Annotated in this window: 59 protein-coding genes and 1 tRNA gene (1 of these 60 running past the window's edge); 36 read left to right on the plus strand and 24 right to left on the minus strand. The window is 71.6% G+C overall.

The features are described 5' to 3' along the window. Positions 1-218: 218 nt before the first annotated feature. The 4 genes from IE311_RS32555 to IE311_RS32570 all read left to right on the plus strand — a co-directional run bounded on the left by IE311_RS32555 (position 219) and on the right by IE311_RS32570 (position 3,899). Complete coding sequence (locus tag IE311_RS32555) at positions 219-626, plus strand: hypothetical protein (RefSeq protein WP_189835477.1); 408 nt, start codon at positions 219-221, stop codon at positions 624-626. A 56-nt stretch (positions 627-682) separates the two neighbouring features. Further along, a complete protein-coding gene (locus IE311_RS32560) occupies positions 683-1,357 on the plus strand; it encodes an ABC transporter ATP-binding protein (protein ID WP_189835541.1) in 675 nt (224 codons plus the stop codon). Then, on the plus strand, positions 1,354-3,606 hold the full coding sequence (locus tag IE311_RS32565; protein ID WP_189835478.1) for an FtsX-like permease family protein: 2,253 nt from the start codon (positions 1,354-1,356) through the stop codon (positions 3,604-3,606). The genes IE311_RS32560 and IE311_RS32565 overlap by 4 nt, the downstream gene beginning before the upstream one ends. Positions 3,607-3,689: 83 nt before the next feature. Beyond that, positions 3,690-3,899, plus strand: a complete 210-nt coding sequence (locus IE311_RS32570) for a DUF4287 domain-containing protein (RefSeq protein WP_189835479.1) — start codon at positions 3,690-3,692, stop codon at positions 3,897-3,899. A gap of 16 nt (positions 3,900-3,915) precedes the next feature. On the opposite strand, the gene IE311_RS32575 is transcribed toward IE311_RS32570, so the two are convergent. After that, on the minus strand, positions 3,916-5,133 hold the full coding sequence (locus IE311_RS32575; RefSeq protein ID WP_229902308.1) for an MFS transporter: 1,218 nt from the start codon (positions 5,131-5,133) through the stop codon (positions 3,916-3,918). Positions 5,134-5,240: 107 nt separating this feature from the next. Here IE311_RS32575 and IE311_RS32580 point away from each other — a divergent pair, with 107 nt between their 5' ends. From IE311_RS32580 to IE311_RS32590, 3 genes are all read left to right on the plus strand, one after another. Next, complete coding sequence (locus IE311_RS32580) at positions 5,241-6,218, plus strand: ArsR/SmtB family transcription factor (RefSeq protein ID WP_189835480.1); 978 nt, start codon at positions 5,241-5,243, stop codon at positions 6,216-6,218. A gap of 14 nt (positions 6,219-6,232) precedes the next feature. Further along, a complete protein-coding gene (locus tag IE311_RS32585; RefSeq protein WP_189835481.1) occupies positions 6,233-7,066 on the plus strand; it encodes an alpha/beta fold hydrolase in 834 nt (277 codons plus the stop codon). 191 nt (positions 7,067-7,257) lie between these two features. Then, positions 7,258-8,340 (plus strand): aldo/keto reductase, encoded by a 1,083-nt coding sequence (locus tag IE311_RS32590; RefSeq protein WP_189835482.1) that lies wholly within the window; start codon positions 7,258-7,260, stop codon positions 8,338-8,340. 57 nt (positions 8,341-8,397) lie between these two features. Here the strand turns inward: IE311_RS32590 and IE311_RS32595 are convergent, their stop codons facing one another. Further along, the gene (locus IE311_RS32595) at positions 8,398-9,258 is read right to left on the minus strand and encodes a helix-turn-helix transcriptional regulator (protein ID WP_189835483.1); all 861 of its coding nucleotides are present in this window, start codon (positions 9,256-9,258) and stop codon (positions 8,398-8,400) included. Positions 9,259-9,407: 149 nt separating this feature from the next. Between IE311_RS32595 and IE311_RS32600 the strand changes: the two genes are divergently transcribed. After that, a complete protein-coding gene (locus IE311_RS32600; RefSeq protein ID WP_189835484.1) occupies positions 9,408-10,238 on the plus strand; it encodes an alpha/beta fold hydrolase in 831 nt (276 codons plus the stop codon). Positions 10,239-10,375: 137 nt separating this feature from the next. Further along, complete coding sequence (locus tag IE311_RS32605; RefSeq protein ID WP_229902309.1) at positions 10,376-11,605, plus strand: winged helix DNA-binding domain-containing protein; 1,230 nt, start codon at positions 10,376-10,378, stop codon at positions 11,603-11,605. A gap of 20 nt (positions 11,606-11,625) precedes the next feature. Here IE311_RS32605 and IE311_RS32610 read toward each other — a convergent pair whose 3' ends face one another. After that, on the minus strand, positions 11,626-12,255 hold the full coding sequence (locus IE311_RS32610; protein ID WP_189835486.1) for a MarC family protein: 630 nt from the start codon (positions 12,253-12,255) through the stop codon (positions 11,626-11,628). Positions 12,256-12,418: 163 nt separating this feature from the next. Here IE311_RS32610 and IE311_RS32615 point away from each other — a divergent pair, with 163 nt between their 5' ends. Further along, the gene (locus IE311_RS32615; protein WP_189835487.1) at positions 12,419-12,835 is read left to right on the plus strand and encodes a YciI family protein; all 417 of its coding nucleotides are present in this window, start codon (positions 12,419-12,421) and stop codon (positions 12,833-12,835) included. A 110-nt stretch (positions 12,836-12,945) separates the two neighbouring features. Next, positions 12,946-13,488, plus strand: coding sequence for a GNAT family N-acetyltransferase (locus tag IE311_RS32620; protein ID WP_189835488.1), 543 nt, complete (start codon positions 12,946-12,948; stop codon positions 13,486-13,488). A gap of 42 nt (positions 13,489-13,530) precedes the next feature. On the opposite strand, the gene IE311_RS32625 is transcribed toward IE311_RS32620, so the two are convergent. Further along, positions 13,531-14,976, minus strand: coding sequence for a DHA2 family efflux MFS transporter permease subunit (locus IE311_RS32625; protein ID WP_189835489.1), 1,446 nt, complete (start codon positions 14,974-14,976; stop codon positions 13,531-13,533). Between the two features lie 64 nt (positions 14,977-15,040). Between IE311_RS32625 and IE311_RS32630 the strand changes: the two genes are divergently transcribed. Continuing rightward, complete coding sequence (locus IE311_RS32630; RefSeq protein WP_189835490.1) at positions 15,041-15,850, plus strand: TetR/AcrR family transcriptional regulator; 810 nt, start codon at positions 15,041-15,043, stop codon at positions 15,848-15,850. Here the strand turns inward: IE311_RS32630 and IE311_RS32635 are convergent. After that, positions 15,784-16,425, minus strand: coding sequence for a rhodanese-like domain-containing protein (locus tag IE311_RS32635; protein WP_229902310.1), 642 nt, complete (start codon positions 16,423-16,425; stop codon positions 15,784-15,786). The two genes, IE311_RS32630 and IE311_RS32635, sit on opposite strands and share 67 nt — an antisense overlap. Positions 16,426-16,506: 81 nt before the next feature. Here IE311_RS32635 and IE311_RS32640 point away from each other — a divergent pair, with 81 nt between their 5' ends. Then, positions 16,507-16,794 (plus strand): metal-sensitive transcriptional regulator, encoded by a 288-nt coding sequence (locus IE311_RS32640; protein WP_189835492.1) that lies wholly within the window; start codon positions 16,507-16,509, stop codon positions 16,792-16,794. A gap of 172 nt (positions 16,795-16,966) precedes the next feature. Here the strand turns inward: IE311_RS32640 and IE311_RS32645 are convergent, their stop codons facing one another. Both IE311_RS32645 and wrbA read right to left on the minus strand, forming a co-directional pair. Continuing rightward, entirely contained in the window at positions 16,967-17,701 is a 735-nt protein-coding gene (locus tag IE311_RS32645) for a sulfite exporter TauE/SafE family protein (RefSeq protein ID WP_189835493.1), read from the minus strand. A 197-nt stretch (positions 17,702-17,898) separates the two neighbouring features. Then, complete coding sequence (gene wrbA, locus IE311_RS32650; protein WP_189835494.1) at positions 17,899-18,507, minus strand: NAD(P)H:quinone oxidoreductase; 609 nt, start codon at positions 18,505-18,507, stop codon at positions 17,899-17,901. A gap of 176 nt (positions 18,508-18,683) precedes the next feature. On the opposite strand from wrbA, the gene IE311_RS32655 reads away from it, so the two are divergent. Continuing rightward, entirely contained in the window at positions 18,684-19,322 is a 639-nt protein-coding gene (locus IE311_RS32655) for a TetR/AcrR family transcriptional regulator (RefSeq protein ID WP_189835495.1), read from the plus strand. A gap of 100 nt (positions 19,323-19,422) precedes the next feature. On the opposite strand, the gene IE311_RS32660 is transcribed toward IE311_RS32655, so the two are convergent. Then, positions 19,423-20,205, minus strand: a complete 783-nt coding sequence (locus IE311_RS32660) for a TetR/AcrR family transcriptional regulator (RefSeq protein ID WP_189835496.1) — start codon at positions 20,203-20,205, stop codon at positions 19,423-19,425. A gap of 102 nt (positions 20,206-20,307) precedes the next feature. Here IE311_RS32660 and IE311_RS32665 point away from each other — a divergent pair, with 102 nt between their 5' ends. From IE311_RS32665 to IE311_RS32685, 5 genes are all read left to right on the plus strand, one after another. Next, positions 20,308-22,578 (plus strand): ATP-binding cassette domain-containing protein, encoded by a 2,271-nt coding sequence (locus IE311_RS32665; RefSeq protein ID WP_189835497.1) that lies wholly within the window; start codon positions 20,308-20,310, stop codon positions 22,576-22,578. Positions 22,579-22,771: 193 nt separating this feature from the next. Next, a complete protein-coding gene (locus IE311_RS32670) occupies positions 22,772-23,332 on the plus strand; it encodes an RBBP9/YdeN family alpha/beta hydrolase (RefSeq protein ID WP_189835498.1) in 561 nt (186 codons plus the stop codon). Positions 23,333-23,373: 41 nt separating this feature from the next. Beyond that, positions 23,374-24,336: a prolyl aminopeptidase gene (gene pip, locus IE311_RS32675; protein WP_189835499.1), complete on the plus strand. Its 963-nt coding sequence runs from the start codon at positions 23,374-23,376 to the stop codon at positions 24,334-24,336. Positions 24,337-24,437: 101 nt separating this feature from the next. Next, entirely contained in the window at positions 24,438-25,100 is a 663-nt protein-coding gene (locus IE311_RS32680; protein WP_189835500.1) for an HhH-GPD-type base excision DNA repair protein, read from the plus strand. Between the two features lie 115 nt (positions 25,101-25,215). Continuing rightward, on the plus strand, positions 25,216-26,769 hold the full coding sequence (locus tag IE311_RS32685) for a M28 family metallopeptidase (RefSeq protein ID WP_189835501.1): 1,554 nt from the start codon (positions 25,216-25,218) through the stop codon (positions 26,767-26,769). A gap of 78 nt (positions 26,770-26,847) precedes the next feature. Here IE311_RS32685 and IE311_RS32690 read toward each other — a convergent pair whose 3' ends face one another. Continuing rightward, the gene (locus tag IE311_RS32690; protein WP_189835502.1) at positions 26,848-28,521 is read right to left on the minus strand and encodes a helicase HerA-like domain-containing protein; all 1,674 of its coding nucleotides are present in this window, start codon (positions 28,519-28,521) and stop codon (positions 26,848-26,850) included. Between the two features lie 97 nt (positions 28,522-28,618). On the opposite strand from IE311_RS32690, the gene IE311_RS32695 reads away from it, so the two are divergent. Both IE311_RS32695 and IE311_RS32700 read left to right on the plus strand, forming a co-directional pair. Continuing rightward, on the plus strand, positions 28,619-28,915 hold the full coding sequence (locus IE311_RS32695) for a type II toxin-antitoxin system VapB family antitoxin (protein WP_015034993.1): 297 nt from the start codon (positions 28,619-28,621) through the stop codon (positions 28,913-28,915). A 118-nt stretch (positions 28,916-29,033) separates the two neighbouring features. Continuing rightward, positions 29,034-29,663, plus strand: coding sequence for a LytR C-terminal domain-containing protein (locus IE311_RS32700; protein ID WP_189835503.1), 630 nt, complete (start codon positions 29,034-29,036; stop codon positions 29,661-29,663). Positions 29,664-29,809: 146 nt separating this feature from the next. Here the strand turns inward: IE311_RS32700 and upp are convergent, their stop codons facing one another. Beyond that, positions 29,810-30,445, minus strand: a complete 636-nt coding sequence (gene upp, locus IE311_RS32705) for a uracil phosphoribosyltransferase (protein WP_015034991.1) — start codon at positions 30,443-30,445, stop codon at positions 29,810-29,812. 92 nt (positions 30,446-30,537) lie between these two features. On the opposite strand from upp, the gene IE311_RS32710 reads away from it, so the two are divergent. From IE311_RS32710 to IE311_RS32750, 9 genes are all read left to right on the plus strand, one after another. Then, a complete protein-coding gene (locus IE311_RS32710; RefSeq protein WP_229902311.1) occupies positions 30,538-30,747 on the plus strand; it encodes a hypothetical protein in 210 nt (69 codons plus the stop codon). A 525-nt stretch (positions 30,748-31,272) separates the two neighbouring features. After that, positions 31,273-31,806: a tRNA adenosine deaminase-associated protein gene (locus tag IE311_RS32715; protein WP_189835504.1), complete on the plus strand. Its 534-nt coding sequence runs from the start codon at positions 31,273-31,275 to the stop codon at positions 31,804-31,806. Positions 31,807-31,868: 62 nt separating this feature from the next. Then, the gene (tadA, locus tag IE311_RS32720; protein ID WP_229902320.1) at positions 31,869-32,297 is read left to right on the plus strand and encodes a tRNA adenosine(34) deaminase TadA; all 429 of its coding nucleotides are present in this window, start codon (positions 31,869-31,871) and stop codon (positions 32,295-32,297) included. 55 nt (positions 32,298-32,352) lie between these two features. After that, positions 32,353-32,437 (plus strand) — tRNA-Ser (locus IE311_RS32725). Between the two features lie 480 nt (positions 32,438-32,917). Continuing rightward, complete coding sequence (locus IE311_RS32730; RefSeq protein WP_015034987.1) at positions 32,918-33,082, plus strand: hypothetical protein; 165 nt, start codon at positions 32,918-32,920, stop codon at positions 33,080-33,082. Between the two features lie 10 nt (positions 33,083-33,092). Then, positions 33,093-33,386 carry a Dabb family protein gene (locus IE311_RS32735; protein ID WP_189835506.1) on the plus strand — a complete coding sequence of 98 codons (294 nt, stop codon included), beginning with the start codon at positions 33,093-33,095 and terminating at the stop codon, positions 33,384-33,386. A gap of 235 nt (positions 33,387-33,621) precedes the next feature. After that, positions 33,622-34,467: an RNA polymerase sigma factor SigF gene (locus IE311_RS32740; protein ID WP_189835507.1), complete on the plus strand. Its 846-nt coding sequence runs from the start codon at positions 33,622-33,624 to the stop codon at positions 34,465-34,467. Positions 34,468-34,702: 235 nt separating this feature from the next. Then, on the plus strand, positions 34,703-35,608 hold the full coding sequence (locus IE311_RS32745) for an RNA polymerase sigma factor SigF (protein WP_189835508.1): 906 nt from the start codon (positions 34,703-34,705) through the stop codon (positions 35,606-35,608). 50 nt (positions 35,609-35,658) lie between these two features. Then, positions 35,659-36,489, plus strand: coding sequence for a hypothetical protein (locus IE311_RS32750; protein ID WP_229902312.1), 831 nt, complete (start codon positions 35,659-35,661; stop codon positions 36,487-36,489). Positions 36,490-36,568: 79 nt separating this feature from the next. On the opposite strand, the gene IE311_RS32755 is transcribed toward IE311_RS32750, so the two are convergent. Beyond that, positions 36,569-36,811 carry a hypothetical protein gene (locus tag IE311_RS32755; RefSeq protein ID WP_189835509.1) on the minus strand — a complete coding sequence of 81 codons (243 nt, stop codon included), beginning with the start codon at positions 36,809-36,811 and terminating at the stop codon, positions 36,569-36,571. A 190-nt stretch (positions 36,812-37,001) separates the two neighbouring features. On the opposite strand from IE311_RS32755, the gene IE311_RS32760 reads away from it, so the two are divergent. Further along, positions 37,002-37,445, plus strand: coding sequence for a MarR family winged helix-turn-helix transcriptional regulator (locus tag IE311_RS32760; RefSeq protein WP_189835510.1), 444 nt, complete (start codon positions 37,002-37,004; stop codon positions 37,443-37,445). Positions 37,446-37,460: 15 nt separating this feature from the next. Then, positions 37,461-39,083, plus strand: a complete 1,623-nt coding sequence (locus IE311_RS32765; RefSeq protein WP_189835511.1) for an MDR family MFS transporter — start codon at positions 37,461-37,463, stop codon at positions 39,081-39,083. 138 nt (positions 39,084-39,221) lie between these two features. Here the strand turns inward: IE311_RS32765 and IE311_RS32770 are convergent, their stop codons facing one another. The 9 genes from IE311_RS32770 to IE311_RS32810 form a co-directional block, all read right to left on the minus strand. Beyond that, positions 39,222-40,013 (minus strand): TetR/AcrR family transcriptional regulator, encoded by a 792-nt coding sequence (locus tag IE311_RS32770; protein ID WP_189835512.1) that lies wholly within the window; start codon positions 40,011-40,013, stop codon positions 39,222-39,224. 35 nt (positions 40,014-40,048) lie between these two features. After that, the gene (locus tag IE311_RS32775; RefSeq protein WP_189835513.1) at positions 40,049-41,587 is read right to left on the minus strand and encodes an MFS transporter; all 1,539 of its coding nucleotides are present in this window, start codon (positions 41,585-41,587) and stop codon (positions 40,049-40,051) included. A 128-nt stretch (positions 41,588-41,715) separates the two neighbouring features. Then, the gene (locus IE311_RS32780; protein WP_189835514.1) at positions 41,716-43,929 is read right to left on the minus strand and encodes an ArnT family glycosyltransferase; all 2,214 of its coding nucleotides are present in this window, start codon (positions 43,927-43,929) and stop codon (positions 41,716-41,718) included. Beyond that, entirely contained in the window at positions 43,926-45,209 is a 1,284-nt protein-coding gene (locus tag IE311_RS32785; RefSeq protein WP_229902313.1) for a bifunctional glycosyltransferase family 2/GtrA family protein, read from the minus strand. Before IE311_RS32785 ends, IE311_RS32780 begins: the two co-directional genes overlap by 4 nt. A 26-nt stretch (positions 45,210-45,235) precedes the next feature. Next, positions 45,236-46,816: a sensor histidine kinase gene (locus IE311_RS32790; RefSeq protein ID WP_189835516.1), complete on the minus strand. Its 1,581-nt coding sequence runs from the start codon at positions 46,814-46,816 to the stop codon at positions 45,236-45,238. 6 nt (positions 46,817-46,822) lie between these two features. After that, positions 46,823-47,566 carry a response regulator transcription factor gene (locus tag IE311_RS32795; RefSeq protein WP_229902314.1) on the minus strand — a complete coding sequence of 248 codons (744 nt, stop codon included), beginning with the start codon at positions 47,564-47,566 and terminating at the stop codon, positions 46,823-46,825. A 67-nt stretch (positions 47,567-47,633) separates the two neighbouring features. Beyond that, a complete protein-coding gene (locus IE311_RS32800) occupies positions 47,634-48,524 on the minus strand; it encodes an amidohydrolase family protein (protein ID WP_189835517.1) in 891 nt (296 codons plus the stop codon). Next, a complete protein-coding gene (locus tag IE311_RS32805) occupies positions 48,511-48,855 on the minus strand; it encodes an antibiotic biosynthesis monooxygenase family protein (RefSeq protein WP_189835518.1) in 345 nt (114 codons plus the stop codon). The genes IE311_RS32800 and IE311_RS32805 overlap by 14 nt, the downstream gene beginning before the upstream one ends. A gap of 85 nt (positions 48,856-48,940) precedes the next feature. Then, positions 48,941-49,810 (minus strand): DUF2797 domain-containing protein, encoded by an 870-nt coding sequence (locus tag IE311_RS32810; protein ID WP_229902315.1) that lies wholly within the window; start codon positions 49,808-49,810, stop codon positions 48,941-48,943. A 25-nt stretch (positions 49,811-49,835) separates the two neighbouring features. Between IE311_RS32810 and IE311_RS32815 the strand changes: the two genes are divergently transcribed. Further along, a complete protein-coding gene (locus IE311_RS32815) occupies positions 49,836-50,297 on the plus strand; it encodes a hypothetical protein (protein WP_229902316.1) in 462 nt (153 codons plus the stop codon). On the opposite strand, the gene IE311_RS32820 is transcribed toward IE311_RS32815, so the two are convergent. From IE311_RS32820 to IE311_RS32835, 4 genes are all read right to left on the minus strand, one after another. Then, the gene (locus IE311_RS32820) at positions 50,282-51,106 is read right to left on the minus strand and encodes a BRO-N domain-containing protein (protein WP_189835520.1); all 825 of its coding nucleotides are present in this window, start codon (positions 51,104-51,106) and stop codon (positions 50,282-50,284) included. The genes IE311_RS32815 and IE311_RS32820 overlap by 16 nt on opposite strands. A gap of 198 nt (positions 51,107-51,304) precedes the next feature. Then, complete coding sequence (locus tag IE311_RS32825) at positions 51,305-51,670, minus strand: PH domain-containing protein (protein ID WP_030204774.1); 366 nt, start codon at positions 51,668-51,670, stop codon at positions 51,305-51,307. A 759-nt stretch (positions 51,671-52,429) separates the two neighbouring features. Next, a complete protein-coding gene (locus IE311_RS32830) occupies positions 52,430-52,792 on the minus strand; it encodes a hypothetical protein (RefSeq protein WP_229902317.1) in 363 nt (120 codons plus the stop codon). A 32-nt stretch (positions 52,793-52,824) separates the two neighbouring features. After that, positions 52,825-53,580: a GntR family transcriptional regulator gene (locus IE311_RS32835; RefSeq protein ID WP_189835521.1), complete on the minus strand. Its 756-nt coding sequence runs from the start codon at positions 53,578-53,580 to the stop codon at positions 52,825-52,827. 127 nt (positions 53,581-53,707) lie between these two features. Here IE311_RS32835 and IE311_RS32840 point away from each other — a divergent pair, with 127 nt between their 5' ends. From IE311_RS32840 to IE311_RS32850, 3 genes are all read left to right on the plus strand, one after another. After that, positions 53,708-53,959: a hypothetical protein gene (locus tag IE311_RS32840; protein ID WP_189835522.1), complete on the plus strand. Its 252-nt coding sequence runs from the start codon at positions 53,708-53,710 to the stop codon at positions 53,957-53,959. Positions 53,960-54,447: 488 nt separating this feature from the next. Continuing rightward, a complete protein-coding gene (locus tag IE311_RS37405) occupies positions 54,448-54,711 on the plus strand; it encodes a hypothetical protein (protein ID WP_229902318.1) in 264 nt (87 codons plus the stop codon). After that, positions 54,668-54,863: the 5' end (the start) of a GntR family transcriptional regulator gene (locus tag IE311_RS32850; protein WP_229902319.1), read on the plus strand. The gene runs 533 nt beyond the window's last position; 196 of the gene's 729 nt are visible here — the first part of the coding sequence; its start codon is at positions 54,668-54,670; its stop codon lies off the right edge, out of view. Before IE311_RS37405 ends, IE311_RS32850 begins: the two co-directional genes overlap by 44 nt.

The following is a 54,863-nucleotide window of genomic DNA, read 5'->3' on the forward strand; positions in this document are numbered from 1 at the left end:
GCCGGACCGCGCATGCGGTCCGGCCCTCCGGGTCTACGCGTCGATCACCTGCCTCCTGTGCCTCGACCTTCTCGCCCACCCCCGGCGATCACCTTCGGGAGACCCGTTCACCGGATCGGGGGGTGATGTGAGGGAGGGACGTTACTGCGGTAAGCGATGTGTAGTGATGCCGATACTTTCTGTGATGACCAGTCGGCTCGACCAAACAGGGGTTATCGATGAGGAAGTTGGCGACGGCGGTGGTGGCCGCGGGGCTTTTCTTCGGGGGGATGGGGGTGGCGGTGGCGGACTCGGCAAACAACTTGATCATGAGGACGCCGGGCGTTGCGTTCGTCGGCAATTACGCGTGGCAGCCCACGACCAAGGTGCCGAGCGGGCTTCACGTTGAGGGCGAGCTGCGAGACGAGAGCGACAACGACGGCCATAACGTCTACCTCCGCGTCAAGGTCGAGGAGTACGCGTGGGGTGAGCTCAGGGGCATCCAGAGGGGGGACCTCAAGGTCAACAAGGTCTACACCGACGGCGCCGTACTCAAGACCAAGGAAGTGCGCATGCAGGTGTGCCTCGACCGGGGCTCCTTGCGGCCTGACCACTGCTCAAAGCAGCGGCTGTTCTCGCGGAAGTAGTCACCATTCTTGGGAGCCGCCGACGCGCGGCTCCCCTCCCCATGGAGCGCATCACGATGGATGTCATCCTCCGCGCCGAGAGCGTGGATCTCTCATACGGCACCGAACAGGCCGTGAGCAGCGCAGATTTCACGCTCAAGCGCGGCGAGGTGGCCGCCATCATGGGCAGTAGCGGGTCGGGGAAGTCGTCGCTGCTCTACTGCCTCGCGGGGGTTCTGCCGCCGACCAACGGCACCGTGACCTTCGACGGCGTACAGCTCTCGACGCTCCCCGACGGGGAGCTGAGCGCCCTGCGTCGTACCCGTCTCGGGTTCGTCTTCCAGTACGGGGAGCTGCTCCCCGAACTGACCGTGGAGGAGAACGCGGCGCTCCCCCTCCGACTCGCCGGGATCAGCAAGACCCATGCCCATGCGATGGCCGGCCAGTTGCTGGGGCGCCTCGGGATGGGTGATCTGCTGCGGCGAAGGACATCGAAGTTGTCCGGTGGCCAGAGTCAGCGCGTTGCGGTGGCCCGGGCTCTGGTCCACCGGCCTGACGTGGTCTTCGCCGATGAGCCCACCGGGGCGCTGGACAGTGCCAACGCGGCGGCTGTGCTGGAGGAGTTCCTTCGGCTGGCGCGGAGGCAGAAGACGGCCGTCGTCATCGTCACGCACGACGCGGACGTGGCCGCGAGGGCCGATACGCAGTACACGATGACGGACGGCCTTCTGGCCCAGCGGGTGGCGGTGTGAACGCGTTCGTCCTCGGCCTGCGCCTGCTATGGGGCAGCGGGCGCCGGGGACGGGTGCGCTTCCTGTTGATGGCACTCGGCTCGGCGCTCGGTGTGGCGTGCCTGGCCGCCGTCCTCACCATTCCGGCGATCCTCACCGCCCATGACTCGCGCACGGCCGCCCGTGAGCCGAGCCCAGGTACGAGTAGCCACCTTTACCAGGAGTTTCGGGATCCCTACGGGTCGCAGCCATTCCATCGGGTCTTTCTCGCACGGACGCGCCCTGGCACCACTCCCCTACCCCCGGGAATCGACCAGCTCCCCGATGCCGGTGAAGCCATCGTTTCGCCGAAGCTCGCTGAGATCCTGGCCGCCAATCCGAGAGCAGCCGGCCTTGTTCCCGGTCGCGTGACGGGCACGATCGCTCCCCAGGGGCTGGGAGACAGGAACGATCTGTACGCCTACATCGGCACCACCCCGGCCGAGCTGACCGAGCCCGTCGAACTGGGCAGCTTCGGCACCGGTCGGTCGTGGCGGCAGATCGTCGATCCCTCGACCCTCAACATCCTTCGTTTCACCCTCGGGTGCATCGTGCTGCTCCCCCTCGTCATCTTCCTCTCCGTCTGCGCACGGCTCTCCGGAGAGTCACGGGCCCGTCGGCTCGCCGCCCTCCGGCTCGTCGGGCTCAGCGTGAAGGACACGCTGCGGGTCAACGCCGGGGAGAGTGTCGCCGCCGCTTCGGTCGGGGCCGTGCTCGGGGTCGTGGGGTATCTCGCGATCAACGAGGTCATGGCCCGGGTCGGGCTGCCCGGGCTGCACTGGTATCCGGCCGATGGCAGGCCTTCGGGCCAGACGCTCGCCCTGTGTCTGCTGGGATGCCCGGCGCTCGCGTGGGTCGTGGGGCAGTTCAGTGCACGGCGAGCCGCTCTGTCGCCGATCAGTGTGCGGCGGACCGGGGAGCGCACGCCCCCGAGGAAGTTCGGCATGCTGCTGCTGATTCCCGGGCTCGGGGTCATCGTCGGGTACTGCGTGCTCAGCCTGATGGGGCGGGACCCCTCCGGGGGATCCGCCAGTTCCCTGCTGATGCCCGGTGCCGTGTTGCTGACCGGCGCCGGCCTCGTCTTCGGACTGGCGCCCATCACGGCGTGGCTCGCACGGCGGCTCGCCGGGATGGCCAGGTCGCTGCCGATGGCCTTGGCGATGCGGCGTACGGAGGTCGATCCCGGGTCCTCGCTGAGGGTGGCGACCGGGCTCGTGCTGTTGGTGTTCGGCGCCTCACTGACTCAGGGCGTGCTCATCGAGCTGGACCAGGTGAGCCGCCGTACGGCTCCCCTTCAGGAGTACAACATCGGCCTCAAAGGGTTGAGCCCTGCTCAGCAGGAGGCACTTGCGAAAATTCCGGAGGTGCGAACGCAGGTGGCTTCGCAAAGCTCCTGGGAACCACTGCACGGCAGTGAGGTGCCCTACGCCGACCTCGTGGTCGCCACCTGCGCGCAACTCGCCGCGTCGACGCAGCGAGCCACGGGCTGCGTCGACGGCAAGATCATGCAACTGCGTGATGCACGAACACCATCAAGACACGACCCGAAGGCCGGAACGTCCTACCGCTTCACGCTGAACGACAGTGGGAAGACTGCGCTCACCGTGCCTCGCGAGCGCGTCGACGTGCGTCCCTGGGACCTGTCCGTCTTCGATTCAGGCACCCTTCTCGTCCCCCCGAACCTCCTCCCGTCCCCCCTGGCGGACGCGGACGGCACCCTCACTCTCGTCAGTGACGCCGACCCCGCCACCGTCCGTTCCGTCCTCGACGGCATCGGCTCGGTCGCGCCCACCTCCTCCGTCGAGCCCGTCGGGATCGTCATCGACTCGCTCGCCCAGCTCACCGTGATCCGGAGTCTGCTCGCCGTCGGGATGGTGCTCGGGCTTGTCATCGGGGTGGCCGCGTTCGTCGTGTCCGTGGCCGATCGGGCCATGGAGCGGCGGGGGCAGGTGACCGCGCTCGCGCTTCTGGGGGCTCGGGCCGGGACCCTGCGGGTGGTGCAGGTCGTGCAGGTGTTGATGCCCCTCGTCGTGGGGCTGGGCGCTGCCGTCGTCGCCGGGTGGCTTGCCGAGTCCAGCTATCTGATCACCGGGGGTGGCGCGGTGCACTGGGACTGGGACGGGTTGCCGTTGCTGTTCGCCGCCGCGCTCGGCGTGCTGCTCGTCGCGGCGCTCGCCTCCGTGCCCATGGTGCGGCGCCATGTCGACCCGGAGCACATCCGGCGGGATTGATCTTGCGGATACCGATGAGTTCCCGGTGGAGTGGGGGTCGTACTCGTAGTCGCCCCCGTACACCCGAGGCTCAGGAGACCGCCATGGCCGAGAACGTCGTCAAGGGACCCGCCAGCTACTTCCCCTCCATCGAGAAGAAGTACGGGCGCCCGATCTCCGAGTGGCAGGAGCTCGTCCGTTCCTCGCCGCTCACCAAGCACATGGAGCTGGTCGCCTGGCTGAAGGCCGAGCACGGGCTGGGCCACGGGCACGCGAACGCGCTCGTGGCCCACACCCTTGCCGAGGGGAAGTAGCAGGGGGACTCGCCGCTCACGCCGCGAGTTCGTGGGCCGTGCGGGCATTCACCCTCGCCGTCAGCGCCACCGTCGCCAGCGACGTGGCCGTGCCGGCCACCAGGGCCGTCCACCACAGCACCGACGGGCCCAGGGTCGTGTACGTGGCGACTCCCAGCGTCAGGGCCGCGAAGCGGGCCACGCCCCAGGTCCAGCTGAACGCGCCCTGGTAGCGGCCCCGGGCGTGGGCCGGGGCCAGGTTGGCGACGACACCCGCGGCGATGCCCGCGACCACGACCTCGCCCAGGGACCAGACGACGACCGACACCGCGTAGCCCGCGATCCCGTCGGCCAGGCCGGTGAGCGCGACGCCCAGGGCGATCAGCGTGCTGCCCGCGCCCTGCACGGCGAGCTGGGGGAACCTGGACAGCCAGGCCGTCACGAAGGGCTGGAGCGCCACGACCAGGACCGCGTTGACCGCCGCCATCGCCCCGTACACCGCGGGCGACAGTCCGCTGTCGTGGATCGCGAGCGGCAGCGCGACCTCGGTGAGCGAGTACACGAAGAGCTGCACGCCGAACAGCGGGAGCAGGAGCAGGGCCAGGCGGTCGCGGAGCACCACTCCGTAGCCGATGCCGTCCTTCTGTCCGTTCCTTGCGGGCTTCGTGCGCCGCGGTTCCGGCAGGCGGACCGCCACGACCAGTGCGTAGACGAGCATCGAGCCCGCGTCGACGGCGAAGAGCAGCCAGTAGCCCTGTGCGGCCAGGTAGCCGCCGAGGATGCCCGCCACCGCGGTGCCGATGTTCACGCCCCAGCCGAAGAGGGCGTACGCGCGCCGGCGTCGTTCGCTGTCGACGGCGTCGGCGAGGAGTGCGTACGCCGCCGGGGAGACCGTGCTGCCGGCCGCGCTGATCAGCATCGCCGCCGCGGCCATCGTCCACACCCCGGGAGCGAGGAACAGCGCGCCCTGCGCGGCCGACGCACCGACCAGGCCGATGAGCATCGTGGGGCGGCGGCCGATGCGGTCGGCCAGGATGCCGCCCACGGCGGGGCCGAGGAGGTTGCCCGCGCCGAGGGCGCCGAGGACGTACGAGGTCTCGGCGCCGGTCACGCCCCGCGAGGCGAGGAAGAAGACCAGGAACGGGGTGACGAGGTAGCCGAGGCGGTTGACGATCGTTCCGGCGAAGATCGTCCAGACGACGGGCGGGAGTCCCCGGAACGAGGAGGGCACCAGGGAAGGCATCGAGGAGGGCATGCGAGGAGACTGCTGGAACTCCGTCGGGCCTTCCATTGATTAAGCTCTGGCCGAATCCAATCTCCTTCTCATCAATCGCTCCCTCTGTGAACCCAGGACGTGGAACTTTGGAATCCGGGCTCAGCTTCTCCGCCGCCGACCTCGCCCAGACCCGTTTCGCCGTCTCCCCCATGTGGGAGGTCGTCACCAGCTACCGCGTTCTCGTCGGCCGGCCCGACTCCGTTCCCCACCGGCGCTGGGCCGCGCAGGTCCGGCCCCGGATCGCGCGGGCCGGTCTCGACCGCGGGTGGCTCGCCGCGCTCGTTCCCGCCCAGGGCTACCTCGCCGACTTCCTCAACCCCACCCCCTCCGGCCCCTTCCCCACCCTCGACGACGAGCTCGACGCCATCCGTCGCACCTCCGCCGAGCAGGTGCGGAACGACCTCGTCATGCTGGCGAAGGAGGGGGAACCCGAGGCGAGGCTCCGGCTGCTGCGGGACGATCCGCCGGTCGCCCTCCGCAAGGTCGTCGACGAGATCGAGACCTACTGGGAGCTCGCCCTCGCCCCCTACTGGGCCCGGATCCAGCAGGTCCTGGAGGCCGATGTCTTCCATCGGGCCCGGCAGGTCGCCGAGCACGGATCCGCGCGGGTCCTGAGCGAGCTCCACGAGACCGTACGGTGGGACGACGGCACCCTGCGGCTCGTACGGCGGCACTGCGCGCTCCGTCGCGACCAGGCCGGCTCGGGGCTGCTGCTCGTCCCCTCCGTCTTCGCCTGGCCCCGGGTCCTCACCCGTTCCGTTCACCCCGATCCGCCCCAACTCGCCTATCCGGCCCGGGGGTTCGGAACCGTCTGGGAGCCCCGTACCGCCGACGCCTCCGAGGCCGTCGCCGCCGTCCTCGGGCGGTCCCGGACCCTGCTCCTCACCGAGCTGGACACCCCCGCCTCGACCACCCAGCTCGCCGCGCACTGCGGCCTGTCCGCCGCAGGCGTCTCGCAGCACCTCATCGCCCTGCGGAACGCGGGTCTGGTCACCGCCCACCGCAGCGGCCGTTCCGTCCTCTACGCCCGCACCGCCGTAGCCGACCAGCTCCTCAACCCGTAGGGGATCATCGGGGAATGACATCTTTCTCCTGGTCGGAGCGGGTCGTGACACGCGACGGAGTGCGGCTCGCATGCCGCGACTGGGGCGGCTCCGGGCCCGATGTCCTGCTGCTCCACGGGCTCGCCGGGCACGCCGGCGAATGGGACGACACGGCCCGGCTGCTGCGGGACTCCGGCCATCGGGTCGTCGCGCTCGACCAGCGGGGGCACGGCGCCGGCGAGCGGCACCCCGGGGACGTCTCACGGGCCGCGTACGTCGCCGACGTCGTCGCCGTCGTCGACGAACTCGGTCTCGAACGGCCCGTGTTGATCGGCCAGTCGCTCGGCGGCAGCACCGCCCTCCTCACCGCCGCCGCCCACCCCGGGCTGCCGCGCGCGCTCGTCGTCGTCGAGGCCGGTCCCGGCGGGGCGGACCCCGCCGTCCAGGAGCAGATCGGGAACTGGCTGCGGGCCTGGCCGGTGCCGTTCCCGTCGCGCGAGGCGGCCGCCGCGTACCTGGGCAACGGCTCGGAACCCGTAGGGGAGGGCTGGGCGCGCGGGCTCGAAGAGCGTGCCGACGGGCTCTGGCCCCGCTTCGACCCCGACGTCATGGTGCGCTCCCTCGACGAGAACGCCACCCGCGCCTTCTGGGACGAGTGGGCCGCCGTCTCCTGCCCCACCCTCGCGGTTCTCGGGCAGGGCGAGCGGGGCGGGATCATCGGCGACGAGGAGTACGCGGAGATGGTCCGGCTGCGGCCCGCGCTGCACGGCTCCAGCCTGCCAGGCACCGGTCACGACGTGCACCTGGAGCGGCCGGAGACCCTCCACCGGCTGATCGTCGACTTCCTCCGGGACACTCGGGCGATCTGAGCGAGTCGGGGGCGTTTCCGATTCCCGGATCGGTGACTCTCGATCCCCGGACCGCTGACCCCCGATCCCCCGATCCCCGGATCCCCGGATCCCCGGATCGCTGACCGCCGATCCCCGATCCCGGCTCCCCCCCGGCTCTCCGGCTTTCTCCCTCTTGCCTTGGAGCGCACTCGAATTCCTAGAGTGCGCGCATGCGCTATCGGGTACTCGGCGGGACCGGGTTCGAAGTCAGTACGTACTGCCTCGGCACGATGATGTTCGGCGCCGTCGGCAATCCGGACCACCAGGAGTCCGTACGGATCATCCACGCCGCCCTCGACCGGGGCATCAACTTCGTGGACACCGCCGACATGTACTCGGCCGGCGAGTCCGAGGAGATCGTCGGCAAGGCGCTGCGCGACTCCCGCCGGCGGGACGAGACCGTGCTCGCCACCAAGGTGTACTTCCCCTTCGGCGGCGAGGGCCCCAACCGGGGCGGTCTCTCCCGCCGTTGGATCACCCGGGCCGTCGAGAACAGCCTCAAGCGGCTCGGCACCGACTGGATCGACCTCTACCAGGTCCACCGGCCCGACCACCGCACGGACATCGAGGAGACCCTCGACGTCCTCGGCGACCTCGTGTCGCAGGGGAAGATCCGGGCGTTCGGCTGCTCCACCTTCCCCGCCGAGGAGATCGTCGAGGCCCACGCCGTCGCCGAGCGGCGCGGGCTGCGCCGCTTCCGCTCCGAGCAGCCGCCGTACTCGCTGCTCGCGCGGGGCGTGGAGACCTCCGTCCTGCCCGTCGCGCAGCGGTACGGCATGGGCGTGCTGACCTGGGCTCCGCTCGCCTCCGGCTTCCTCAGCGGCAAGTACCGCAAGGGTCGGCCCGTCGACCTCACGAGCGGACGGCCCGCCCTCACCCCGCACCGCTTCGACCCGGCCCTGCCCGGCAACGCCGCCAAGCTCGACGCCGTCGAGGAGTTCGTCGCGCTGGCCGACGAGATCGGGTGCTCCCTTCCCGATCTCGCGATCGCCTTCGCCGCCGCGCACCCCGCGGTGACCTCCGTCATCCTCGGCCCCCGGACGATGGACCAGCTGGAAGGGCTGTTGAAGGGCGCCCCCGTCGTCCTCACGGACGAGGCCCTCGACCGGATCGACGCGATCGTGCCGCCGGGGACGAACCTCTACCGGGCGGACGGCGTCTGGCAGCCGCCCGCCCTCACCGAACCGTCCCTCCGGCGGCGCCCCTTGGAGCAGCGGGCCGCGGCCGTCCAACCCGCCTCACCCACGATCTGACCCACCCCGCGGGCGGGCGCGGTCCGACGAGGGGGCGCGGTCCGACCGGGCGCGTCCTCAGGTCGTCGGTGCGAACTGTTCCCCGCCCACCACCCGCAGCAGCGCCAGTCGCTCCCCCGTGTCCGTGCCCGGCGGTGGGGTGAAGAGGACCAGCCGCTGGTCGCCCTCCGGGGCGAGCAGCACCTGGCAGTCCAGGTCCACCGGTCCGATCACGGGGTGCGCGACCCGCATCCGGTTGTGCCGACGGACCCCGACCTCGTGACGCTCCCACAGTTCCGCGAACTCCTCGCTCGCCCCGTGCAGCCGCTCCACCAGCCGGGTCGCGGCCGGGTCGCCGGAGCGGCGGCCGAACGCCGCGCGCAGGTCGGCGACATGGAGCCGGCTGTAGTGGGCGTGCTCCTCGATCGGGTACGCCGTACGGGCCTCCGGGTCGGCGAACCAGCGCCACACCACGTTCCGGCCGTGCTCCGACACCGTGCACACACCGCCCAGCAGCACGCGGGCCATCGCGTTCTGCGCGAGGACGTCCCCGAGGTCGCTCAGGACCTGCGCGGGGGTCGTCTCCAGCTGGTCGAGGAGGTGGAGCAGGCCGGGCGAGACATGGTCACCGGCCACCGGGCCCGCCGGCGGGCGGTGGCCCGCCAGGAGGTGGAGGTGGTCCCGCTCGTCGGTGTCGAGCCGCAGCGCGCGGGCGAGCGCGGCGAGCATCTGCGGCGAGGGCTGCGGGCCCCGGGCCTGCTCCAGGCGGATGTAGTAGTCGGCGGACATGCCGGCGAGCCCGGCGACCTCCTCACGGCGCAGACCGGGTGTACGGCGCCGGGGGCCGGGCGTGAGGCCCGCGTCCTGTGGGCGGACCCGGTCGCGGGAGCGGCGCAGGAAATCGGCGAGTCCACGGCGGTCGATCGTCATACGGCTCATCCTGCCGGAGCTCCCGCAGCTCCTCCAGGGCGTATCCAGGGACTGCCGATCCCAGGATCGGAAGGGCTCTCCCGACGGTTCCCGGTGGGCGGCAGAGTCCTCGACGTCGGCCAACGACACCCCATCCACCAGCACCGGGAGCAGCGATCATGGCCACCGTCACCGTCGGCACCGCCCACGTCCGCTACGACATCGAGGGCTCGGGCTCAGGGCCCGCCCTCCTTCTCGTCCACGGCACCGGGTCCGGTGGCGCCGTCGTCAACTGGGGGCAGACCGCGCCCCGTTTCACCTCCGACCGCAGGGTCGTCACGCTCGACCTGTCCGGCGCCGACCGGACCGTCGACGACGGCGGTCCGCTGACCGTCGACTCGCTCGCCGACCAGGTGATCGCGGTGATCGAGGACGCGGGCACCGGCCCCGTGGACCTCCTCGGCTTCTCCATGGGCTCACCGGTCTCGGCGGCCGTCGCCGCCCGCCGCCCCGACCTGGTCGACCGGCTGGTCCTGGTCGCCGGGTGGGCCCACACCGACGGGGACGAGTACCTGCGGAACCTGTTCACGCTGTGGCAGCGGCTCGGGGAGTTCGACCCGGCGGGCTTCGGCCGGAGTGTGACGATGACCGGGTTCAGCCGCGGTTTCCTCAACTCGATCGGCCGCGAGGGCGTCGAGGCTCTGATCCCGAACATGCCGCCCACCCCGGGCACGCTGCGGCACGTGGCGCTCGACCTGGAGGTCGACATCCGCGCGCTGCTGCCCCGGATCGCGGCGGAGACGCTGGTCGTGGGGTGCGCGCAGGACGCCACCGTCCCGGTGGAGAACAGCAGGATGCTGCACCTGGCGATCGACGGCAGCTCGTACGCGGAGATCGACGCCGGGCATGTCGTCTTCTTCGAGAAGGAGGACGAGTTCGTGAAGACGGTGACGGACTTCCTCGGCGCGGGCTCCCGCCGGTCGGACCTGCTCGTGTCGGAGCCCGTCTGAGGCCATGCTTGGCCGCATGGGTGTGAGACCAGGACGTACGGGTGTACCAGGACGTACGGGTGTGAGACCGGGACGTACGAACGCGGGGCCGGGTCGCACGGGTGTGGGGCGGGGCCGCACGGGTGGGACGAGGTCAGGTGGCTGAGACCAGGGCGATCGGCGCCGCCGAGCGCAGGGCCCGGCTCGGGGTGCGGCACCTGCTGGCCGGGGGTGCGCGGGCCGGGTCGGCGGAGGAGGTCGTGGACGGGCTCGTGGCGCTGCACGGGACGGACCCGGCAAGCGTGTTCCTCGCGGTGGGGGCGCGGCTGTCCGGGACGGCCGGGGACGCCGGGGCAGCCGGGGTCGCCGGGCCGACTGGAGGCGCCGGGCCCGTCGGGGACGTCGAGCGGGCCCTGTACGAGGACCGGTCGCTGGTCCGGATGCACGGGATGCGGCACACCGTCTTCGTCCTCCCGTCCGCCCTCGCCGCCGCCGTACAGGCCTCGACGACCGACCCGGCCGCCGTCCGCGAACGCGCCGCGCTGCTGAAGCACTTGGCGGCGGGCAGTCCCCTCGACGCGACATGGCTGGCGGAGACCGAGCGGCTCGTCCTCGCCGAGCTGGCCGTACGGGGAGAGGCGACCGGAGCCGAACTCGGCGACGCCGTACCGGCGTTGAGGTCTACCTATGTGTACGGGAAGGGCACCCGGCAGGAAGGGGTGCAGTCCGTCGCGAGCCGAGTGCTGCGGGTACTGGGCATGGAGGGGCGGATCGTACGGGGCCGGCCGCAGGGCTCGTGGACGTCGAGCCGCTTCCGCTGGGCGCCCGCCGTACCCCACCCCGCGCTCGACCCGGCCGAGGCGCGGGCGGAGCTGATCCGGCGGTGGCTCGGGGCCTGCGGGCCGGCGACCGAGGCGGATCTGAAGTGGTGGACGGGATGGAAGGTCACCGAGGTGCGCGGGGCGCTCGCCGCCGTGGGGGCGGCGCCGGTGGCCCTCGACGAGGGGACGGGTTTCGTGCTGCCGGACGACCTCGAACCCGTACCCCCCGAGGGCGCGGGGCCGGATCCCTGGGCGGCTCTGCTGCCCGCGCTCGATCCGACGCCGATGGGCTGGCAGGGACGTGACTGGTATCTGGACCCGGAGCACCGGGCGGCGCTGTTCGACCGCAGCGGGAACATCGGGCCGACGGTCTGGTGGAACGGCCGGATCGTCGGCGGCTGGGCGCAGCGCCCGGACGGCGAGATCGCCCACCGGCTCCTGACGGACGTGGGCGCGGAGGCCGTTCGGGCGATCGGCGTGGAGGCGGAGCGGCTGGCGGGCTGGGTCGGGGACGTGCGGGTGACGCCCAGGTTCCGCACGCCCCTGGAGCGCGAGCTCGGCGCCTGATCGGGGCCGGGTCCGGCGGCTCAGTGACGCAGGTACACGCCCGGGACCCCCAGGTCGGCGAGGCCGTCGAGGACCAGGTCGACGCCGACCGCGGCGAGCAGCAGGCCCAGGAGACGACCGAGGAGCTCGATGGTGGCGTGGTGGGTCCGGCGCAGGATCCGGGCGAGCAGCAGGACGCAGACCAGGTCGAGCGCGATGACGGACACGTACGCGCCGACGACGGTGGAACGCCAGCTGTAGGAGTCGCGGGCGGCCGCCTCGATGAGTACGGCGGTCATGGCGAGCGGGCTCACGACGTACGGCATGAGCAGCTCGCGCACACCGCTGACCAGGTCGGGGGCGTCCTCCTGGGCCGTGTCGGAGCCCAGGTGCAGTCCGAGGACGAGCCCGACGGCGTAGATGAAGAAGATGACGCCGCCTGCGAGCTGGAGCGCGGGGGTGCTGATGTGGAAGACGTTGAGCAGCCACGGGGCGGTGCTGCCGATGACCAGGCCGACGAGGACGGCCGCGCCCGAGGAGATGAGGGCGATGGTCCGCAGCTGGCGCACGGGATGGACCTGCGCGAGGCCCGCGAAGGCGAGGAGGACCTTCGGTGGGCCGACGACGGAGAAGAAGGTGATGAAGGCGGCGGAGAAGCTGAAGGCGTTCACACCGGAATCATGGTGCGGTCGGGTGATTTCTCCCGTTTTTCGAGCCGGTGCCCGCGCGGTGTCGAGAACCGGCGCGCGGCTCCGACTGTTCTGCGAGAGGCGGTGGACCCGTGGAGAGAACCGCGGGGAGCCGCGGAGACCCGCGGAGAGCGAGGAGGACGTCATGAAGTACCTGGTGATGGTGGAGGGCGCGCAGGCCGACTACGAGGCCATGGTGGGCCGCCCGAGCGAGGACAGCCCCGCCTGGACCAAGGCGGACATCCAGACGATGTTCGATCACATGAACGACATCAACAAGGAGCTGGCGGCCAACGGCGAGATGATCGACGCCCAGGGCCTCGCCGCCCCGTCCACGACCCGCTTCGTGACGGTGGACGGCGACGGCAGGCCGGTCGTCACGGACGGCCCCTACGCGGAGACCAAGGAGGTCATCGCCGGTTACTGGCTCCTCGACTGCGCCTCCCTGGAACGCGTGACGGAGATCGCCGCCCAGGTGGCCCGCTGCCCGCAGCCGGCCGGCGCCCCGGCCTACCCGGTGGTCATCCGCCCGGTCGACGAGATCGGCCCGCGTCAGGACTGACGGGCGGGGACGGGGGGGACGGGGGCGGGAGGACGAGGCGGGGGGTGGGACGGGAGCACGGGCCCCGCGCCCGGCACGCACTGTCCGTGCCGGGTGCGAGGATCCCCCGCGTGGACAGCGAACCCCTCGGCCTGCGGCAGATCACCTCTCCGGACGACGTCTCCCCCGAGCTGCGCCAGGAGCTCGTCGACTGCTGGATCGAGGTGACCAACGCCGGTGGGGCGGCCGGATTCCCCTTCCCTCCCATCGACGCGAGCACGGCGGCCCCCGCGGTCGACACCCTCGTCGAGGGCCTCGCACCGTGGACGAGCCGCCTCGTGATCGCCTCGCTCGACGGCGAACTCGCCGGCTGGCTGAACGTCCGCCGTGAGTCCTTCCCGCTCGTCGCCCACTGGGGGACGCTCCACCACGTCCAGACGCGGACGGGGCTGAGGGGCCGCGGCATCGGGGCCGCCCTCATGCGCCACGTACGGGAGATCGCCCGTGACGGGATGGGGCTGGAACAGCTCCGTCTGGCCGCACGCGGCGGTGTCGGCCTGGAGACCTTCTACGGCCGTCTCGGCTGGCAGGAGATCGGCCGGTGGCCCGGCGCCCTCCGACTGGCGCCCGGGGACGACCGCGACGAGGTCCTGATGGTGCTGACACCGCTCTGACCCCCCGGCACGACCGGCACGAAGGCGCACCGGCGGCGGGGCTCAGTGCATCCCGTGCGGGCCGCCCGCCGAACGGGGCCGGCCCCGGGGGATCAGCACGAGGGACGCCGGCGCCGCGGCCGCCGCCGTGAGGGCGCAGACGGTGTAGGCGGTCGTCAGGCCGGTCGGGGTGGGGGCGGTGGCCGTCAGGGCGAGGGTGGAGACGATCGCCACGCCGATGGAGCCGCCCAGCTCGTGGAAGGTGTTCACGATGCCGGAGGCGAGGCCCGCCTCGTGCGGGTCGATCAGGCCCAGGGCCGTCGTCGTCGCCGTGACGAAGACCGCGCCGAGACCGAACGCCGCCGTCGCGAGGGACGGGAGAAGGGTGGTCCAGGGGCCGGCGTCGGGGCGCAGGAACACCAGGGGCATGCAGCCCAGGGCCGCGACCGCCAGACCGCCCGCCGCGCAGACCCGCGGGCCGGCGGTGGTCACCAGGCGGGAGCCCAGATGGGCGCCGATCGCCGTGGTGAGGGCCACCGGGAGGAAGAGGAGTCCGGTGCGGAGGGCATCCAGGCCGTGGACGCGCTGGAGCTGCATCGAGCCCAGGAAGAAGAACGAGATCAGGAGCGCCGTCGCGACCAGCATCAGGAGCGAGCCCACGACGACCGGTCGCCGGGTGAGCATCCGCAGGTCCATCAGCGGGGTGCGGGCCTTCCGTTCGGCCGCCGCGAAGGCTCCGTAGAGCGCGAGTGCGCCGAGGAGCGGCAGAAGGGTCGCGGCGCCGGTCCAGCCGGAGTCGCCCGCCTGGACCAGGGCGTAGACGAGCGCGCCGGTCGCTGTCGTGACGAGGAGGGCGCCCGGGATGTCGAGGCCGCCGCCGCGCTTCCGACGCACGGGCGTCGGCGTCGGCTCGGGGACGTATCTGGGCAGTGTCGCCAGGACCGCAAGGCCCACGGGGACGTTCACGTAGAAGATCCACGGCCACCCCGGGCCCGCGGTGAGGGCGCCGCCGAGCAGGACGCCGACCGCCGATCCCGTACCGCCGACGGCCGCCCAGGCGCCGAGCGCCTTGGGCCTTTCGGCGCCCTGGAACACCGTGGTGACCAGGGCGAGCGCCGCCGGGGAGAGGAGCGCGGCGCCGATGCCCTGGGCGACACGGCCGCCGAGCAGAACGCCGGCGTCGGGCGCGAGGCCGCAGGCCAGGGACGCGGCGGTGAAGAGGGCGAGTCCGGCGAGGAGGACGCGCCGGGCGCCGAGGGCGTCGGCGAGGCGTCCGCCGAGGAGCATCAGTCCGCCGAAGCAGAGGGTGTAAGCGGTGACGACCCAGGTCAGGGCGGTGCGCCCGAGGTCGAGGTCGGCGGCGAGCGCGGGCAGGGCGACGTTCACCACCGTCACGTCGAGGACCAGCATGAACTGGGCCGCGCAGATCAGCGCGAGGGCCGTCCAGCGGCGCGGGTCGGGGGCCGGGTGGGCAGGGGCAGGGGAGGGTACGGCGGCAGGGGTGGGCATAACTGAACTGTACGGGACAGTACAGTTGAACTCAACGGTACAGTTGCGTTGGTAGGGTGAGGCCATGGACGCCCAGCCCGGCCGACCCGCCGAGCCCACCGACCCCGCGACGCCCGCCGCACCCGGCCGGCCCACCGAACCCGCTGAGCCCGCGACGCCCGCCGCACCCGGCCGGCCCGCCAAGGCGGCCCCCGCCGGCGCCCGCGCCGCCCGCAAACGGCAGGCCGTCGTGCGGGCGGCCCGCGATCTCTTCCTCCGCGAGGGCTTCGGCGTCGGCATGGACGCCATCGCCGCCGAGGCCGGGGTCTCCAAGGTGACCGTCTACAACCACTTCGGCAGCAAGGAAGCCCTCTTCACCGCCGTCGTCGCGGGCGTCCTCGACGAGCCCCTGGCCGGGGACGGAGGGAGCGAAGGCCCCGATCTCGCGCGGCTCGCCGCCGCCGACGGGCCCGACGCCCTCGCGGCCGCCCTCACCGAGGCCGGCCGCGCCTGGGGCCGGGCCGTGCGCACCGACGCCGAGGGCCGCGCCCTGCGCACCCTCGTCGCCACCGAACTGCACCGCTTCCCCGAGCTGGGCCGCGCCTGGCGCGCGCACGGCCCGACCGGTCATCACCCCGCCGTCGCGGACGCCCTGCGCACCCTTTCGGAGCGGGGCCTCCTCGATGTCCCGGACCTGGAGGTCGCCGTCCTGCAGCTCTACTCGCTGCTCGTCTTCCCGCAGATGGTGTTCGAGCAGTACGGGGCCGAGCTGGGCGAGGAGTTGAGCGACCGGCTCGTCGTCGACGGGGTGGAGATGTTCCTCCGCCGTTACGCCCCCGGGACCGGCCCCCGGCCCGAGCCCGAGCCCTGTCCCGACCCTGAGCCCGCCCCCTGACGGAGCCGGGTCAGGGTGGTCTCCAGGTCCACCGCGCACGCACTCCCCCGGTTGTACGGCAGCCTGCCCAGCATCAGGGCCATGCCGCAGGTGTTGGTGAGCGCCGAGAAGACCAGGCCGCCCGCGATGCCCGCCGCGAGCAGCTGGAACGCGGGGTGGATCAGGAGGCCGAGCGCGAGGCCGAGCAGGACGAGCGAGCCCGCGACCAGCCTCACCTGGCGGTCCATCGCCCACGCCGGCTTCGCCGGGCCGCCCGCCGGGCGCTCCAGCACGTGCCCGCGCGCCGCCCAGCCGCTCGTACCGCCGTCGAGGTCGTACGCGGCGATGCCCTGGTCCGCGAGCCGGGTGCGGGCGCCGGCCGAGCGGTTGCCCGACTGGCAGACGAGGAGGAGGGTGCCGCTCGCCGCCGCCTCCCTCAGTGCGGGGACGGCGCGGTCGAGCCGGTCGAGCGGGACGTTGAGCGCGCCGGGCACGTGCCCGGAGGCGTATTCGCCGGGTGTGCGCACGTCGACGACGGTCAGTTCGGTCAGCCGGGTGCGGGCCTGGTCGGGGTCGAGCATGAGGGGTGCGTGCATGGCAGGTGTCATCCTTGGTCTTCGACGGGACCCCGTGCGGGGGAGTAAATTACCCCCTGGGGTATCTGTGGAGGAGTCGCTGTGGAACTGGATCTCGCGGGTGCGGAGCTGAAGGCGGTACTGAACCGGCTGCGCCGGGCTCAGGGCCAGATCGCCGGCGTGATCCGGATGATCGAGGAGGGCCGGGACTGCGAGGAGGTCGTCACCCAGCTGGCCGCCGCCTCCCGGGCCCTCGACCGGGCCGGGTTCGCGATCATCGCGACCGGGCTCCAGCAGTGTCTGACCGATGTCGAGGACGGGCAGCGGAACGGCGAGGACCGTGACGCGATGCGGGCCCGCCTGGAGAAGCTCTTCCTGTCGCTCGCGTAGCCACGGAGCCGGCGGGGCGCGAGGCCGGTGGGGCACGGAGCGGGCGGGCCGCAGAAGCGGTAGGTCGCGGCCTCGACAGGAGGCGCCACCGGTGGGCCGCGGCCCCGGGCGGCAGGACACGGAACCGGCCGGCGGGGCGCGGACCCGGGCGGCGGGGTGTGGGACCGGGCATTCAGAACACCGTGTCCGCGAGCATCAGCACCGCCACCGCGAGCAGTGCCGCGCCGAAGATCCGGCGCAGGGTGTCGCCCGAGACCTTCGCCGCGAGGCGGCGGCCGTCCCAGGCCCCGAGGATCGCCGCCCCCGCGAAGGGGGCGATCACCGCCCAGTCCAGGGCGCCGGCCGTGCCCGCCCTGGCCACCAGTGCCGCGAGCGCGTTGGCGGCGACCACCAGCAGACTGGTCCCGACCGCCGTGCGCATCCCCAGGCCGACGACCTGGACGAGGGCGGGCACGGTGAGGAATCCGCCGCCCACGCCGAGCACACCGGTGACCGCGCCGAGCCCGGCGCCCGCGCCCGCGACGGCCGGGGCGGATCTGCGGACCCCCTCGACACCGCTCCGGGGCCGGAACATGCGTATCGCCGCCGTCCCGGCCACCACCGCGAATCCCGCCGTGAGCAGCACCTCCGGAAGCCTGGCCGCGAGAAGGCCGCCGAGCATGGCGGGGACGAGTCCCGCCGCCGCGAAGAGCGCGCCGGTCCCCCAGCGGACCCGGCCGTCCCTGGCGTGCCCGTACAGCGCCGTCGCCGAGGTGGCCAGGACGATCAGGAGACTCGCGGTGGCGGCGGCGGGCGGGGCGAAGCCGAGCAGATAGATCAGGACGGGGACGGCGAGGACGCTGCCTCCGCCGCCCAGCGCCCCGAGCGCGAGCCCGACGACGGCTCCTGCCGCGAGGGCGATCAGCATCGGTCCGGGCCGGGGCGGTGGGCTGCGTCGACGGTCACTTCGAGCGGCACGGTCGCGCTCCTCTCCTTACCCCCGGGGGTATATCGGCGATACTCCGAGACCCTAACAGAAGTACCCCCGGGGGTATCCAACCCCGGGGGTACGTCACATCGGTCGAGCGGAGCGGTCGCCGCGGTCGCGCGGTGCCGCGGACCGGGTCAGTCGATCGCGAGGCCCTTCAGGCGCTTCGCGAAGGTGGTCAGGCGGGCCCCCTGGTAGCGGGCGGCGGCGAGGACGTTCTCCTCCGGGGCGCCGTTCGCGGCCGGGTGCGCGGTGCCGTACGGGTTGCCGCCGGCCGCGTAGACCGCCGGGTCGGTGAATCCGGGCGAGACGATGACCGAGCCCCAGTGGTGGAAGGTGTTGTAGAGCGCGAGCAGCGTCGACTCGTTGCCGCCGTGCAGGTTGTGCGCGCTGGTGAAGGCGGTCGCGGGCTTGTCCGCCATGACGCCCTGCTGCCAGAGGCCGCCCGTGGTGTCGATGTACTGCTTCAGCTGCGCGGACACGTTGCCGAAGCGGGTGGGGGAGCCGAGCGCGTACGCGTCCGCCCACTCCAGGTCCTCGAGGGTGGCGACCTCCACGTCGCCGGTGGCGTCCACGTGGGCGCGCCAGGCCGGGTTCGAGTCGATGGCGGCCGCGGGGGCGAGTTCGGGCACCCGGCGCAGACGCACCTCGGCACCCACCTTCTCGGCACCCTCGGCGACGGCCTGGGCGAGCTGGTGGACGGCACCGGTGGCCGAGTAGTAGATGACGGCGACCTTGACGGACATGACGATCTCCTCAACCGGATTACTTTCCGCTTCAACGCTCCGAGGTTAAACGGATTCCTATCCGGTTGGCAAGGGCGGCGAGTATGCTCACATGAGGGGCGACCGGAACGGGGAGACGGCACGCGGACAGGGAACAATGCGCGCATCAGAGCGCACCGGGAACAGGGAGTCGGCAGATGAGCACGGAGAATCCGCAGGTCGGAGGCTCGGCGACGGCGCCGCTGCTCGGTCTGCTCCCCACCGTCGGCGCCCCCGCGCCCGAGCGTGCCGACGCCGCCCGCAACCGGCGCAAGATCCTCGACGCGGCCGCCCGGATCGTCGCCGAGAAGGGCCCGGACGCCGTCACCATGAACCAGGTGGCGCACGCCAGCTGCATAGGCGTCGGCACCGTCTACCGCCGCTTCGGCGACGTCGCACAGCTCCTGTGGGCACTCCTCGACGACCGGGAGCGCCAGTTCCAGGAGGCGTACATGAGCGGCCCGCCGCCGCTCGGACCGGGCGCCCCCGCCGCCGAGCGGCTCGACGCCTTCCTCGACGCGCTCGTCGACCGGGTCGGCGAGCAGCGCGAGATCCTGCTCGCCGCGCACTCCGCGGCGCCCCGCGCCCGCTACCACGGCGGCGCGTACGGCGTGATGCACACGCACGTGGCCCTGCTCATCGGGCAGCTCAGGCCCGGAACCGACAGCACCCTCCTGGCGCATCTGCTGCTCGCGCCGTTCTCGCCGGACGTCATGCACCATCTGACGGTCGAGCAGGAGCTCTCGGCGGACCGCCTCAAGGCCGGCGTACGGGAGCTGCTCCGCCTGCGGGCCTGAAGCCTTTGGGCCGGAAGCCTCCGGGTCCGAAGCCGGCGGACCCGAAGCCGGCGGACCCGAAGCCGGCGGGCCGGAATCCGGATCCGGGAGACCGGCGGCCCTACTCGGCGCGCGCCCCCAGCGCCGCCAGCCCGTCCAGCACCCGTGCCAGGCCGAAGCGGTACGCGTGTGCCGCGTCGTAGAGACCGTTGTACGCGATCGCCGCCGCCTCACCCACCCGTGTGGCCAGCGGGAACCTCGACTCGTCCAACGCCCGGGCGAGCAGCGGCTCGTGCGCGTCCCACCACTCCCCGTCGGACATCGCGCTCTCGCGCTCCACGGCCCGCGCGTCCAGCTCCGCCCGCGCGCCGGACTGCACGAAGCCGAGGACGTACGTGAGCGCCGAGTCGCGGGCCACGTCGTCGAGGCCGAGCCCCTCGAAGGCCGCGAGCTCGTACTCGTACTTGTTCATCACCCCGGGCCCCAACGGGGCGCGTACGATGCGGAGTTCGACCAGCCACGGGTGGCGCGGAAAAAGGGCGCGGTTCGCGTCGGCGATCGCCGTGACCCGGGTCCGCCAGGGCTCGTCGGGGCCGAACGGCGGCCGGTCCATGCGCAGGAAGACGGCGTCCAGCATGAGGTCGAGGAGCTCGGCCTTGCCGGGGACGTAGGTGTAGAGCGTCATCGGGGTCACGCCGAGCTCCTGGGCGACCGCGCGCATGGTCAGCGCGTCCAGGCCGCCGCCGTCCGCGAGGGCGAGGGCGGCGTCGACGACCGCGTCGACGGTGAGGCCCTGACGGGGCCCGCGCCGCCCGGCGGGAGCGGCCGAGCCGTCGCGCCACAGGAGTTCCAGGGTGCGCGCGGGGTCACCGGCGCCGCTGCTGTTGCTCTCTTTCGCTGCCACCGTATCGCTCCGTTCTCGCAGGTCAGGGCCAATTCAGCTTACTTTATACACTGTATAGAGTAGCCTTTCCTGGAAGCAGGCCAACCATCGGAGGGCGCACGCATGAATCACCCCGTCGCAGCGGACAGCCACCACGTCATCCAGGTCCGCGGGGCCCGGGAGAACAACCTCAGGAACGTCGACGTCGACCTCCCCAAGCGCCGCCTCACCGTCTTCACCGGAGTCTCCGGCTCCGGCAAGTCCTCCCTCGTCTTCGGCACCATCGCCGCCGAGTCGCAGCGCCTGATCAACGAGACCTACAGCGCCTTCCTGCAGTCCTTCATGCCGTCGCTCGCCCGCCCCGACGTGGACGGACTGCACAACCTGAGCGCCGCGATCGTCGTCGACCAGGAGCGGATGGGCGCCAACTCCCGCTCCACCGTGGGCACCGCCACCGACGCGTACACGATGCTGCGGATCGTCTTCAGCCGCCTCGGCACCCCGCACATCGGCACCTCGGGGGCGTTCAGCTTCAACCTGCCCGAGGGCATGTGCCCGCGCTGCGAGGGCTCCGGCGAGATCTCGGACATCGACGTCGACCAGCTCGTGGACCGCGAGAAGAGCCTCGCCGAGGGCGCGATCACCGTCCCCAACTTCGCCGTGGACTCCTGGTACTGGCGGATCATGGCCGAGTCCGGCTTCTACCCCGCCGACCGGAAGCTGGCGGACTTCACCGCGCAGGAGTGGGAGGACTTCCTCCACAAGCCGTCCTGCAAGGTCAAGGTCGGCAGCAACTCCTTCACCTACGAGGGCCTCGTGCCGAAGGTCCAGCGGCTCTTCCTCGCCAAGGACCGGGAGTCCCTCCAGCCCCACATCAAGGCCTTCGTCGACCGGGCGGTCGGCTTCCGCACCTGCCCCGAGTGCGCGGGCGCCCGGCTCACCCGGGCCGCGCTGTCCTCCCGTATCCACGGGGTGAACATCGCCGAGTGCTCGGCGATGCAGATCAGCGACCTCGCCGCGTTCGTCCGCCGGATCGAGGACCCCTCCGTCGCCCCGCTCCTCGCGGGCCTGCGCGAGCTGCTCGACTCGCTCGTCGAGATCGGCCTCGGCTACCTCTCCCTCGACCGGTCCTCCGGCACGCTCTCCGGCGGCGAGGCCCAGCGCGTGAAGATGGTCCGGCACCTCGGCTCCCCGCTCACCGACGTCACCTACGTCTTCGACGAGCCCACCACCGGACTGCACCCGCACGACGTCCGGCGCATGAACGACCTGCTGCTGCGGCTGCGCGACAAGGGCAACACCGTCCTCGTCGTCGAGCACAAGCCCGAGGTCATCGAGATCGCCGACCACGTCGTCGACCTCGGGCCGCGGGCCGGGACCGCCGGCGGCGAGATCTGCTACAGCGGGAACGTGCCGGGACTGCGCACCTCCGGCACCCTCACCGGGAACCACCTCGCGCACCGGGCGAAGCTCCGCACGGAGGTACGGGTCCCCACCGGCGCCCTCGGCATCACGGGCGCCACGCAGCACAACCTCAAGGACGTGAGCGTCGAGATCCCGACCGGAGTGCTGACCGTGGTCACGGGCGTGGCCGGCTCCGGCAAGTCCTCCCTCATCCACGGAAACCTGCCGGGCCGCGAGGGGGTCGTCGTCGCCGACCAGTCCCCCATCCGCGGTTCGCGCCGCTCGAACCCGGCGACGTACACCGGGCTCCTCGGCCCGATCCGTACGGCCTTCGCCAAGGCCAACGGCGTCAAGCCGGCCCTCTTCAGCGCCAACTCCGAGGGCGCCTGCCCCCGCTGCAACGGCCTCGGGCTCGTCTACACCGACCTGGCCATCGCGGCGGGCGTGGCCTCGGTCTGCGAGGAGTGCGAGGGCAAGCGGTTCACGCCCGAGGTCCTCACGTACCGGCTGAACGGCAAGAACATCCACGAGGTCCTGTCGCTGTCGATCGAGGAGGCGTACGACTTCTTCACGACGAAGAGCCAGGCCCGCACGATCCTCGGCCGCCTCAAGGACGTCGGCCTCGGCTACCTCCGCCTCGGCCAGCCCCTCAACACGCTCTCCGGCGGCGAGCGCCAGCGCATCAAGCTCGCCATCCACATGGCGGAGAAGGCCGCCGTCTACGTCCTCGACGAGCCGACCACCGGCCTCCACCTCGCCGACGTCGACAAGCTCCTCGCCCTTCTCGACCGGCTCGTCGAGGCCGGCAACACGGTCGTCGTGATCGAGCACCACCAGGCCGTCATGGCCCACGCCGACTGGCTGATCGACCTCGGACCGGGCGCGGGGCACGACGGCGGCCGGATCGTCTTCGAGGGCACTCCGGCCCAACTGGTCGAGAAGGGCGACACCCTGACGGCCCGCCACCTCAAGGAGTACGTGGGCGGCTGAGCCGCGGCAGTACACCGCAGGGCACCCCATGGGTGGACCGTGCGGGGGTACGAGGGTGAGAACGGGCGCCCGCCCGTGGGCGGTGCGGGGGTACGGACGGGCGCCCGCCCGTGGGCGGTACGGGCGTGGGGAAGGGCGCCCGTTCCGTGGACGGCGGTGGACCGGAGGCGGGCGCCGGCCGCAGGATCGTGGCATGACCACGTATCTGATCCTGCACGGCTACCAGAACGACCGCCCGCCCGGCCACTGGCAGCACTGGCTCGCCGGGGAGCTGCGGGCACGCGGCCACGAGGTCCGCTACCCGCAGCTGCCCGAGCCGGACGCGCCCGTGCTCGCGGACTGGCTCGCGGCCCTGGAGGAGCACGGGGAGCGCCCGGCCGGGGGCGAGTTCGTGGTCCTCGCGCACAGCCTGTCGGTGCTGCTCTGGCTGCGGGCAGGAGCCCGCAGGCCGGACGCCGACCGGGTCCTGCTCGTCGCCCCGCCCTCGCCGGGGGTGACCGCCTCGATCCCCGGGATCGCCGCCTTCGCCGACGGCCTCGACCTCACGGAGACCGGGCTGGAGGCACGCCTGGTGTACGGCGACGGGGACCCCTACTGCCCGGAGGGCGCCGACGTGCACTACGGGCTCCCGCTCGGCCTCGACCTGGACCACGTACCGGACGGAAAGCACCTCAACCCCGATTCGGGGTACGGGGAATGGCCCGCGCTCCTGGACTGGTGCGAGAACCCGGGCGCGCGGGTGAAGGGTCGCTGAAGCCGGGCGGGACCCTCCGGACACCCCCTAGGCTCGACCGGATGTATTCCGACAGCACCGCACCGTACGACCAGGGCCTGCTCGACGTGGGCGACGGAAACCGCATCCACTGGGAGGTCTCCGGCAACCCGGAGGGCAGGCCCGCGCTCGTCGTCCACGGCGGGCCGGGCTCCGGCTCCTCCCCCCGCAGCCGGCGCTTCTTCGACCCGGAGGCGTACCGCCTGGTCCTCTTCGACCAGCGGGGCTGCGGCCGCTCCACCCCGCACGCGAGCGACCCGGCCGCCGACATGGGCGTGAACACCACCGCGCATCTGATCGCCGACATGGAGCGGCTGCGCGAGCACCTCGGGATCGACCGCTGGCTGCTGTACGGCGGCTCCTGGGGCTCCACCCTGATCCTGGCGTACGCGGAGACGTATCCCGAGCGGGTGACGGAGATCGTGATCGCGGCCGTCACGACCACCCGCCGTTCCGAGACGGCCTGGCTGTACGAGGGCGTCGGCCGTTTCTTCCCGGAGGCCCACGAACGCTTCCGGGCGGGGGCCGGGGGCGCGGAGGACCTGGTGGGGGCCTACGCGGCCCGGATGAACCACCCCGATCCCGCCGTGCGGGAGCGGGCCGCCGCGGACTGGTGCGCCTGGGAGGACGCCGTCCTCTCGACGGAGGGCAAGGGCACCCCTTACACCGACCGGGTCGACGACGTCCGGCTCGGCTTCGTCCGGATCTGCTCGCACTACTTCGCCCACGGCGCCTGGCTGGAGGAGGGCGCCCTGATCCGCGACGCCCATCGGCTCGCCGGCATCCCCGGGGTCCTGATCCACGGCCGGCTGGACATGGGCGGGCCGCTCGACACCGCCTGGGAGCTGGCCCGCGCCTGGCCCGACGCCGAGCTGCACGTGGTCGGGAACGCCGGCCACCTGGGCGGCGACGAGACCGCGCGGCTGATCCTCACCGCCCTCGACGGCTTCGCGACGCGGGTCCCCCCTGCTCGGGCGCAGCCCTGAGCTCGCGGGAGGGTGAATCCACCGGGCGTCCCGCCCGCACGGGCGGGACGATCGGGTGAATCCACCGGGCGAGCCGCCCGCACGGGCGGCATGATCGAAGGATGAGTCCCGCGTCCCAGAGCCCCGCGTCCGCCGAGCCCCCGGAGATCCGTCTGGCCCAGCAGCCGGACGCCGACGCGCTGCTCGGCCGGTCCCCGCTGGCCGCGCTCGTCGGCATGCTCCTCGACCAGCAGGTTCCGATGGAGTGGGCGTTCTCCGGGCCGTACACCATCGCCTCACGGCTCGGCGCGGACGATCTCGACGCACACGAGATCGCCGCCCGCGACCCGGAGGAGTTCGCCGCGCTGCTCTCCGAGAAACCCGCCGTGCACCGCTACCCGGGGTCGATGGCACAGCGTGTGCAGCAGCTGTGCTCTTTCCTCGTCGAGGAGTACGGGGGCGACGCCGAGGCCGTCTGGGCGGACGCGGCGAGCGGGAAGGAGCTGCTCGCGCGGCTCCAGGCGCTGCCCGGCTTCGGCAAGCAGAAGGCGCAGATCTTCCTCGCGCTGCTCGGCAAGCAGTACGGGGTGCGGCCCCCGGGCTGGCGGGAGGCGGCGGGCGCGTACGGCGAGCAGGGCTCGTACCGCTCGGCCGCCGACATCACGGGGCCGGAGTCGCTGGCGAAGGTACGGGCCCACAAGCAGGAGATGAAGGCGGCGGCGAAAGCGGCGAAAGCGGCTAATGACTCTAAAGGCTCCAAAGAACCCAAAAGCGCGGGGAATTGAGAATTCCAGATTTCAATCCTGCTCAATGTGACAGGAATTGTGGAGAAGTGGTTCACAGAACGCCCTGCAGATCGCTAACTTCCCCTCAACCTCGTCCGTAACGGGAAGGACTTCTGTGAACGCCACCCAGCGTCGAGCCGCGGCCATTCTGGCCGTCGCCGCCCTCGCCACCCCGCTGGTCCTTGCCTCCCCCGCCACCGCGGTGAAGGACCCCACGGCCGCACCCGCCCGCGATGCCGCCCGACTGGCGAAGAAGCTGGTTCGCGAAACCACTGGCCAGGACGCCTACAAGCACCTGCAGAAGTTCCAGGCGATAGCCGACTCGGCCGGCGGCCACCGCGCGGCCGGCACGCTCGGACACGACGCCTCGGCCGCGTACGTCTACACGCAGCTCAAGAAGGCCGGCTACAACGTCTCCTACGAGCAGTTCGACTTCCTCTACACCGAGACGCTCGCCGAGAAGGTCTCCGTCGTCTCGCCCGCGCCCCGCGCCCTCGACGTCAAGGCGATGACGTACACCAAGTCCACCCCGGTCGGCGGCATCAAGGCCGACCTGGCCGCCGTGCCCGTCGACGCCGACGGCACCACCGGCTGCGAGCCGGGCGACTACGCCTCGGGCACCTTCACCGGAAAGATCGCGCTCATCAAGCGCGGTGGCTGCTCCTTCGCGATCAAGCAGCAGCAGGCCGCCGCGGCCGGCGCCGCCGGCGCGCTCGTCTACAACAACGTCGCGGGCGTCCTGTCCGGCACGCTCGGCGACCCCGCCGCGGGCAAGATCCCGACCGGTGGCCTCACCCAGGCCGAGGGCGAGCAGCTCGCCGCCGACCTCGCCAAGGGCGCGGTGAACCTCTCCTTCGAGATCCGCCAGCTCCAGGAGAAGCGCGTCACCAACAACGTCATCGCGGAGACCAAGGGCGGCAACGCCGCCAACACCGTGATGCTCGGCTCGCACCTCGACTCCGTCACCGCCGGCCCCGGCATCAACGACAACGGCTCCGGCTCCGCGGGTCTCCTCCAGACCGCCCTGGAACTCGCCAAGTCGAAGGACAAGGTCCGCAACAAGGTCCGCTTCGCCTGGTGGTCCGCGGAGGAGAACGGCCTCCTCGGCTCCGAGCACTACGTCGACAACCTGACGGAGCTCGACAAGAGCGAGATCAAGCTCTACCTCAACTTCGACATGATCGCCTCGCCGAACTACGGCCTGTTCGTCTACGACGGCGACAACTCGGACAACGTCGGCGAGGGCGCCGGTCCCACGGGCTCCGCCCAGCTGGAGCGCGACATCACCGACTTCATGGACAAGCGCGGGCTCCCGCACGAGGGCACCGACTTCTCCGGCCGCTCCGACTACGGTCCGTTCATCGCGGTCGGCATCCCCTCCGGCGGCACCTTCACCGGCGCCGAGGGCATCAAGACCGCCGCCCAGGCCGCCAAGTTCGGCGGTACGGCGGGCGTCGCGTACGACGTGAACTACCACGCCAAGGGCGACGACCTGAAGAACGTCAACATGAAGGCCTTCGACGCCAACATCAAGGTCATCGCCAACTCCGTGGGCACCTACGCCCACGACATCTCGTCCCTGCGCAAGCCGGTCGACTCCGTGCCGACCACGGGCGGCGAGAGCAGCGGCGGCGGTCTGCACAACGACCACGACGAGGTCGGCGAGTAGTCGGTCCGGTAGCTCCGGGTCCCGCCACCGCCGGCGGGACCCCCGCCACCTGCGGGACCGCCACCACCCGCGGGACCGCTACCGCCCGCGGCGGGCGGTGCCGAAGATCGAGCGGCTGATCTCCCGGCCCAGCTGGGTGCCGATCGAGCGCGCCAGGGACTTGAAGATCCCACTGCCCACCACCTGTTCGGTGAGGGAGGGCTCCGGCTTCGGAGCCCTCCCTCCACCCTGCTTCTGCGCCTTCTCCGCCTCCTTGGCGGCCGCCGCCCGGAGCGCCTCCGCCTCCGCGGCCTGCTGCTCGGCCGTCAGCTTCTCGTACGCCGACTCGCGGTCCACCGCCTCCGCGTACCGCCCGTACAGCGGCGAGCCCTTCACCGCCGCCTCCAGGGCCACCGCGTCGATCGGTCCCATCAGCGACTCCGGGGCCCGCAACCGGGTCGCCGCCACCGGGGTCGGGGCGCCCCGCTCGCTCAGTACGGTGATCACCGCCTCGCCCGTACCCAGCCCGGTGAGCACCTCCTCCAGGTCGTACGGCGAGTTCGGGAAGGTCCGCACCGTCGCCTTGAGCGCCTTCGCGTCGTCCGGTGTGAAGGCGCGCAGCGCGTGCTGCACCCGGTTGCCGAGCTGCGCCAGCACGTCCGAGGGCACGTCCTTCGGCGTCTGCGTCACGAAGAACACGCCGATCCCCTTCGAGCGGATCAGCCGCACCGTCTGGGTGATCGACGCCAGGAACGCCTTCGACGCCCCGTTGAAGAGCAGATGCGCCTCGTCGAAGAAGAAGACCAGCTTCGGCTTCTCCAGGTCGCCGACCTCCGGCAGGTCGTTGAAGAGGTCCGCCAGCATCCACATCAGGAAGGTCGAGAAGAGCTGCGGCTTGTCCTGAACGGCCGGCAGTTCCAGGACGGAGACGATCCCGCGCCCGTCCGCCGCCGTCCGCAGGAACTCCGCCGTGTCGAACTCCGGTTCGCCGAAGAACTCTCCCGCGCCCTGCTGCTCGAAGGCCGTGATCGACCGCAGGATCACCCCCGCCGTCACCGTCGAGAGCCCGCCGATCCCCTTGAGCTCGGCCTTCCCGGTGTCCGAGACCAGGAACGCCACCACCGCCCGGAGGTCCTTGAGGTCCACCAGTTCCAGGCCCTTGGAGTCGGCGTAGTGGAAGATCAGGCCGAGCGACTGCTCCTGCGTCTGGTTGAGCTGGAGCACCTTCGACAGCAGCACGGGGCCGAAGCTGGTCACCGTGGCGCGCACCGGGATGCCGGGGCCGGTCCCGCCGAGCCCGTAGAACTCGCAGGGGAAACCCGTCGCCCGCCACTCCTGGCCGACCTGGGCGGCCCGCTCCCGGACCCTCTCGCCGTCCTCGCCGGGGGCGGAGACGCCGGAGACGTCACCCTTGATGTCGGCGAGGAAGACGGGCACGCCGTTGGCCGAGAGCTGCTCGGCGATCAGCTGGAGCGTCTTCGTCTTGCCGGTGCCGGTCGCGCCGGCGACCAGCCCGTGGCGGTTGAGGACGGGCAGCGGGATGCGGACCGGCGCGTCCGGGTGACATCCGCCGTCCCAGAGCAGAGCCCCCAGATCGAGTGCCGCGCCCTCGAAGGCGTACCCGGCGGCGATCTCGGCGGCGGGGCCGACGAGATCGGCGGCCGGCGCGGCCGGCGCGGCGGCGGGGGCCTCCCCGACGGCCCCCGGCGCCTGGGCCGTCGGGGCCTCCTGGGCTCCTCCGGCAGCGACCGGCGGCTGCTCGCTCGCGCTCATCTCGGCACCCCGATTCCGGTTATGTCACGGTTTGCACCAGCATCGCACTGCCCGTGCATGGCTGCGCCGGGAGCCGCTCGCCCGGTAGGCTTTCCGTGTGATCTTCAAGCGCATCGGAAACGGAAAGCCGTATCCCGACCACGGCCGGGAAAGCACCCGGCAGTGGGCGGACGTCGCCCCGCGCCCGGTCCGCCTCGATCAGCTGGTCACCACCAAGGGCCAGCTGGACCTGGAGACGCTGCTCGCCGAGGACTCCACGTTCTACGGCGACCTCTTCGCGCATGTCGTGAAGTGGCAGGGCGATCTCTACCTCGAGGACGGACTGCACCGCGCCGTCCGCGCGGCACTCCAGCAGCGCCAGGTGCTGCACGCCCGCGTCCTGGAAATGGACTGAGACGGCGCCCGACCGGGCCCGTTCCCGCTGACCCTTTCGGGGTCAGTTCGCCCCCATCCGGACGCGATCACATGATCATCAAGTAGGCATCGCCGACGGGCGGCATTACGCTGCGTTCATGAGCATGCTCACTCCCCCCGGAATGGGCGGAAAGTACCGCATCACAGGGGACACCTACCCCCGCATGCGCCGCCCGCGGCGCCGTCGCAGGATCGTCCTCGCGGCCGCGGCCGCCGTGGTCGTGCTCGGCGCGGCCGGCTGGGGCACGCTCCAGCTCGTCGACGTCTTCTCGGGCGACGAGGGCAGGAAGGCGACGGCCGGCAAACAGGCCGACTGCAAACCCGCGCCCAAGCCGACGGCCCCGCCCGCGGCCGCCCTTCCCAAGCCCGCCCAGATCACGGTCAACGTCTACAACGCGACTCCGCGCAGCGGCCTCGCCAAGACGACCGCGGACGAGCTCAAGAAGCGCGGCTTCAAGATCGGCAAGGTGGGGAACGCGCCCACCGCCTACGACAAGAAGGTCCCCGGCACCGGCCTGCTGCTCGGCGCCACCACCGCCACCAAGGGCACCTTCCCGGTCCTCGGCACCCAGCTGAAGGGCGCCACGACCAAGACCGACACCCGGGGCACGGCGGACGTGGACCTGATCATCGGGACCGCCTTCAAGAACCTGGCGCCGAAAACGACGGCGGACGCGGCCCTGGTCGCCCTGACCAAGCCCGCACCCGTACCGACCGGAAAGTGCTGAGGGTCGCCGAGGTCCCCGCAGGGGACCTGATCCGCCGGGCCGGCTGAGGCCTGCTCGGCGGAGCCGGCGGTGTCTTGTTCGGCGGAGCCGGCCGTGTCTTATTCGGCGGAGCCGGCTGTGCCTTATTCGGCGGAGCCGGCCGTGTCTTATTCGGCGGAGCCGTACATGCGGTCGCCCGCGTCGCCGAGGCCCGGGACGATGTAGCCGTTCTCGTTGAGGCGCTCGTCGACCGAGGCCGTCACGACGGTGACCGGGGTGCCCGCGAGCTCCCGCTCCATGACCTCGACGCCCTCCGGGGCGGCGAGGAGCACGACCGCGGTCACGTCGTCCGCGCCACGCTTGATGAGCTCCTGGATCGCCGCGACCAGCGTGCCGCCGGTCGCCAGCATCGGGTCCAGGACGTACACCTGGCGGCCCGAGAGGTCCTCCGGCATCCGCGTGGCGTAGGTCGACGCCTCGAGCGTCTCCTCGTTGCGGATCATGCCGAGGAAGCCGACCTCGGCGGTCGGCAGCAGCCGGACCATTCCGTCGAGCATGCCGAGCCCGGCGCGCAGGATCGGGACCACCAGCGGACGCGGGTACGACAGCTTCACGCCGGTCGTGGGCGTCACGGGGGTCTCGATGTCGACCTGCTCGGTCCGGACGTCCCTGGTGGCCTCGTAGGCGAGCAGGGTGACCAGCTCGTCGGCGAGCCGACGGAAGGTCGCGGAATCCGTGCGCTTGTCGCGCAGCGTGGTGAGCTTGTGGGCGACCAGCGGGTGATCGACGACGTGGAGACGCATGACTCAACAGTAGCCCGCCGAGCACTGGCGTCGACCCACGCCGCTGGGGGAAGGTGGGGGCACAGGGACCCAGCGATGGGGCGGAGTGACCCATGCCCGACCTGGAAGAACCGGCCGAGGGCACCGCCGAGGGGGCGGGCCGGAAGCCGGCACCGGAGACCGACGCGGAGCGCCGCAGGCGCCGCGCCCAGTTCCTCCGCGAACTGAACGAGGCCAAGGCGCTGCGCGAGCGCGTGCAGCCGAGGCGCGCGCGAGCCGCCCGGATGCGCCAGGCCATGCGGATGAGGACCTTCCGCTGGTGAGAGGGCCGCCGGGGGCCCAACCCGGGCCCGCACGGACCGCACCACGGCCGCCCCCGGCCCGCACGGACCCCACCGGCGGCCGTCCCGGGCCCGTATCGGCCCCCCATCGGCCCGTGTCAGCCCGTGTCAGCCCGTCCACGGCCTCATGGCCCATGTCGGCCCGTGTCAGCCCGTATCGGCCCCAGACCGGATACCGGCGCGTGCCCCCGGCCGCGCTCGGCCCGCACTCCCGGCATGTCCCCGGCCGTCCTCGGCCCGCGTCCCCGGCGTGCCCCGGCCGCCGCCGTACGGGTCCCTGGCCCGGACCCGGCCGGTCGCCCGGCGTCCCGGGCCCGTCCCGTTGTGCGCCCCCTGAGTGCGCCGGGGTCGCACGCCCACCCGATCGCGGGGTCGTTCAGACTGATGCACGACGCAAGAGCCGAAGACCTCTCCTGTCGGCGTCGTTTCTGTCACGATGCCGATTGGGCGGGGCGTCAGCAGCGCACCGCCGGATCGTCACACCTCTGATCAGTGGGAGAGAGTCAGGTGTACTTCGCCGCACTGCTCGCGCGCACCGAAGACGGGTGGGAAGCGAGCGACACGGAGCTCGACGACGTGGAGACCCTGTCGGATCTGACCGAGCTCGCCCGCGAGTCCTCGGACGACGACACGGTGATCGTCTTCATCGAGCAGGAGGACGCGTGGTTCGGGATCGTGCGGATCGAGGGTGAGGAAGACCCTCGCATCTACGTCTCGGACGGCGCCGCCGCCGCCCGTTCCTCGTACGGGGAGATCCTCACCCGGGAGATCCTCGGCGACGACCTGGACGACATCGTCGACGAGCTCGAGTCGCTGGACCTGGACGGCACGGAGGACGGAGAGCCGCTTGCCGACGACACGGACGACGACGAGGAGACGGGCGTCGCCGCCGAGGCCGTGCCGGCCGCTCCGGTCGGCGACCGGCTGATCCTCGCGGACCTCGGCATGCCGCCGGCCGATCTGATGGCGCTCGAGAGCGACGCACTCGCGGAGATCGCGGACGCGCTGGGGGCCGCCGAGGTCCTGGAGGCCGTCCGCTAGTGGCACGCGCTGTACCTGTCGTACCTGTTCCCGACCCCGTTCGGGACCCCTGGCGGGACGCCATGCGGCTCGCCCTCGCCGAGGCCGACGCGGCCGTGCCGGCCGGTGACGTACCGGTCGGAGCGGTCGTGCTCGGCCCCGACGGCGCGGTGCTCGCCCGCGGGCACAACGAACGCGAGGCCACCGGAGACCCCACCGCGCACGCCGAGGTGCTCGCCCTGCGCCGGGCGGCCGCGGCGACCGGGGAGTGGCGTCTGACGGGCTGCACGCTGGTCGTGACGCTGGAGCCGTGCGTGATGTGCGCGGGCGCGCTCGTCCAGTCGCGGGTCGAGCGGGTGGTGTTCGGCGCACCGGACGAGAAGGCGGGCGCGACCGGCTCGCTCTGGGACCTCGTCCGGGACCGCCGGCTCAACCACCGTCCCGAGGTGATCCAGGGCGTCCTCGGCGACGAGTGCGCGGAGCAGTTGACGGCCTTCTTCCGCACCCGCTGACCTGCTGCGGGATACGGATTTCATCGCAGCGCGAGTTTCGGCTAAGCTCTCTCTCGGTAGCGTGTCCGAGCGGCCGAAGGAGCTCGCCTCGAAAGCGAGTGTGGGGAAACTCACCGAGGGTTCAAATCCCTCCGCTACCGCTTCAGAAGGGCCCGACGCATCAGCGTCGGGCCCTTCGGCGTATCCCGTTCGGCTCTCTGCGGCTCCCCTGCCGCTCCCCCGCCGTCGACCGCACTCGGCCGCCGCCCCGACGGCCCCCGGCCGCCTCGGCGCCGCCCCGTACGGGAAAGGCCCCGGCGCGCTCGGGGCGCGGCCGGGGCCTTCTCCGTAGGACGGGGGGAGCGGCATCGGGGGGACAAGCCGCTCCCCCCGATGAGAACCGGTCCTCCAAGTCCTGCGCCGCGCTCAGGGGGGAAGCGCGCGACGCGGACCCCGCAGTGCGGGCCGGTTCCGACGAGCCCTCGGGATTCCTGCCAGATCCCCCGGGCTCGACATCCATCCTGCTCGGCCGTCACCCTTCCGGGGGGCGGCAAAAGGCCTCGATCTCCGGGCCCTTGGTCCATAAAGGCTCGGTTAGAGTGGCGCGGTCGTACGGCGGGGGAACTGGGGAGGGCTGGGCAATGGTGCAAGCGAAGAAGGTCGCGCTGTACGCGGTCGTGGTCTTTGTGCTGTACACGATCGTCACGTCCCCGGCCCGGGCCGCCGATCTCGTGCAGGTAGGGTTCGAGGGCATTTCCAGCGCCGCCCAGGGTGTCGGCGAGTTCATGACCGAACTCATCAACTAGGAGCCCTTTCGTGATCCGCCATCTGGTCCTGTTCAAGCTCAACGACGGCGTCACGCGCGACGAGCCGCGTGTCGTCGCCGGTGTCGAGGCGTTCCGCGCTCTCGGCGACCAGATTCCGGAGCTCCGCTTCTGGGAGTGCGACTGGAACATCACGGACCGGCCGATCGCCTACGACTTCGCCATCAACTCGGCCGTCGAGGACAAGGGCGCGCTCCAGCGCTACCTGGACCACCCCGCGCACCAGGCCGGTGTCGCCCAGTGGCGCGAGTTCGCGACGTGGGTGATCGCGGACTACGCCTTCTAGGCCGTTCCGCCCCCAGGACACCGACTGGGCCCTCCGCCATCGAGGTGGGGGGCCTTTTTCGTGCGTGACTCCGTGCGTGACCTCCCCTTTTTCCGCCACTATGCCCTCAACACGTGGCTATGCGGTGCTTGCACACAGTGGACATGTCTTGTGATGCTATGACCGCTTTTGACGGATGAGTTGACCGTAGTTGACCCAGTCGACCAGCAAGACCAGCCAAAGGGGTGGCGTGAACGTGCCGGCCAGTACAGCGCCTCAGGTCCCGCCCCAGCACGAGGCAGGCGAGGCGGAGACCCCGCGCCCCCGCCCCCAGAGCACCCGCGGCGCCGACACCCGCGCCCTCACCCAGGTGCTCTTCGGGCAGCTCAAGAACCTGGAAGTGGGCACTCCGGAGCACCACCGGGTGCGCGGGGCCCTCATCGAGGCCAACCTCCCGCTCGTGCGGTACGCGGCGGCCCGCTTCCGCTCCCGCAACGAGCCGATGGAGGACGTCGTCCAGGTCGGCACCATCGGCCTCATCAACGCCATCGACCGCTTCGACCCGGACCGGGGCGTGCAGTTCCCCACCTTCGCCATGCCGACGGTCGTCGGCGAGATCAAGCGCTACTTCCGCGACAACGTCCGCACCGTCCACGTGCCCCGCCGGCTGCACGAGCTCTGGGTCCAGGTGAACGGGGCCACCGAGGACCTGACGACCGCTCACGGCCGCTCCCCCACGACGGCGGAGATCGCCGAACGGCTGCGCATCGGGGAGGACGAGGTGCTCGCCTGCATCGAGGCCGGACGCTCGTACCACGCGACCTCCCTGGAGGCCGCGCAGGAGGGCGACGGGCTGCCCGGGCTGCTCGACCGGCTCGGCTACGAGGACCCCGCCCTGGCCGGTGTGGAGCACCGCGACCTCGTCCGGCATCTGCTCGTACAACTGCCCGAGCGGGAGCAGCGGATCCTGATGCTGCGCTACTACAGCAATCTGACCCAGTCCCAGATCAGTCAGGAACTCGGCGTCTCCCAGATGCATGTGTCAAGGCTCCTCGCCCGCAGCTTCGCGCGTTTGAGATCCGCAAACAGAATCGAGGCGTAACCGGAACGGGTAGACCGGTTCGGAGCAGTTCCGCGCCGCCCCAAATGCCTTGCACCCCTTGTTTCCTGCGGATATGCACCCTCGGCTTGTCGACAAGTCACTACAGCGTGTTGCCGACATGTGACATTCTGCTGGAACCGAGTTTGCCGCAGCCCCTCCGCCGGTATTCAGGTGGTGGCTGCGTTCCTCAGATGGTCGCGGCCACCGCGACCGTCCGCGACCTCAAGGGGGTGGCATGTCCACAGAACTGGGCAGCTCGAAGGTGCTCACGCTCTCGCCCGTTCCCGTGCCCACGCAGACGACGGCGCCGACCGCGACCGACAGCGCGGAGGCCACGCCGCCGCCGATGGTCGTCACGTCGGGAGCCCTCGACACCCGCACCCTCTCGCGCTCCCTCTTCCTGAGGCTGCGCGCCCTCGACACCGAAGGCGCCGCCGCGGACAGCCCGGAGCGGACCTACGTCCGCGACACCCTCATCGAGCTCAACCTCCCCCTCGTGCGGTACGCGGCGGCCCGCTTCCGCTCCCGCAACGAGCCGATGGAGGACATCGTCCAGGTCGGCACCATCGGCCTGATCAAGGCGATCGACCGCTTCGACTGCGAACGGGGCGTGGAGTTCCCGACGTTCGCGATGCCGACGGTCGTCGGCGAGATCAAGCGCTTCTTCCGCGACACCTCGTGGTCGGTCCGCGTCCCGCGCCGGCTCCAGGAACTGCGCCTCGCCCTCACCAAGGCCAGCGACGAGCTCGCGCAGAAGCTCGACCGCTCCCCCACCGTCCCCGAACTCGCCGCCGTGCTCGGGGTGTCGGAGGAGGACGTCGTCGACGGCCTCGCGGTGGGCAACGCGTACACGGCCTCCTCGCTCGACTCCCCCTCGCCCGAGGACGACGGCGGCGAGGGCTCCCTCGCCGACCGCCTCGGCTACGAGGACACGGCGCTCGAAGGCGTCGAGTACCGCGAGTCGCTCAAGCCGCTGCTCGCCAAACTCCCGCCCCGGGAGCGGCAGATCATCATGCTGCGCTTCTTCGCCAACATGACCCAGTCGCAGATCGGCGAAGAGGTGGGCATCTCCCAGATGCACGTCTCGCGGCTGCTCACCCGCACCCTCGCCCAGCTCCGTGAGGGCCTCATCGCGGACTGACTTCCGCGAAGGACTCCCTAGTTGACGGTTCGTCAGACACACTGGCGGCCATGAGGCGAAGGAAGCCGGGACTCGTGGCGGTGGCGCTCTGCCTCGGCGGAGCGCTGACCGCCTGTGGCGGCGGAGGAGACGGCGAGGGGTACGCGGCGGTGGGCGCCGGCCCCTCTCCGAGAGGTGCGGCCACCCCCTCGGGCGCGGTCGCCCTGATCCCCCTGGACGGCCCCACGGCGAGCGGAACCACGTCCAGCACCTCGTCACCCGCGCCCACCCCGGATCCGGACGGGAGTCCCGACCCGGGCCCAGGTCCGTCGTCGGCGGCCGGCACTTCCGGCGCGTCGGGCACCTCCGGGGCCTCCGGTACGGATTCGGGTACGGGTACGGGTACGGGGGCGAGTACGGGGGCGAGTACGGGTACGGGGTCACCCTCCGCGCCGGGCGGCACCGGCGGCTCCGCTCCGCGCCCCGGTGGCAGCACCCCTCCCCGTACCCCCGCACCGCCCTCCGGGCCCGCGCCCGGCACCGGTACACCGGCGCCCACCCCCACCCCGGCCCCTCCGGCCACGACCGCGCCCGGCCCCGCCGTCCTCACCGTCTCCGCGCCCGTTCTCGCGGACGGGGACCGGCGCTGGTGCGAGCGGGTGACCGTCACCTTCCGGAACAGCGGGGGAACGGCGGCCCGCTCGGGCACGGTCACGTTCGCCACCCATGTCATCGGCGCCCTCGGCGTCGACTGGGCGACCCTCGTCTCCACCCAGCCCCTGCCCGGGCCGATCGCCGCCGGTTCCGCACGGACGCAGACGTTCACCGTGTGCGTGGACTCGTGGCGGGTGCCGCTGGGGATGCGGATCGACACCCGGAAGGTCTCCGCCGACTGGCAGTGAGGGGCGGGAAAAGAACGGTGGGCCGGGTCCGCTCGCTGCGGATCCGGCCCACCCGGGGCTTGGAGGGGGGACGGGGCGGTCAGCCCAGGGCCAGCCAGGCGACGGCCGCCAGGACGACGATCACCGCGACCACTCCCACGATCAGGCCGACCTTCGGGCCGCCCGACGACGTGGCCGCGGCCTGCGGCTGCCGCTGCTGCGGGGCGCCCTCGTCGACGAAGGCGCGGAACATCTGCGTGTTGCCGGCGGGGTCGTAACCCTCGGGGCCCTGACCCTGAGGGTTCTGGCCCTGGCCGTACGGTGCTTGGGGGTTGTGTGCCATGGGCCAGGACCCTAGCGAAGTCGGGGTGACGGGCCCAAGCCCGGCTCCCCCGGTCACGGCTCCGGGGGGCGGCTCGGGGCCCCTGGGCCTCCTTTGCCGATTCTTTAGCGCCGTTTGACCGATTTAGTTTGCCTGGAGCAACCATCCATCTCTATGGTTGCCCTAAGCAACAACATCTCTGGAGTGCCCGATGGACAGAGGCAATCGATACGAGAACCTCGCCCGCCAGGTGAGCGCCATCGGAGCGGTGAAGCGCGGACTCGCGCGGGTCCTGCCCACCGAGTGCCCCGGCGGATCCGCCATCGTCCTCGCCCTGCTCAACCACCACGGCGACATGCGGATGGGCCGGGTGTCCGAGCTGATGGCCGTCGACATGTCGGTCAGCAGCCGCCATGTGGCCCACACCGTCGACCGCGGATGGGTCGAACGACTGCCCGACCCCGACGACCGGCGCTCCCGCATCCTGCACCTGACACGGGCGGGCGAAGACATGCTCGCCGTCCTCGACCGACGGCTGACCGACATGCTCGCCCGCACCCTCGCGGAGTGGTCCGACGACGACGTCGAACTGCTCACCACCCTGCTCGCCCGCCTCCGCGATTCCTTCGGGGACTGCCGGGCCCACCACGCTTGAGAACGAAGGAAGTTGATGGCTACGACCACCACACCAGAGACCGGTGTGCGCGGCGGGAGCGCCCAGCAGGGGGACACCGCCTCCGGCGGTGCCCCGATGACGCACAAGCAGATCATGGAGGCGCTCTCCGGGCTGCTGCTCGGCATGTTCGTCGCCATCCTGTCCTCGACGATCGTCTCCAACGCCCTCCCCCAGATCATCACCGACCTGGGCGGCGGCCAGTCCGCCTACACCTGGGTGGTCACCGCCGCACTTCTCTCGATGACCGCGACCACCCCCCTCTGGGGCAAGCTCGCGGACCTCTTCTCCAAGAAGCTGCTGGTCCAGATAGCCCTGGTCATCTATGTGGCGGGCTCGGTCGTCGCCGGTCTCTCCCAGAGCACCGGCATGCTCATCGCCTGCCGTGTCGTGCAGGGCATCGGCGTCGGCGGTCTGACCGCCCTCTCCCAGATCATCCTGGCCGCGATGATCGCCCCGCGTGAGCGCGGCCGGTACAGCGGCTACCTCGGTGCCACCTTCGCCGTCGCCACCGTCGGCGGCCCGCTGCTCGGCGGTGTCATCACCGACACCGACTGGCTCGGCTGGCGCTGGTGCTTCTACGTGGGCGTGCCCTTCGCGATCATCGCGCTGATCGTCCTGCAGAAGACCCTCAAGCTCCCCGTCGTGAAGCGTCAGGTCAAGGTCGACTGGGCGGGTGCCTTCTTCATCAGCGCAGCCGTCTCGCTGCTCCTCATCTGGGTCACCTTCGCGGGCGACAAGTACGACTGGATGTCCTGGCAGACGGCCGCGATGGTGCTCGGCGCGATCGCCCTCGGCGGGATCTTCGTCCTCGTCGAGTCGAAGGCGAGCGAGCCGATCATCCCGCTCCGCCTCTTCCGGAACCGCACGATCACCCTCGCGTCGCTCGCCTCGCTCTTCGTGGGTGTCGCGATGTTCGCCGGCACGGTCTTCTTCAGCCAGTACTTCCAGCTGGCGCGGAACGAGTCGCCGACGATGTCCGGCGTCCTCACCATCCCGATGATCGCGGGCCTGTTCGTCTCCTCCACCGTCTCCGGCCTGGTCATCACCAAGACCGGCAAGTGGAAGGCGTGGCTGGTCAGCGGTGGCGCCCTGGCCGCCGGCGGACTCGGGCTGCTCGGCACGATCCGTTACGACACGGCGTACTGGCACATCGCGCTCTTCATGGCGGTCCTCGGCCTCGGCCTCGGCATGATGATGCAGAACCTGGTGCTCTGCACCCAGAACCAGGTGGCCCCCGCCGACCTCGGCGCCGCCTCCTCCGTCGTCACCTTCTTCCGCTCCCTGGGCGGTGCGATCGGTGTCTCGGCGCTGGGCGCGGTGATGGCCCACCGGGTCACGAGCTACGTCAAGGACGGCCTGGCCGAGCTGGGCCCGAAGGCCGCGGGCGCCATGGGCCAGGGCGGCTCGGGCGGCGGCATCCCCGACATGGACAAGCTGCCGGCCCCGATCCGTACGGTCATGGAGGACGCGTACGGGCACGGTGTCGCGGATGTGTTCCTCTACTCGGCACCGTTCGCGCTGCTGGCCTTCGTGGTGACCCTGTTCATCAAGGAAGTCGCCCTGAAGAGCAGCTCGGTGAAGGACTCCGACGAGAAGCCGGTGGCTGCGGAGGCCTAGAAATACTCCCGGCCGCGCTTCGAGCGGAGGCGCGGCCGGGTCGAGTACGGAGCGGCGGGCAGGGGACGGCCCGCCGCTCCGTCATGTCTGTCGCCGGCCGGTCCGGCGGGTCCCGCGGGACCCGCCGGTCCCGCCGGCCTAGCGGGTCCGGCGGGTCTCGCGGGCGCGGGTCTCGCGGGAGACCATCGTCTCGATGCCGGCGACGAGGACATCCATGGCGTAGTCGAAGTCGCGGTTCCAGATCTCGGTCACGTTGCCGTGCGAGGCCCGCTCGTCGAGGAGGTCCCCGAGGGGTTCGAGGACCTCGGCGAACGCCGGCTCGTCACGGAAGGCCTTGATCGACTCCCCGTAGAAGTCGTCCTGCGACATCCCGGCCTGGGCCGCGCGCCGCTCGAACTGCGACTCGATCGTCCCGTAGCCGTACACGAACTGGAAGACGGCCGACATCGCGCTGGGCTGACGGTCCAACGGCAGTCCGGTGTCCCGGATCGCCTCCTGGATCTTGCTGCCGACGGCGATCGCGTGCGGGCCGATGTTCAGGTACTGCCCGGCGCTCGGCGACATCCACGGATGGCGGACCAGCATCCGGCGGTAGTCCAGGGCGAGGACCCGGATCCGGTCCCGCCACTCGCCCGCCGCGTCGACCGCGGCGAGGTCGATCTCCCCGTAGACCGTGTCGACGGCGTACTCGATGATGTCGTCCTTGGTGTCCACGTACCAGTAGAGGGACATCGCGGTGACGTTCAGCTCGGCAGCGAGCTTGCGCATCGACAGCTTGGTCAGGCCCTCCTCGTCGAGCATCCGGATCGCGGTGACGACGATCCGGTCCCGGTCGAGCCCGGCCGGACCGCCGCCGCCGCGAGGTGTTCTGTCCTCCAGCCAGACGCTGGAACGCGCCGGGTTCTTGGCCCGGTCGGCTGCCTTGACCATCGCGTTCCTCCGTCTGTCAGCGGTTCGTCACCATGCTATGCAGCCGCTCCCATGTCTTCCGCCCGCTCCCGCGCGGCCCTGGCCTCCGTGCGCTCGGCCCGCCGGAGCAGGGCCGCGGCGACCAGACCGCCCGCGAAGACCGCGATCGCGCCGACCAGCTGGCTGGTCTGGAGGCCGGAGGCGAAGGCGTCGGAGATCTCCTGCCGCTCGGCCTCGCTCCCGGCCGCGGCCAGGGCGGCCGGGAGGGAGGTCGCGGTGACGGCGACGAGCGCGGCGAAGCGGGCGTTGAGCACGGCGCCGAGGACGGCGACACCGAGGCCGTTGCCGAACTCGGCGAGGGTGCCGTTGATTCCGGCGCCCACGCCGGCCTTCTCCGGCGGGATCGAGCTCATGATCGCGTTGGCCATGGCCGGGGAGGAGACGGCGATGCCGCCGCCCATCAGGACCAGGCCGAGCAGCATGCCCGCGTAGCTGCCGTCCGTGCCGCCGCCGAGCAGGGAGATCGAGGTGAGGCCGGCGGCCACCAGGGTCATGCCGAGGACGACGGTGGGCGGGGTGCCCAGCTTCATGACGATCTTCGGGCCGATGCCGGTGAGGTTGAGTCCGACGATGGTCAGCGCGAGCGGCGCCATCCGCAGACCGGCTTCCAGGGGTTCGTATCCGAGCACGAACTGCAGGTGCTGGGTGAGCAGGAAGAGCGAGCCGCCCATGCCGAAGACGACCAGGATCGAGCCGCCGATGGCGCCGATGAACTTCTGGTTCCGGAAGAAGTGCATGTCGAGCATCGGGAACGGGGTGTGCAGCTCCCACAGGGCGAAGGCACCGAGGGCGAGCACCCCGATCGCGGCCGGGACCAGGACCTGCGCGGAGACCCAGCCGTGCTCGGGGCCGCTGATGATCGCGTACACGACGGCGGTCATGCCGATGGTGGAGAGCAGCGCGCCGAGCAGGTCCGGCCGCTCGCCCTGCGGGTTCTTGGACTCCGGTACGAGCTTGAGGACGGCGACGAGCGCCACCACCGCGACCGGGATGTTGATCAGGAAGATCATTCCCCACCAGAAGTGGTTCAGGATCACGCCGCCGATCAGCGGCCCGCCGGCGAAGCCGAGCGAGGCGACGGTGGACCAGAGCGCGATGGCCTTGACCCGCTCGGAGTCGTCGAAGATCTGCATGACGACGGCGAGGGTGGTGGTCATCAGGAGCGCGCCGCCGACGCCCATGCCCGCGCGGGCGGCGATCAGCTGGGCCGTGGAGTCGGCGAGTCCGGCGGCGAGCGAGCCCAGGCCGAAGAGCGCGAGACCGATGGCGAGCAGCTTCTTGCGGCCGTAGCGGTCGGCGGCGTTGCCGGCGGTGAGCAGCAGGCCGGACTGGACGAGCGAGTACGCGTTGATCATCCACTGGATGTCGGAGGTGGTCGCGTGGAGTTCGGAGGTCAGCGAGGGGATCGCGACGCTGAGCACGGTGTTGTCGAGCAGCACGGTGAGCTGGGCGAGGCAGATGACGCCGAGGATCAGCCAGCGCTGCGGGTGGCCGCCGGTGGCGGCCTTGTCGTTCGCGGCGGTCGTCGCCGTCATGGGAAGCACTCCTTGTACGGTGTACGGGACTGGGTCTCGTACACCGTACAAGGGCTCTCGTACGCTGTATAGCGCTTATCCGTTTCCGGGCGGGTCAGGTCTCCTCGTCGGTCAGGTCTCCTCGTCGGTCAGGCCTTCTCGGCGGTCAGGTCGTAGAAGGTGGCGTTGCCGATCGTGACCTGCTCGAAGGTCTCCGCGACCCAGGTGGAGATCTCCGAGTTGCCACCCGGACCGCCGCCACCGCCCATGCGGCCGCCGCCGTCCTCACCGGCGCCGCCGGTCCCGCCGCTGCCGATGAAGTAGTGGATCCTCCCCTCGGCGACGTACTGCTTGAACTGCGCGAGCGTCGGGGACGGGTCGCTGCCGTTGAAGCCGCCGATCGCCATGACCGGCTTCTCGGTGGCGAGCTGGTAGCTGGCCGCGTTCTGCGCGCCGACCGTGGCCGCGACCCAGGTGTAGGAGCCGGCGTCCGCGAGGAGCGCGGTCTTCGCCTCCGTACCGACACTGGCGCCGTTGAGCAGACCGCCCATGCCGCCGCCACCGCCACCGGGGCCCTCGCCCCGGGTCATGCCCTGTCCCTGCGGCGGGGTGCCGCCGGGCATCTGGCCCTGCCCCTGACCCCCGGGCAGCTGACCGCCGCCCTGGCCGCCCGGCAGCTGACCGCCCTGGCCACCGGGCCCACCAGGCATCCGGCCACCCTGGCCACCCTGGCCACCCTGGCCACCGGGCATCTGACCGCCCGGGCCGCCGCCGGGGAAGCCCCCGCCCTCCGTCATCCGCATGCCGCCGCCCGGTCCCCGGCCGCCCATGGCGCCGCCCGCGGGACCCGCCGTCACGATCGAGCCCTGGTGGCCCGAGTCCACCGTCGCCAGGGTGTACGCGAACGGACCCGCGAGGCCCGCCGCCAGGCCGAGGCCCGCGACCCCGAGCCCGAGCCGCCGGTCCACCCGGCCCGCGAACAGCAGCCCGAACGCGGCCACCGCACCCGCGACCAGCACCGTCCAGCGCAGCCACGGCAGCCAGTCCGGCGTACGGCCGAGCAGGGTCCAGCCCCACCAGGCCGTCACCGCCACCGTCACCGCGAGCGTCGCCGAGGCGAGCAGCCGGGTGCGTTCCTCCCGGAGCACGGCCGCGCCCATGCCGACCAGCGCCGCGAGGTACGGGGCCAGGGCCACCGTGTAGTACTCGTGGAAGATGCCGGCCATGAAGCTGAACACGGCGAGCGTGATCAGCAGCGAGCCGCCCCACACCAGGAACGCGGAGCGCGCCGTGTCCGTACGGGGCGCCCGCCAGGTGACGACGAGACCCGCGACGAGCAGGATCAGCGCGGCCGGGAGGAGCCAGGAGATCTGGCCGCCGACCGAGTCGTTGAACATCCGGACGATCCCGGTCTCGCCCCAGCGGCCCCCGCCGCCACCGCCGCCTCCCCCGCCGCCGACGCTCCCGGTCTCGTTGCCGTTGATGCGGCCGAGGCCGTTGTAGCCGAAGGTCAGCTCCAGGAAGCTGTTGTTCTGCGAGCCTCCGACGTACGGGCGGGAGGACGCCGGCCACAGCTCGACCAGGGCCACCCACCAGCCCGCCGACACGATCATCGCGAGCCCGGCGAGGGCGAGCCGGCCGAGCCTGCGGCCGATCCCGCCCGGCGCGCACACCCCGTAGACGAGGGCCAGCGGCGGCAGGATCAGAAAGGCCTGGAGGGTCTTCGCGAGGAACGCGAACCCGAAGGCCACCCCTGCCCACACCAGCCACTTCGCCGCGCCCCGGTCCTGTTCGAGGGCGCGCAGCACGCAGTACACGGCCACGGTCATGAGCAGGGCGAGCAGCGCGTCCGGGTTGTTGAAGCGGAACATCAGCGCCGCCACCGGCGTGAGCGCCAGGACGACGCCCGCGATCAGACCGGCGCCCGCGCCGAACCGGCGCCGTACGGCCGCGTAGAGCACGGCGACGGTGGCCACGCCCATGAGGACCTCGGGCACCAGTATCTGCCAGGACCCGAGGCCGAAGAGGCGGACGGAGAGCGCCATCGGCCAGAGCGCGGCCGGCGGCTTGTCGACGGTGATGGCGTTGGCCGCGTCGAGCGAGCCGAAGAAGAAGGCCTTCCAGCTCTCGCCGCCCGCCTGAACGGCTGCGGAGTAGAAGGAGTTGGCGTAGCCGGAGGCGCTCAGGTTCCACAGGTAGAGCGCGGTGGTCACGGCGAGCAGGCCGAGGAACGCGGGCCGGACCCAGGGGGCGTCCTCGGCACGTCCGCGCCACAGCCGGGTGAGCGGGCCGCCACGGGCCGCCGCGGCATGGGCCGCGCCGGCCGACGCGGCCGGGGAGATCTCCGGGAAGGTCGAGGTCATCGGTCGTTCCTTGGGTCGTTCCTTGAGGTGGACCGCTCGGGGAAGACCCAGAGCCGGAAGAGGAGGAAGCGCAGTACGGTCGCGGCGAGGTTGGCGACGACCAGGACGGCGAGCTCGGTGGAGTGCGCCGGATCACCGGTGGCCGCGCCGAGGGCGGCCAGCGAACCGCTGGTCAGGGCCAGGCCGATGGCGAAGACCACGAGCCCCTGCGCCTGGTGGCGGACGGCCCGGTCACGGCCCCGGACCCCGAAGGTGAGGCGCCGGTTGGCCGCCGTGTTGGCGACGGCGGAGACGAGGAGGGCGCCCGCGTTGGCGACCTGTGGGCCGACGCCGAGCCGGAAGAGCGAGTACAGGGCGAGGTAGAAGAGCGTCGACAGGACGCCGACCACACAGAAGCCGACCAGCTGCCGGGCCAGTCCGCCCGGCACACCGCTGAGTTCGCGGTCCCGGGGATCGTCCCCGAAGGGCCTGGCCAGCCGGTCCAGCGGCAGCGAACCCGTCGCGAGGGCCCTGCCCACCCGCCAGACGCCCTTCAGGTCGTCGGTGGCCGTGCTCACGATGTGCACGGTCGAGTCGGGGTCGTCGACCCAGTCGACCGGCACCTCGTGGATGCGCAGCCCGGCCCGCTCGGCGAGGACGAGCAGTTCGGTGTCGAAGAACCAGCCGGTGTCCTCCACCATCGGGAGCAGCCGCTCGGCGACGTCCCTCCGGATCGCCTTGAACCCGCACTGCGCGTCGGAGAACCGGGCGGCGAGCGAGCCGCGGAGGATCAGGTTGTACGCGCGGGAGATGAACTCCCGCTTCGGTCCGCGCACCACCCGCGAGGAGCGGGCGAGCCGGGACCCGATCGCCAGGTCGGAGTGGCCGGAGATGAGCGGCGCGACCAGCGGGAGCAGGGCGTTCAGGTCGGTGGACAGATCCACGTCCATATAGGCGAGCACGGGCGCGTCCGAGCCCGACCACACCGTGCGCAGCGCCCGGCCGCGGCCCTTCTGCTCCAGCCGTACGGAGCGCACCTCGGGCACCTCGGCGGCGAGGCCGGCGGCGACGTCCGGGGTGGTGTCGGTGGAGGCGTTGTCGGCGACGGTGATGCGGAAGCCGTACGGGAAGGTCCGGGAGAGGTGCTCGTGGAGCCGGCGGACGCACGGCTCCAGGTCCTTCTCCTCGTTGTAGACGGGGATCACCACGTCCAGGACGGGCCGTCCCGCGATGTTCACCGGCAGGTGTTCCCGGGCGGGGAGGGCGCCGGAGGTGGGCCCCGCGATCGTTGGGGTTCGCATGACGACGACCCTCGCCGGGGCCGCTGTCACGGCTGTGTGATGAGCCTGTGCCCTGCCTGTGAGTGGGACTCCACCGGGGCCGCGGCGGGCAACACGACGGTGAAGACGGTCCGGCCCGGGGTGCTCTCGACGTCGACCTCGCCCCCGTGCGCGCACACGACCGCCCGGACGATGGCGAGCCCGAGGCCGGTGGATCCGGCGTTGCGGGAGCGGGAGGCGTCACCGCGTGCGAACCGTTCGAAGACGGCGGGCAGGAGCGCGGCCGGGATGCCGGGTCCGTTGTCCTCGATCTGCACGGTCGTCGCGTCCGGCCCGGTCCTGACCCGCGCGGTGACCGTGGTCCCCGGCGGGGTGTGCGTACGGGCGTTGGCGAGGAGATTGACGAGGACCTGCTGGAGCCGGGCGCCGTCCGCGCGTACCGGAGTGCCGCCGTCCTCGGGGAGTTCCAGGGTCCAGTGATGGCCGGGCCCAGCGGCTCTGGCGTCGCTCACGGCGTCCACGACGAGGGGGACGAGATCGGTGGGCTCGGACGAGAGCGGGCGCCCGGCGTCCAGCCGGGCGAGCAGCAGCAGGTCCTCCACCAGGCCCGTCATACGGGTCGCCTCGGACTCGATCCGGCCGAGCGCGTGCCGGGTGTCGGGCCCGCACTCCTCCCGGCCGCGCCGGGTCAGCTCCGCGTATCCCCGGATCGAGGCGAGCGGGGTGCGCAGCTCATGGCTGGCGTCGGCGACGAACTGCCGGACGCGGGTCTCGCTCTGCTGGCGGGCGTCGAGGGCCGAGTGGACGTGGTCGAGCATCCGGTTGATGGCCGCGCCGACCTGACCGACCTCGGTCCGTGGATCGGCCTCGGTGTCCGGCACCCGCTGATGGAGCGCCACCTCGCCGCTGTGCAGCGGCAGCCGGGCGACCTGCCGTGCGGTGACGGCGACCCGGCGCAGCGGCCGCAGGGCGACCCGGACGAGTACGGTTCCGGCGAGCGAGGCGGCGAAGAGCCCGGCGCCGGTGACGCTCAGCTCGACCAGGATCAGGGTGGAGAGGGCCTTGTCCACGGAGGCCAGCGGGATGCCGGTGAGGAAGGCGCCGTTGGTCCCGGAGGCGTACTCGATCCGGTACGAGCCGAGGCCGCCGGGGAGCTCGACGGTGTGCGGGTGCCCGTCACGCGGGACGGCCGCCAGGGCGGCGCGCTGGGCCTCGTCGAGCGTCTTGATCCGGAAGTTCGGCCGGTACACCCCGCTGTCCTCGGCCTCCGCCGAGTACCCGGCCACGGTGACCGCGCCGTCGGAGAGGACCGCGCCCAAGGTGCCGGTCGGAACGCTGGGCCCCACGACGAAGCCGAGCGGGTCCTTCCCGGCCCGGTCCGGTCCGGGCATGCCGACCATGTCGGCCGGCGGCCCGGCGGCCCGGTTCGAGACGGAACGGACCTCCTCGTCGGCCCGGTCGTACAGGTACGAGCGGAAGGCGATCGTCGTGACCGTGCCGATGACGGCCGCGACGACCGCGATCAGCGCGACCGCCGAGACGACGAGACGGGTCCGCAGCGACCACGGCCCCCGTACGCGCCGTGATCGCGTCCGTGAGCGTGACCGCCGCCCTGCACCTCGGAACACGGGCCGCTACTCCCCCGGCTTGATGAGGTAGCCGGCCCCGCGCCGGGTGTGGATCATCGGGGCGCGCCCGGCGTCGATCTTCCGCCGGAGGTACGAGATGTAGAGCTCGACGACATTGGCCTGGCCGCCGAAGTCGTACGACCAGACCCGGTCGAGGATCTGCGCCTTGCTGAGCACCCGTCGCGGATTGCGCATCAGATAGCGCAGCAGCTCGAACTCGGTCGCCGTGAGGTGGATCGACACCCCGCCCCGGGTGACCTCGTGACTGTCCTCGTCGAGAGTGAGGTCCCCGACGGCGAGCAGCGACTCGCTGCGCGCGAGGGCGGCGCCCGACCTGCGGATGAGTCCGCGCAGCCGGGCCACGACCTCCTCCAGGCTGAACGGCTTGGTGACGTAGTCGTCGCCGCCCGCCGTGAGCCCGGCGATCCGGTCCTCGACGGCGTCCTTCGCCGTCAGGAAGAGCACCGGGACGTCGGGCAGCTCGCGGCGGATCCGGCCGAGCAGGCTCAGCCCGTCGACGTCGGGCAGCATGATGTCGAGGATGACGGCGTCGGGCCGGAACTCCCGGGCGGAACGCAGGGCGGCGGCCCCGTCCCCGGCGCTCCGGACCTGCCAGCCCTCGTAGCGCAGGGCCATGGAGAGCAGCTCGGCGAGCGAGGCCTCGTCGTCGACGACGAGGACACGGACGGCGGTTCCGTCGGCACGGAGCAGGTCGGCGCGGGTGCCGGTACGGCGTGTGGTGACGGTCATGGACCCACGCTGTCGGCCGCCGCTGAGAGGCCTCTTTCCCTTTCCTGTGAATTCCCTGAGAAAGGGCTCAGAGGTCCCGGGAAGGTTTCACGTGAAACAACGCGGCACCGTTCTCGTACAGGACACGCCGGAGCCAGTCGTCCCCCAGCCCGAGACGTTCGAGGGCCTGGAGCTGGTGCAGATACGGATACGGGATGTTCGGGAAGTCGGAGCCGAGGAGGATCCGGTCGCCGATGTCCACGAGCCGCTTGAGCTCCGCCTCGGGGAAGGGCGCGAGCCGCTCGCTGAAGTCGGTGAAGGCCATGGTGGTGTCGAGGTGGACGCCCTCGTACCGCTGGGCGAGGTCGAGGAAGTCGCTGTACTCGGGCATCCCCATATGGGCGACGATCACCCGCAGCCGGGGATGACGGGCGAGGAGCCGCGCCATCGGCCCGGGGCCGGTGAAGGCGCCCGGAGTGGGCCCGGAGCCGCAGTGGACGACGACGGGGGTGCCGCTGTCGGCGAGGGTTCCCCACACGGCGTCCAGCCGGCCGTCGGTCGGGTCGAAGCCGCCGACCTGGAGGTGCACCTTGAAGACACGGGCACCGGCGTCGAGCGCCTCGCGGACGTACCGGTCGGCGCCCGGCTCGGGAAAGAAGGTCGAGGTGTGCAGACAGTCGGGGGTACGGGCGGCGAAGTCGGCGGCCCAGGAGTTCAGCCAGGCGGCCATGCCGGGCTTGTGGGGATAGAGCATGGCCGTGAAGGCGATCGCCCCGAAGCCCCTCAGCAGCGCGAGCCGGCGCTCCTCCTCCTCGCGGTAGGTGATGGGCCACTCCAGACCCGTCAGGGGACCGACGGCGTCGAAGTAGGCCCAGACCTTGTCGAGGACGTTCTGCGGCATGAAGTGGGTGTGCACATCGACGAGTCCGGGAATCCCGAGCCGGTCGAGCAGAGCCCGGATGTCGTCACTCTCGCTCAAAGCTGTAACTCCGCTCGACCTTGCCGATGTGGACGCTGTAGCTGTCGTACCAGTGCTCCCGCCCGCGCGCCTTGGCCGCCCGGTGCTCGCTGTCGAGGCGCCAGGCGTCGAGGGACTCCAGATCCCGGAAGTAGGCGATGCTGATCGCGATCCCGCCGGGGGTGCGGGCGGACTCGTAACCGAGGAAGCCGGGGATCCCGTCGACGATCTCGCGCATCCGGACGCCGGTCTCGGCATAGCCCTCGGAAGCCTCGGGGCTCTCGGTCCGGACGGAAGTGAACACAGCGGTGTAGTAGGGCGGTTCGATGTCCGCCACCAGCTTGGGGGTCATGTGATCACCCTCGCCGGGGCCGGGCGGCGATGTCCACGGCCGCAGGGGAAAGGGATCCAAGACTTTACGAAGCGACCGCCGCCCCTCAGAAGAGCTCCCCCTGGGTGCTCGGGTCGACGGCGGACACCGTGTGCGCGACCGGCACGGAGAAGGCCTCCCCCTCCCCGGCACCCTGGAGCACCCACCCGCCCATCAGCCGGGTGTCGAGGGCGAGACAACGCCCATCGGGATCGAGAAGGTGCAGGTCCGGGCCCGCGGCGGCGAGCAGACGCCCCGTGACGACACCCCCGTCGACCAGCTCGGACACCGTGCCGTCGAGCGGCGGCAGCCCGTCGAGACCGAAGGCCTCGGCGTGGTCGCGCGCGACGAACTCCAGCGGCTCCAGGGTCTCCGCCCAGCCACCGATCTCCCCCGCACGCCGGTGCAGTTCCTCCACCTCCCCGGCACGTGCCGAGGCCGACGGCAGCGCGTGCCGAGCGGCCCGCTTCCGCTCGTAGGCCACCCGGTCGGGCACCCCCAGCGCCTGCCGCAGCACCTCCTCGGTGCGCCGGGCGGCCATCAGCGGCCCCCGCCCGAGCCAGCTGAACGTGACGGCGCCCTGCTCCAGGAGCCGGGTCTCCTCCCGCGCCTCGGCGGTGATCCCCACCTTGGTCATGCCGGGCCCGAACCACGCCAGATACACGCGGTACGGCTGCGGGTCGTCCAGGAACGTGTCGGCGGCCACGGAGTGGGTCCGGTCGAGCCGCGCGCACTCCGGGCACCGCCCACCGGTGGCCCGGCCGGGCACGACCGCCTCCACCGGGCAGGGATTCCCCCGGGCGCCTGAACACCGCCGCGCTCCCACGGCCCGAAAGGCGAGCCGCCGGCCGTACACGAGCGTGCTGACCCTCCCGCCGCTCCATCCGAGCCCGGGCACACCACCGCTCCAGGTGATCCTCCGGCACCGCCACTCCACGCCCGCGCCTCCCTATGCTCCTCGGATGTCCAGTCTCCGGCACATCCGCTTCCAGTCCCCGACCCGGAGCCCCCGGGGCCACCACCCCGGGGTCTTCGGCCTGGCCAACGCGCTCGCCCGGGAGGGGCGGCTCTCCCCCGGGGAATGGGCGATCTGGCGCGCCTCGAACGACTGGTACGACGCTCATTTCCCGAACCCGTCGACGGTCGACCCGACGGTCTACGACCCTGAGGTGAACCCGGGCGCGGCCGCCTGGTTCCGCCCGACGGCGACCGAGGCACTGGCCCGGGTCGCCCCGTACCTGCGCATCCTGAGCGACCACGGGGTGCCCTGTGTACGGCTGGAGTCGGCGAACCCGGGCAGGATCGTCTACGCGGACGCCTACCAGGTGGTGGTCGCACCGCCCGTCCCGCCGGGCACCCCGCCGCCCGTCGTCCTTCCGGGGGCACGGCGGGCGGATCCGCCGACCGCTCAGGGCAGGACGTAGATCCGCGCCCCGTCCTCGTCGGGCTCGCCCACCTCCCGCATGCAGCCGCGGTCGAGGAGCAGGCGTACGCAGTCCCGGACCCGCTCGCGGGAGAGACCGGTGCGCCGGACGACGTCCTGGGTCCGGTAGCGGACACCGCCCCTGACCAGCCCGGGGGCGAGGCAGGTCGCGACCGTCCGCACGTCCCCGGTGATGGCCCAGGACTCGACGAGCTCCTGCGGGGTGAGCGCGACGGCGGCGCCGGTGCGCTGACGGGGCACGGCGAGCCGCTCAAGGGATTCGGCGACCCTTGAGAGACTCCGCCTGGTCTCGCGGAGCAGCTCCGCGTACTCGGTGTGCTCGGTGTACGCGGCGGCCCGCTCGTCGAACTGCCCCTCCAGGCGGACCAGGACGTCCACGAGCTCCGGGGGAAGGACGAACCCGGCGTGCACGGGCGAGGGTTCGAGCCCGTACCCGCCGTATCGCTGGATCGCCGCTATGACCTCGGCCGTCCACGTCCGGAAGGGCTCGGCCTCCGGCCTCCGGCACGCCCCGACGAGCTGGACAAGCCCCTGGAGGCTCACCATCCGTGTCGACGCCCTGATCCCGCTCCGGCCGAGGAACTCCTCGCCTCCGGCGAGCTCCCGGGCGGACGCCAGGCACGTCCCGGGCAGCGCCACCGTCCGCAGCGCCTCCCGTGTCCCCGCGTATCCCAGCCTCTTCGCCACGTCCACCACGGGGAACCAGTGGGTCCCGTCGGGCCCGGCCAGCCGCCGCAGGGGCGCACCGGTGGCGGCGCGCACCAAGTCATCGATGTCGATCGCGTCCATCGATCATCACCTCCGCTTCGCAAGCTAGGCCGAGGGCATATTCAACTGACATGCAAATCAGACAGGTTCACCCAAAAGGGGAAGGATTCCCGGGTATACCCCCCGAAATCCCTCCCCTACGACTACACCTGTCCCACACCTACGCCCCCGCCCCAGGCCCACGACGGGCCGGGCCGACGGCGAGGCCCGAGCCGTCGGCTACTTGGCGACGAACTGCGTCAGGATCGCCTGCACCTCGTAGATGTCGACGCCCTTGGTGAAGGTCTTCTGCACGGGCAGCTGGCTGCCGGAGATCCAGATCTTCAGCTCGGCGTCCAGGTCGAAGGTGCCGGCGGTCTCGACGGCGAAGTGCGTGATGCTCCGGTACGGGATCGAGTGGTACTCGACCTTCTTGCCGGTGATGCCCTGCTTGTCGACCAGCACGAGTCGCCGGTCGGTGAAGAAGATCGTGTCGCGGATCAGCAGGTACGCGGCGTGCACCTGCTCCCCCGGCCCGAGCAGCCGCGCGAAGTCCTGCTGCGCCTGCGCCGGATCAATCGCGTGCGCGTTCCCGAAGAGCGCCATGCCCCAACCCCCACATTCAAAGAGAAAAAACGATCATCCGACCTTAACCGCCCCCCATCCCCGAAGTCCCAGGACTTTCACACACAACGCCGCCCGGCCCTTCGGTCCGCCGCACCGCCCACCGGGCCGGGCCGGGCCCGTTCAGGGGATGAGTCCGCCGTTCACGGCACGGCGGTAGAGCCGTTGGTGCCACTCGCTGGAGTCCGGTCCGGGATCGGTGGCCAGGACGGGGTGCGGGCCGCTCTCGATGAGGGCGTCTGCACTTCGGATCTCATGAACGAAATGATCGGCTGCCACCACGGCCACGCCCAAGGCACGCCGGCGCACAAAAAAGAGACAGGCACCGCGACCGGCGAACCGTCCGGCGCGACGGAAAGAACGAGACGAACGCAAGAGGCCCGGACTCTCGTCCGGGCCTCTTGTCTATGTGCACTCGGCAGGATTCGAACCTGCAACCTTCTGATCCGTAGCTCTGGCGGGATCGGTCAGTGATGGCCATACCGGCCGCTCTGAAGCCTCGGAGAGGGGCTATCGGACGGGGGCGGTTGCTGGGGTTGCGGTACGGAGCTGCTGTACGCCCTCATCCTGCTCGGCACGCTCCAAAGCCGTGATGGCCTTGCGCCGCCATCTCACGACAGCACCCGCGACAGACCCCCATCAACAGCGTTGCCACAGGTACGCCCAACACGAGGGCAACGGCCAGATCGCCGACCGATTCCATGCGTCTGCCTACCTCCCCCGGAAAATCCCGAACGCTTCCTACAGATCCGTCCAGACGTGTGGCTCCAAGTACGCATGCCAGCCTCGAAAGAACCAGTCCGCCAAGTCCGTCAACCGCTCGATGCAGGACGCGTAGTAGTCCTCAGGCTCTGGCCTCGGGAAGTTGGGGTGGGCGGTCCACGAGGGAACCTCGGTCGCTACCTGGTAGTACCCCTCTGCCAGCCACCGCGGAAGGTGCTCAGCATCCTTCAGGTGTTCGCACACTGCGCGCATGGCCCTCTCCAGCCTGGAGAATGCCTCTCGATCCCAGACGAGATCGCATCGCAGTCCCAGCAGGAAACTCCCGGGTTCGGAATGGAACTCATGCTCCAGGGTCTTCAAGGCCAAATCCATGCTCGGCATCGTGCCAGCTCCCTCTGCGGTGGCACTGGCTGCTAGAGATTGATGGGGACCTCGTAGACGATCTCGCACAGCGCTGCCGGCACGACGATGTCCGCCGTCTCGACGGGCTGCCCCTGATCGCTGTAGTAGGTCCGCCGGATGTGCGTGACGAGAGCGCCCTTCTGGATACCCAGGAGCGACGCCTCCTCGGCAGACGCCTGCCGCGGCTCCGGCTGCTCCACCGCGCGGCTGACCGTGATTCCGATCTCCGCCATGCGGCGCACGACGCCCATCCCCGCGTACGGCCCGCCCTCGGGCAGAACCGCAAGCGTGCCGGACGTGATGCTGTACGGCTCCCAACTCGTCGACACAAGCACGGGCTTGCCGTCGGCCAAGTACTCGTACGACGTGCGCACGCAGTAGTCCGCCTCAGGAATGTCCAGACGCGCGGCGATGTCTACCGGGGCCGGCACCATCGCTTCGCTGCGGCTCTCCCAAGTCCCCTTCTTGCCGAGCGCAGCCATCTCCGCGCGGAACAGCGAGCCATCGGTGTGCTCCTGCTGCCGCGAGCGAACCATGCGCAGCCGCTCCCGCGGCTCCGCGACGTAGGTTCCGGAGCCCGCCCGCCCTTCCAGAAAACCCTGCGCGATGAGCGTCTCTTGGGCCCGCCGGATGACGGCCTCGCCCACTCCGCACTCCTGCGCCAGCTGCGCACGGGACGGCAGCCGGTCTCCCGGCGTCCATTCCTGATCGGCGATGCGCTGTCGTAGCACGTCAGCGATGTGGAGGTACGGCGGCTGCTCACGCATATGGAAAACCTAGACCACTACCTCTAATCTAGATAACTAGCTTGCTCTTAGCTATCTAGCTTGCGGAGGGGGTCAGGTGCAGCAGAGGGAGGGCCTCGCGTTATCCCCCGAGAGTCGCGTCGACCGCATGACCACCCGACTCGCCGCCCTGGGCGTCACTTCCGCCGTGACGCGCACCAAGGGCTGGATCCACGTGGAGGGGCACGTCCCACACCTCCTCGCTCCCGAGCAATGGCAAGAGCTCCTCGCAACGCTGGCGGTGGCCGACTCATTCGGACTCGTCGACAGCAGCGCGGACGGCCGCAGCGTCTGGGCCGGAGTCAACGACAAAGCCCCCGCGACGGTGGACGCCGTCCGGGGGCACGGCCATCAGCCCTGAGGAGCTGATCAGCATGTTCAACCGTATCCGCGGCGCTCTCAGCCGCACCAGAGCACAGCACCGGAGAACGAAGAGCCGGCGCCTCGCGCACCCCGCAATTCCGCCCCGCCCTACGGTGATTCATCTCGGCCGAGCGGTCCAACGGCTCGGCGCATGGAACTGGGACGTCCTGGACGGGGAGGAAACGGCACTCGTCCGCCCGTACGTGGTGGCGGCCGAGGAGCAGGCGAGGCGCACGATGGCAGGCACGGCCACGCCTGTGGGCATCGGCTGCTGGGCGCCGACGGAGGTCACACCATGACGCCCCGCCGCACGCGAGTGCCGAACGACCGGGCTTCGGCCCCGTACCGCTCCAACACGTGCCGCATCGGCTCCCACCACGAGTGCGAGCACGCGAGCCCTGCCGTGGCGCCTGTGGACATCCCGGTGATCTTCGAGTCCTGCACCTGCTCGTGCCACCGCACGACTTCACCGACGGGCGGTAACCGATGAGCGCTTGGGTACCCAGCAGTGCCATGGCCGCCTCGATCGAAATCACGGCCGCCACCGTCCAGCGCGGCGACGTCATCCAGATAGGCGGCCAGCCGTGCCGCGTCGCCGACCTCTTCCACATGCCCGGCGGGGCCAAGCGACTCCACTTCGAATCGGGCGAACTCCTGACCCTGCACGCCCGAAGCCGACTCATCGCCCTCCGGATGCAGAGGGTGGGTGATCAGCGCCGTGGCTTCGCGCCGACACGTCATCGCCGATGACCTCAGGGCCCAGATCTCGACAGGCCACATCAAAGCCGGCGACCGCCTCCCTTCGGAAGCCCAGCTCGCCGCCCGCTACACGGTCAGCACGCCAACCCTGCGTAACGCGCTGGCGCTGCTCCAGGCCGAAGGGCTTGTGGAAAAAGTCCACG

This window comes from Streptomyces zaomyceticus (assembly GCF_014656215.1).
GTDB lineage: Bacteria > Actinomycetota > Actinomycetes > Streptomycetales > Streptomycetaceae > Streptomyces > Streptomyces zaomyceticus.

Bases quoted from the DNA above. Each gene is read 5' to 3' on its own strand.
- IE311_RS32805 (WP_189835518.1), bottom strand. From the start codon at position 48,855: ATGACCCCCAAGCTGGTGGCGGACATCGAACCGCCCTACTACACCGCT.
- IE311_RS32770 (WP_189835512.1), bottom strand. From the start codon at position 40,013: ATGGTCAAGGCAGCCGACCGGGCCAAGAACCCGGCGCGTTCCAGCGTC.
- IE311_RS32700 (WP_189835503.1), top strand. From the start codon at position 29,034: ATGAGCATGCTCACTCCCCCCGGAATGGGCGGAAAGTACCGCATCACA.
- IE311_RS32655 (WP_189835495.1), top strand. From the start codon at position 18,684: ATGAGCACGGAGAATCCGCAGGTCGGAGGCTCGGCGACGGCGCCGCTG.
- IE311_RS32645 (WP_189835493.1), bottom strand. From the start codon at position 17,701: ATGCTGATCGCCCTCGCGGCAGGAGCCGTCGTCGGGCTCGCGCTCGGG.
- IE311_RS32775 (WP_189835513.1), bottom strand. From the start codon at position 41,587: ATGACGGCGACGACCGCCGCGAACGACAAGGCCGCCACCGGCGGCCAC.
- upp (WP_015034991.1), bottom strand. From the start codon at position 30,445: ATGCGTCTCCACGTCGTCGATCACCCGCTGGTCGCCCACAAGCTCACC.
- IE311_RS32780 (WP_189835514.1), bottom strand. From the start codon at position 43,929: ATGACCTCGACCTTCCCGGAGATCTCCCCGGCCGCGTCGGCCGGCGCG.
- IE311_RS32795 (WP_229902314.1), bottom strand. From the start codon at position 47,566: ATGACCGTCACCACACGCCGTACCGGCACCCGCGCCGACCTGCTCCGT.
- IE311_RS32750 (WP_229902312.1), top strand. From the start codon at position 35,659: ATGAGGCGAAGGAAGCCGGGACTCGTGGCGGTGGCGCTCTGCCTCGGC.
- IE311_RS32690 (WP_189835502.1), bottom strand. From the start codon at position 28,521: ATGAGCGCGAGCGAGCAGCCGCCGGTCGCTGCCGGAGGAGCCCAGGAG.
- IE311_RS32785 (WP_229902313.1), bottom strand. From the start codon at position 45,209: ATGCGAACCCCAACGATCGCGGGGCCCACCTCCGGCGCCCTCCCCGCC.
- IE311_RS32595 (WP_189835483.1), bottom strand. From the start codon at position 9,258: ATGAGCCGTATGACGATCGACCGCCGTGGACTCGCCGATTTCCTGCGC.
- IE311_RS32625 (WP_189835489.1), bottom strand. From the start codon at position 14,976: ATGCCCACCCCTGCCGCCGTACCCTCCCCTGCCCCTGCCCACCCGGCC.
- IE311_RS32815 (WP_229902316.1), top strand. From the start codon at position 49,836: ATGTCCAGTCTCCGGCACATCCGCTTCCAGTCCCCGACCCGGAGCCCC.
- IE311_RS37405 (WP_229902318.1), top strand. From the start codon at position 54,448: ATGAGCGCTTGGGTACCCAGCAGTGCCATGGCCGCCTCGATCGAAATC.
- IE311_RS32585 (WP_189835481.1), top strand. From the start codon at position 6,233: ATGACATCTTTCTCCTGGTCGGAGCGGGTCGTGACACGCGACGGAGTG.
- IE311_RS32755 (WP_189835509.1), bottom strand. From the start codon at position 36,811: ATGGCACACAACCCCCAAGCACCGTACGGCCAGGGCCAGAACCCTCAG.
- tadA (WP_229902320.1), top strand. From the start codon at position 31,869: ATGCGGCTCGCCCTCGCCGAGGCCGACGCGGCCGTGCCGGCCGGTGAC.
- IE311_RS32835 (WP_189835521.1), bottom strand. From the start codon at position 53,580: ATGCGTGAGCAGCCGCCGTACCTCCACATCGCTGACGTGCTACGACAG.
- IE311_RS32665 (WP_189835497.1), top strand. From the start codon at position 20,308: ATGAATCACCCCGTCGCAGCGGACAGCCACCACGTCATCCAGGTCCGC.
- IE311_RS32820 (WP_189835520.1), bottom strand. From the start codon at position 51,106: ATGGACGCGATCGACATCGATGACTTGGTGCGCGCCGCCACCGGTGCG.
- IE311_RS32575 (WP_229902308.1), bottom strand. From the start codon at position 5,133: ATGCCCTCCTCGATGCCTTCCCTGGTGCCCTCCTCGTTCCGGGGACTC.
- IE311_RS32745 (WP_189835508.1), top strand. From the start codon at position 34,703: ATGTCCACAGAACTGGGCAGCTCGAAGGTGCTCACGCTCTCGCCCGTT.
- IE311_RS32760 (WP_189835510.1), top strand. From the start codon at position 37,002: ATGGACAGAGGCAATCGATACGAGAACCTCGCCCGCCAGGTGAGCGCC.
- wrbA (WP_189835494.1), bottom strand. From the start codon at position 18,507: ATGTCCGTCAAGGTCGCCGTCATCTACTACTCGGCCACCGGTGCCGTC.
- IE311_RS32635 (WP_229902310.1), bottom strand. From the start codon at position 16,425: ATGCACGCACCCCTCATGCTCGACCCCGACCAGGCCCGCACCCGGCTG.
- IE311_RS32600 (WP_189835484.1), top strand. From the start codon at position 9,408: ATGGCCACCGTCACCGTCGGCACCGCCCACGTCCGCTACGACATCGAG.
- IE311_RS32765 (WP_189835511.1), top strand. From the start codon at position 37,461: ATGGCTACGACCACCACACCAGAGACCGGTGTGCGCGGCGGGAGCGCC.
- IE311_RS32560 (WP_189835541.1), top strand. From the start codon at position 683: ATGGATGTCATCCTCCGCGCCGAGAGCGTGGATCTCTCATACGGCACC.
- IE311_RS32630 (WP_189835490.1), top strand. From the start codon at position 15,041: ATGGACGCCCAGCCCGGCCGACCCGCCGAGCCCACCGACCCCGCGACG.
- IE311_RS32730 (WP_015034987.1), top strand. From the start codon at position 32,918: ATGGTGCAAGCGAAGAAGGTCGCGCTGTACGCGGTCGTGGTCTTTGTG.
- IE311_RS32710 (WP_229902311.1), top strand. From the start codon at position 30,538: ATGCCCGACCTGGAAGAACCGGCCGAGGGCACCGCCGAGGGGGCGGGC.
- IE311_RS32670 (WP_189835498.1), top strand. From the start codon at position 22,772: ATGACCACGTATCTGATCCTGCACGGCTACCAGAACGACCGCCCGCCC.
- IE311_RS32555 (WP_189835477.1), top strand. From the start codon at position 219: ATGAGGAAGTTGGCGACGGCGGTGGTGGCCGCGGGGCTTTTCTTCGGG.
- IE311_RS32840 (WP_189835522.1), top strand. From the start codon at position 53,708: ATGACCACCCGACTCGCCGCCCTGGGCGTCACTTCCGCCGTGACGCGC.
- IE311_RS32825 (WP_030204774.1), bottom strand. From the start codon at position 51,670: ATGGCGCTCTTCGGGAACGCGCACGCGATTGATCCGGCGCAGGCGCAG.
- pip (WP_189835499.1), top strand. From the start codon at position 23,374: ATGTATTCCGACAGCACCGCACCGTACGACCAGGGCCTGCTCGACGTG.
- IE311_RS32830 (WP_229902317.1), bottom strand. From the start codon at position 52,792: ATGCCGAGCATGGATTTGGCCTTGAAGACCCTGGAGCATGAGTTCCAT.
- IE311_RS32615 (WP_189835487.1), top strand. From the start codon at position 12,419: ATGAAGTACCTGGTGATGGTGGAGGGCGCGCAGGCCGACTACGAGGCC.
- IE311_RS32590 (WP_189835482.1), top strand. From the start codon at position 7,258: ATGCGCTATCGGGTACTCGGCGGGACCGGGTTCGAAGTCAGTACGTAC.
- IE311_RS32680 (WP_189835500.1), top strand. From the start codon at position 24,438: ATGAGTCCCGCGTCCCAGAGCCCCGCGTCCGCCGAGCCCCCGGAGATC.
- IE311_RS32570 (WP_189835479.1), top strand. From the start codon at position 3,690: ATGGCCGAGAACGTCGTCAAGGGACCCGCCAGCTACTTCCCCTCCATC.